We start from the raw sequence: 57671 nt of genomic DNA, 5'->3' as shown, positions 1-57671 counted from the left end.
CCACCACGCAAGGGCGCCGCTCGGCCTTCTCCATCAGTGCGGACTGTACAGTGGAATCTTGAGGGGGAAAGGGGGTGCCATCCTCCACGGGAATGCTGCCAAAAAAGTGCAGTCGCGAATTCAGGCCACGGGGGTCACGCCTGACATCTTTGCCAAGCAGAGCAAGAAGACCGTCGGTAAAGCTCATAGCGCACCCTCCTCACGGCGAAGCTTAAAGACGTGAAAAGGTCAGCTGATACGACTGCTTACCGCAGGTCTTCTTATGGTCGCCCTTGTGCAGGCAGTCTGCTTCAAGCGCACAAAAGTGTCATTATTTTGATGGCTAAGCCGTCTATTTTTTAGATAAACGGCAAAACGTCAAATTACCGACCAATGCTGATCGCATCATATGGGGTCTGCAGATCCCGCTCAGGGATTTCCCAAATCAACAACTTCGGCGGGGTTTGCTTGAACGCCGGGCTGTCGAAGTACGCCTTGGCTGCGCCGGAGAACTCGCCGCCGTCCTTGCTGAAATTGCCCACGGGAGCGTTCAGGGCTTTCTGCAGGAAGCCGACAAAGTTGGAATTGCGCGAGAACGAAGTACCGATCAGTGCCACATTGGGCAACCCGGCGTCGCCGAACAGGTCATCAGTGTTGCTGGTGGCGCCACCCGCTTCGTGGGCGGAGCTGGCCGCGACCGACTCTCCCGGGGGCTGCAACTTCGGCGGTAACCAGTCGAGACCGGCCAGGCGCACCAGATCACCGGGGCGCACGGCAAGCGGTGCCTGGGTGATCTCAAAGGTTTGCTCGGGCGTAGCCTTGATCTCACGTTGCTGGATGCGTTTTGCCAGCGCCTGGGCGCCGGCGTTGGAGCCGATTTCGCTCCAGTGGGTGTCGGTGCGCAGGTATGCCTCGGGCCCGAGGGGTTTTAAGGTATCAGTGAGGTCCAGCGCGGACACTCCAGCGGCCTGCAAAGTGGCCGTCCAGTCCTGAATCCGGCTGTTGAGCACTGCCGGTCGGTACAAGCCACACAGCTGGGCAACCGCAATGCGGCTCTTGTCCGGTACCACCACCACTTGCAGCTCGATACCTTTTTCACCCAGTTGCCGCTGCAGGTCGATCACGGCCTGGGCCTTGGTCTGTGCGTTGGCCTGGGCGTGGCGGTTGATGCGCAGTTCATCGCTGATAAACAGCCAGCCCGGGCAACCCGGCCGCACGCGTGGGCCGGTGTCGCCGAACGCCAGCCAGCTTGCGCCACGTTCCAGGTTGGCCGCCTGGATCGCCATCGGCGCCTTGGCCAGTTCCTTGGCGAAACGGTGGGTCAACTCACCGTGCAGCAGCATGTCGCTGTCGACCTTGGCGGGCAAGAAGCTGATCGGCCCCTTCACCATCAGCCAGGCGCAGGACAGCAGCCCCGCCGCCAGGAAGAGCACCAGCACCCAGGCCGCCAGGGGGCTGGTGCGAACAGCCAAGTCGCTCGGAGGAGTCGGCGCGGTAGGAGCGGGCATGGTCGGGCGTCCTTAGAACTGAAAGTACAGAAACGGTACGGCGTCGCGGCTGGCGATCAGCGCGAACGACAACACAAACCCGGCCACCGGCCACAACGAAGCGGCCACCACAAACCAGGGCTGGGTACCGAAACGCTGCTCGCAACGCACCTGCCAGATCGGCGCAATGATGCATACCAGGCCCAGCAACGCCGCCATGCCGTGGGCCGGGCGCATGGCCACGGCCATGGCGTCACCCAAGGCCACGCCATGCATACCGAACTGGCCGGCGTACATGGTCAGTGCCGAATGGAAGTCCGGCGCGCGGAACAAGGTCCAGGCCAGGCACACAAACAGCAACGTCAGGATGTGCGACAGCACCGGCGGAATGCGCGGCAGGCTCGACCGCGACCAGGCGCGATCCACACACAGCGCGATACCATGCGCCGCCCCCCACAACAGGTAGTTCCAACTGTCGCCGCCGTGCCACAACCCGGCGATTGCCATGGTCAGGAACAGGTTGCGATAGGTACGCCACACGCCGTCGCGGTTACCGCCCAGGGCGATATACAGGTAGTCGCGCAACCAACTGGACAACGACAAGTGCCAACGACGCCAAAAGTCCTGGATGCTGCTGGCCAGGTACGGGCGGTTGAAGTTTTCCGGGAAGTGAAAACCCAGCATCAGGCCCAGGCCGATGGCCATGGCGCTGTAGCCGGCGAAGTCGAAGAACAGTTGCAGCGAATAAGCCAGGCAACCGATCCACGCATCCACCAGGCTGGGGTTTTCCAGGTGGAAGGCAATGTCCACCAATGGCGACAAGGTGTCCGCCACCAGCACTTTCATGCCCATGCCGATCATGAAGCGCCGCGCGCCGAGGGAGAAATTCGGCCAGTTGAAATAACGCTGGTTAAGCTCACGGCGAACCCAGTCATAACGGATGATCGGGCCTGCAATCGAGTGGCCGAACATCGAAATGTACGTGGCGTAATTAATGAAGCTGCGTTCCACCGGCACCGTATGACGGTGCACGTCCACCAGGTAGGAAATCGCCTGCAGCACGATAAATGACAAGCCGGCCGGCAAGGCCACGCGCTGCCAATCCAGCGGCATGGCGCCGTACCAGGTGATCACCTCGCTCACGGTACCGGCGACGATGTTGGCGTACTTGTACCAACACAGCACCGCCGTGTTGAACACAATCAACGCGATCAACAGGCGCACCCGGCCTTTGCCGTCCTCACGGGAACGGTCCACCAGCAGGCCGCCGACCCATGCCACCACGGTCAACACCATGTGCAGGAACAGGAACAACGGGCTCAGCCAGCCGTAGAACAACCAGCTGCCGATCAACAGGATGACGTTGCGCCAGCTCGGACGAGCCAGGGCATAGATCAACAGGAAGGCCGGCAGGAACAGCGTGAGGAATTCGAGTGAGGCAAAGACCATGGTGGTGTCGGGCCCGATCAGTTAGCGAGTGCGTCGGAAGCGAACAGCAACTTCGAACCTGCAGCCGAAGGGACGGCCAGCACGCTATAGCGCTCACCCGCCTTGAGGGTGAACGTCAGCGGCTGGCCCACCGGAGCACCGGCGCACTTGAGCTGCACCGACAATTCCAGCGGGTTGATCATGCGGCGTTGCAGCGAACCTTCGGCCACCTTCTTGAACAGCTCGGCCTTTTGGGCCACGGCTTCCAGGCTGGCGTCGGCGCAGGCGGCATCGGCGTTGATAAAGGCCAGGGAAGCCTTGAGCGCGTTGAAGTCGTCCGGTTGCTCACGCACCACCAACTGGCGCGTGGCGCCCTGGGCGTCGACCAACGCGACCACGGTGGCGAATTCGCCGGGGGCCACGGTCACCGACAGGTCGGCGTTTTTGCCGTCGCGGCTCAACACGCCCTTGATCGGCTTGTCACCCCCCACCACCGGCAGGAAGGCCGACACGGCTTTATCCCCGCTCAACACCAGGCTGGCCTTGGAACCGTCCGCCACCAGCTTCAACTCGCCGGGAGTGCCATTGGCAAAACGCAGGAACGCTGCGTCTTGCTCCGGCCCGGTGGGGTACAACGGGATGTCGGCGCTGTAGGCGCTGACACTGGCGAGCAAGGTCGCCAGGCCCAGAGTCATGCGTTTCATTATTTGCTTCCTTTACCGTAGGCCGATGGCGGCAGGTCGCCCAGGGCCGTACCAATGGCCTTGGCCCATTTCTGGTAGCCGTCGATGGTGAAGTGCTGGCCGTCAGTGGTGATCCACTCGCCCGGCTTGGAGAAGGCCAGCGAATCGATGTAGGTGCACGGCGCCACGTTACTGGCCAGGAAGGCCGACATCAGCTTGGTGCGGGTGTCGTCCTTCTTGTACTGGGAACCGACCTTGCCCCACGGCGGACCGACCCACACGCACTTGGTGCCGGTGTCGGTGATCGCCTTGGTCAGCGAGGTCACGCTTTTCCAGGCCCAGGCCTTGGGGAACACCGGGTTGGTGTACGAGCCCATGGTGTCGCCGATGATCAGCACGACAACGTCGGGTTTGTCCTTGGCAATCAGTTCCTGGATCGGCGTGGTGCTCATGGCGTTCTTGCCGTAGATCACCGCTTTGCCGGTGGGCAGGCGCTCGCCGCCACACTCGACTTTTTTCGGTACGACCCAATCCGCCGCACCAGCACCGCAGGCACCGATGGAATGAACCACCGCGCCTTGCTTGGTCAGGTTGTCTTGCAGCGGGTTGAGCAACGAATCGGGAAAGCTCATATGACTTTCGCCCAGTACCAGCATGGTTAGGCCGGCAATCGCAGAAACAGGCATGAATGACTCCGATTTAATCAGTTGGAATAAGGGGAACGGTACGGGCTGACCGGCAAAGGCATAGGTCCGCTCAGGTCTTCGAACAAGTAGCGCAGATAGGCATTACCCGCGTACTGGCGGTAATCCTGGGCGTTATCGAGTCCGATTTCACCTCCCAGGTAGAACCGCGAGCTGAGACGGTATTCGGCAGCCGCGTTGAAGCTGTAGCCGACGCCGGTTTTGCTGGTGCTCTCGTACTTGGGATTACCCCTGGACGCTTGCAGCGTGCTTTCGCCCGGGAAGAAATCCGCCCCATCTTGCGCGATATGCTGCAGGCCTACCGAACTTTTTACCTGGTAACTGAAGCGATCAAAGCTTTGTGCCCAACGAATCGGCACGCCCAGGGAGAAGAAGCGCTGCGGACTGAAGTAACCACCGTTGCCGTAGGTGTAGAAGTCCTGGTTTTCCTTGAAGGTCATCGCCGAGCCGCTGATACCCAGGGTCAACGTGTCCCGCTGGTTGTTGCGCAGATACCAGTAGATGCCGCTGCCCAGTTCCAGGCGGGTGTTGTCTTCGACGTTATTGCCCAGCAATTCATGCAGCGACGCGTAGCCGTAGACGCCCAGCTTCTGGTTGTCATAGCTCAGCTCACCACGGCCGCCGTTGGCGGTGACGCCGCCCCATTTGTTGCCATCGCCGTCTTCGGAACCCGCGAAGGAAGTGACACTGTCGGTGACCGGACGCCGGGAAATATTGGCGCCATAGCGGAAGTTCGAATTGGCCTCGAACGGACGCGAGACACTCACGCCACCCACCAGGGTGTTGTAGAGGAAGCCCAACGGGCTGACCCCGACGTCGGCCTTGAGGCCTTCATCCGGATTCTCGAACGCGACGGCCAAGCCAACACCGGTGTCGCTCTGGGAGCCCGCCGGGGTGGTGGTGCCTTTGCCGAAACGCGACAACGCATCGCTGCCCACGCTGCCCGCACTCAAGTGCACCGGCGTGACGCGCAAAGCTATGGTGTTATCGCCCACCGGCATGCGCGCTTCGAACGGCGCTTCCACATCGGTGATCTTGCTCAAGCCTTTCTCGCCGTTATTGCTGCGCACGCTCAAGCCCTGCACCACATACCCGGTACGGTCACGCAGGATGGTATCCAGCGCACGCCGTGCCGGGCTCAGCTCGGGGCTGTCGATGGAGGCGATGGTCGACGGCGGCACAAACGGGTCGCTCAGGTCGTTGGACGTCGCGCTGGCAAACGCGCTGGACGTGACGGTCTTGGTCGGTGCATCGATCGGCGGCGGCACGGCGCCGGCGACAGTCAGGTCGGTGACCTGGCGGCGCTGGCCCGGCAAGCCCACGAAGGGGTTATACGATTTGCCCTGAGGTTCGGCCTGGGCCACCTGGGTCCTGGCCTTCATCGCGGTTTCAATCGCCAGGGCCTTGCGCAGCAGTTCAGCGGCTTCGCTGTTCTTGCCCAGGCCCTGATAGATGCGTGCCGCCGAAGTGAGGATCTCCGGGTTGCCCGGTTCGAGCGCCAGGGCCTTGTCGCTGGCCGATTGCGCCAGGCTGCGGTCGTTGCCTTTCAGGGCGATGTCCGCCAGACCCAATTGCAGGCGCGCATTGTTCGGGTTCTGCTGGATCAACGGCGTGTACAGCTCCATGGCCTTCTTGCCATTGCCGCTGGCCGCGTACATGCGCGCCAGGGCACCGACACCCAATGCGTCGTTCGGGCGCTGGGCCAGGGCCGGGGAAAGCATGTCGTAGGCCGCCACCAGGTCATTCTTCTCGCGCAGGGCGTCGGCCTGCTTGACCCGGTACAGGTAGATCAAATCGTCATAGCGCTGGCGACCGATCTCGGTCAACGGCTGGCCTTGCACTTCGCGCAGGATCTCGCCCGCCTCGCTGTACTTGTTGGCCTTGAGCAGTACGTTGGCGTACAGCAGTTTCTGGTCGACGGTCGGGTTGGGGTTGTTCTCCACCACCTTCTGCATCATGTCCAGGCCGAACTGCGGGGCGCCCACTTCAACATAAGCAGCAGCCAGCACCGCCACGCGCTCAGGTTTTTGCCGGGTCAGCGACTCGGAACGACCAAGCAGCGCCAGGGCTTCCGGACGCTGGCCACGGCGCGCCGTTTCGATGGCGATGTCCGTTTGCTGATGCAGGGCGATATCGATCGCCAGCTCGTTCATGTCCGCCGTGCGCTGGGCGGTGGGGATGCGCCCGAGGGTGGCCTCGGCTTGTTTCCACTCGCTCAGTTCAGCCGACAACAGGGTACTGGTGTACAGCGCATCCGGTTGGTTGGGCTGGGTCTTGAGCAGGCCGTCGATCAGGGCACGCGCATTGCGGATCTGACCGTCGCGCAGGTACATGCGCGCCAGGGCAAAGCGGGTCCAGGGGTTTTCCGGGTCGGCGTCGAGGGCCTGGCGGTAGGCGGCTTGCGCAGCCTTCAGGTCACCGCGCTGCTCGGCCAGTTTGCCGACCTGGGTAGCGCGCAGTGCGTTGATTTTCACGCTCGGCGCAAACTTGGCGCGCTGGGCCGGAGACACCGAGTCGATCAGCTTCAGGGCTTCATCCGGCTGGCCGGATTGGGACAATACGTTGATCAAACCGCTGAGCGCATCCGGGTCGCCAGGGTGACGGGCCAACACCTTGCGGTAGCCGGCTTCGGCAACGTCGAACTGGTTGTCCTGGGCCTGGAAACCGGCCAAGGCGATTGCCGCCCCCGGTTGGCCCGGATTCAGGCGCTCGGCCTGGGCCACCAGGTCACGGGCCTGGGCACCGCGGCCGGCGCGCTGGGCATCACGGCTCTGGCTGATCAGGTTCCAGTAACGCACGTCGTTCAGGGCCGACTGCCATGCGGCGCCACCGGGCAAGCGCGTGGCCTGCACCAGGTAGTTTTCCGCATCGCTGAAACGCTCTTGCTGTTGACGCAACACGCCCATGCCACCAAGGGCATCGACGTCATTGGATTTTTGCGCAAGGCGCGCCGTGAGCAGTGGCTCGGCGGTTTTCAAGTCGCCGTCGTCCAGGGCCTTGAATGCCTTGGTCATCTGCGGATCACGCTGCCAGGCACCGCCGCCCTTGCCTTGGGCGATGCCCTTGTCCATGAGCGCGCGGATCTCGGTGTCATCCGGGTGCACGGTGAGAAATTGCTGGAACAGCGCCACCTGGTCCGGCTTCGGTGGGCCGAGCCAGACCAGCGCAAAGCGCCAGGTTTCATCGGCGTTGCCGCCCACATCGTTGTTCGAGGCCAGCTTGGCCAACGCACGGATACCGTCCGGCCGGGTTGCCGGGTTACGTGCCAGGTGCTTGGCCAGGAACAGCGCAACGATCGGATCGTTGGGCCGCTCACGGGTCAGGCGCTGAAGGCCGGCAATGGCCTCATTGGTGCCCTTGGCGGTAAAACCCAGGGTGTTGTAGTACTCACGGGCAATCAGGCCCTGGGGCTGGCGGCCCTGGAAAATCTGACGGTACAAGGCCACAGCCTTTTCGCGCTCGTCTTCGGGCTCACCCAATTCACGCGCCTGCTCCAGCAGCTTGGCATTTTCCGGCATGTTGACGGTGATGTCCTGCTCCAGCTGCAACGCCTGGCGCGGCACCGGGCTCAGCGCTTGCAGTCGGGCCAGGTACTTTTGCGCCTCGGCCGGGTGGTTCTGCTGCATCTGGATCAGGCCGATGCCATAAAGCGCGTCCGGCTGCTCGGGGCTCAGGTTAAGCAGTTTCTGCCAGGTCTCCAGGGCCCGCTCGGGGTTTTTCTTCGCCTGCCAGTAGTAGCCCTGCTCGATCAGCAGGGACTGCGGGTCGCTGGTTTCAGCGAAGCTGGCGGTCGAGGCCAGGGCGGCGAGAATCGCAATGGCTAGCGTGTGACGGCGCATGCTGCCTCCCAGGAAAGTTTGACCGTACCGTCTTGTTCAAAACGGTACTTCTGATCGGAAAAGCCTTGGCTGAACAGGCTGAGCATGTAGTCGTAGTAGATCGGCTGCGCGCTGTCCGGCGCCGAGGGAGCCAGGGCTTTGTTGAGCGCGTCGTCGACCTTGGCCTTTTGCAGTTGTGCCAGGGCGGTTTCGCCACGGGCCTGGAAGAAGGCAATGGTCGACGCCGAGAAGCCGATCGGCGAATAGCCGTTGTTCTTCTCGACTTCGCCGGTGGTGACGTGGATTTTCTCCGGCGGGAAGCCGGTGGCCGCCGCAGCCGTCGCCCGGGACATGCCCCCCAGGGACTTGAGCATGCCCGCCGCGAGTGGATCGGCCTTGGCGGTCATGCCGGCCCACATGTAGGTGCGGATCGCGTCGTAGCTGCCCAGGTCATCGGAGAACGGGTCGACCACAAACAGCCCGGTGTTGGCACTGGTCGCGCGGTAACCGACCCAGTTGGCCGCCAGGCCATGGGGGTTGCTGGCGGTGTCGGCGAGCATCCGCGCGTTGCTTTCGGCCACTTCGTTCCAGCCGGCATTCGGCCGCTCTTTATGGAAGCGACGTAGCTGCGCCAGCACCTGGTAGCTCGGGTTGAACCGCCACAGACCACCGGCATGGGCGTAACCCACCGGCCCCGGCAACAGCATCTTGCCCAGGCCCGGCACACGCACGATCAGGTTGCGTTCCACATTGGCCAGCACCAATTGCGCATCGGCGCGGTATTGCGGTGCATTCCACACGCGGGCCGCTTCAAGCAGGGCGTAGGCCATCCACAAATCCGCGTCGCTGGCAGAATTGGGGTCGATCACGCCCCAGGTGTTGTCAGGCTTTTTGCCCCACAACCAACCTGGCAGGTTCTGGCCGATATCGGCCCCCGACATGTTGGCCTTGGTCCAGGTCCACAGCTTGTCGAAGCTGCCACGGTCGTTGCCGACCAGGGCGAAGAACATCGCGTAGGACTGCCCTTCGGAGCTGCTCTCGGTAGGCTTCATGGAGGAGTTGAGCACGCGGCCGTCGTCCTGCACGAAGCGCTTGGCATAGTTCTGCCACAACGGCCAGTCGCAGCTCTGCGCCTGCGCCACACCAGCACACATCAGCGAGCCCAGCGCTATCAGGGCCATGCTACGCAGCGGGCTCATGCCAACCGCCGTTTTGCACGGGCACGCAGCGACAGGTAGATCAGCGACGTGACCACCGCCAGACTGAGGAAGGTGATCAACAGCATCCACCCCAGGTGCTGGGACAGTTGCCACTGCATGAACTTGAAGTAGTTGAGCTTGCCGACGTAGTACTGCTCGTCCGCCACCAGCGAGCTGATCTGCGTGCCTTGCACCACCGCCAGGCTGCCCTGGATCGAATCTTTGTAGTCGTCGCCGCCGATCAGGGCGGAGGTAGCTTCCAGCAGGCCTTGCGGCTGGTTGCTGGCGATCAGGACCACGCTGCGCCCGGACTTGAGCGGCGATTGGAAACCGGCCAGCCAGGTGCTGCTGCTCAAGCTGTTGAAGGTGATCCCGGTATTGGCCTTGTGGATATTGGCCGCCGGATCGGGGCTGACCCAGCTGCGCACATAACGCGGCAGGTCCGACAACAGGAACTGATGCTGCGCGCCATCGCTGGTCGCCGGCAGGTACTGCTGCCACTGCTTGAGCAGCGGTTGGTTGGCGGCGGTGGCGAGCACCAGCAGGTCCTTGTCGGCGACGCTTTGCACATCTTTGGCCTGTACCACTTTCACGGCAGTCGCCGGGTAACCGGTGGCTTCGCCGAAGCGGCCGAGCACGGTCAGGTAAGCGGTGATTTCATCGGTGCCGAAGTTGTCCGGCATGACCACGGCGGATTCCGACAGGTCGGCCAGGCGCGTGAACGGGAAACCGGAGTCGTTGAACACACCCAGGTTAGGCATGGCGATGTAGTGCTGGTAACCGGTGACATCGAGGGTCGAGTCCGGGTCGACGGAACCGCGCATGTTGTCGACGATAATGTCGCGGCATTCGCCTTCCTTGATGTAGTCGTACATAAAGCGCAACTGCAGCTTGGACTTGGGCGATGCCGAGCTGATCGGCAACAGGGTCGTCACTTCACGGGGCAGGCTTTCGTCTTTCTTCAACTGGTCGAGCAGGGTTTGACCGCCGCCCAGGTTGGTCACCGACGGCAGCGCCACGGACTTCATGAACTGGTCATTCAGACCGATCAGCAGCGCGGAATTGGTCGACACCTGCTGTGGGGTGTAACGGTATTTGAGGTGCAGCGGCACGCCTTCTTCACGCCAGTTGAACAGGTCAGGCGGCAGGCGCATGTCGACGCTGATGGCGCCGGGATTGTAGCCCGACACACTGAGTTTCTGCTGCTCGACCAACTCACCGAGGCGCACCGGGCGGTTGCTCGGCAGCCAGTTCGGGGCGTCATAGGGACGGCGCCGCGCGAGGGCTTCGAGCTTGGTGATGACCACGCTGTTGCCGGCCAATACCGGGCTACCCAGCACCACGGCGGTGGCGGCGCGCTTGAGCTCTTGCGCGTCACGGCCGGTGACGATCAGCAGCTTGCCATTGGCGTCGGTGGGGTTGGCGATCAGGGTCAACGTCGGGCCGGTCGGCTTGGCGATGGCGACACCGTGCACATCCATGGCTTCGGCGGTTTGCACCAGCACGATGGCATTGCCCTTGGCCGGCAGCTCGCCGAGGGTGGTCGGGAAGGTCGCGCCACGGTAGCTGGCGAGGCCGCCGATCCAAGACGACAACGCACCGGCCGCTTCCAGGGCGGCACTGTCCGGCGCGGTGGCGAACACGAACGGCAGGCTCACCCGGCGCGCGTCACGCTTATCGAAGAATGGCAGCGGCAGCACGGCCAGGTCGTCCTTGAGGACGATCGGCTCGACCTGCACTTTCAGCTCACTGCTGTTGCTGATCTTGGCCCACAGGCTGCTGTGCAACGGGTCTTCGCAGGACATGGTGTAGTGACCGATGAACTGCAGGCTCAAGCGGTTGAATTCGGTGATCAACTTCGGCGGGATCTGCACCAGTTGTTCTTGCTGAGTACCGGCCCCCTCTTTGGGCAACGCCAGGCTGGCGGCTACTTCGCCGTTGACCAGCACGTTGATCTGCGACAGGTCCGCCAGCAACGCCGGCGAGTAGCTGTACTTGAGCAACAGTTGCGCGCCCTTGACCACTTCGTCGGCACGAATGTCGAAGTTGACGCTGTCGGAAGACTCCACCCCTTGCAGGTTCATGGTGTCGCGACGCCCCAATTGCTTGAGGGTCAGGCTGTAGCCGTTGTCGGTGCTTTGCACGGGCACGGTGGTCACCGCTTGCTCGGCAGCTTGCGCCAGGGTATTGAAACCCATCAGCGAGGCGATCATCAGCGCGAGTGCACGGCGCGGATGAGGGCGAGCGAAAATCTTCGAGGTCATGGCTTGTCCATCAGCGTATCAAGCGGTTTTTTGGGGGTGCGGCTCAAGGCCAGACGCAGTTCGTGTAGGGTGGCGCGGCCGAGGGTGAACAGGCCGCCGATGCCGATGGAGCTGACTTCGCGCAGGGCCGCCAGCGGCGTATCCGGTTGGCCGGCGCCCCAGCTCGCGGCCCAGGTGTCGGCGCGGGAGAAGGTCAGGCGTACCAATTCGCTTTGCTGGCGCAGGCTGAGGGGTTCGAACTGGGCGCCGATCTGCGCCCCTTTGCTGAACACCACGCGCGCATCGAACAGGCTGTCCTGACCGTTGCGCGAAAGCACCAGTTGCACGCGCTCGCCCTGGGTGATCGAGTGACCATCGGTGAGCATCAGGCCGAAGCCGTTCTGCGAGAAATCCTGGGTAGTGCCATCCAGCACTCGGCCGTCGGCACAGATAATGCTCACCGGTAGCTTGGCGCTGACGCGCGGCTCGGAACGCACCTGGCGCGCCTCCGAGGCCACGGCGACAGCGGCGCTGGTGATGATCAGGTTGTAGAGGGTCCAGGTCAGGTTGATCGCCACCGTCACAGCCGTGGACGCATCGCCCCAGATCAACTGATGGATACCAAAGCCCAGGCCGACCAGGTTCACGGCCAACAGCACCAGGTAAGGGCGCGCCAGCTTCCAGTCGAAGAACTGCTTGTCGATGATGCCGCCCTTGTCGGTGACGTTGAAGCCACCGGCCTTGGGGTTGACCAGCGCCACCAGCACCGGCGGCAGGATGTACCAGGCCAGTACGGTCTCGTATACCTCGTTCCAGAACGAGTGCCGGAAGCGGCCCTGGATGCGTGAGTTGGTCAGGCTTGAATGCACCAGGTGCGGCAGTACATAAGCGACGATCATCAGCGCCGAGGCATGGAAAATCTCCGCGCCAAAGACCAAATAGGCCAGCGGTGCGGTGAGGAATACCAAACGCGGCAAACCATAAAAGAAGTGCAACATAGCGTTGGCGTAGCAGATGCGCTGGCCCCACTTGAGGCCCTTGCCCAGCAGCGGGTTGTCGGTGCGGAAGATCTGCGCCATGCCCCGCGCCCAGCGAATCCGCTGGTTGATGTGGCGCGACAGGCTTTCCGTGGCCAGGCCCGCGGCTTGCGGGATCGCCAGGTACGCCGTGTTGTAGCCCAGGCGGTTGAGCTTGAGCGCGGTGTGGGCGTCTTCGGTCACGGTCTCGACGGCTACCCCGCCGATTGCCAGCAGCGGCTCACGGCGAATCACCGCACACGAGCCGCAGAAGAAGGTGGCGTTCCACAGGTCGTTGCCGTCCTGCACCAGGCCGTAGAACAACTCGCCCTCGTTGGGCACGGCGCGGAAGGTGTCGAGGTTCTTTTCGAACGGGTCCGGCGAGAAGAAGAAGTGCGGCGTTTGCAGCATCGCCAGCTTCGGATCCTTGAGGAACCAGCCAAGGCTGACTTGCAGGAAGGAGCGCGTCGGCACGTGGTCGGCGTCGAACAGCGCGACGTATTCGCCGTCGGTGACCTTCAACGCTTCGTTGAGATTACCGGCCTTGGCGTGGAAGTTGTTGTCGCGACGGATGTAGTTGACCCCGACCTTGCGGCAGAACTCGCGAAAGTCATCACGGCGGCCGTCATCGAGCACGTGCACACGCAGCTTGTCCTTGGGCCAGTCCATCGCCTGGGCGGCGAAGATGGTCAGTTTTACGATGCTCAGCGCTTCGTTATAGGTGGGGATGAACACATCCACCGTCGGCCATTCTTCCGGCTCGGTCTTGAGCCACACCGGGGTGCGACGCAGCGGCCAGGCGGTTTGTACGTAGCCGAAGATCAGCACGATCAGGGCGTAGAACTCGGCGGCGACCAGGCCGTAGCCGAAGAACATGTCGAGCCAGGTTTCAAAGCCCAGGGTGGAGGTGAGTCGCCAGAACATGTAGCGCAGCGAGGCCACCAGCGACAATACCACCAGCGCGAGGATTGCCAGGCGCCCCGGGATCTTGCGCAGCACCAGCACCGCCATGAAGCACACAACGGCAAACAGGCATTGGCTGTAGAGGTCCAGCGGCGCACTGATAACGCCAAAAAACAGCAGGGCACCGAGCACGCAACTGGCAAATACCAGCACCGTACGTAGCGCTGCAGGCCAGCGATTGAAGCGCGCGATGGCGCCATTCAGGCGCTGTTCAGCGCGCCCTTCGACGAAGGGCGTGGAGGACGTATTGTCGGTCATGGAAGGTCCGAGTCGATGCGTTCGAGCAAGGCGCGGCACAGGGCGTGGACGTCCTGGCAGCCGATACTGTTGACGGTAGGGTCGAGGGGATCACGCCCGTAGGCCTGGGCTTCGCTGAACGCAAGGTCGCGGTGTACCGTGCCCAGCAGGGCACTGCCGAGGCGCGTCTTGAACACCTCGGCCATGTCCAGGCTGAAGCGGTGGGCGGCGTCCAACTGGTTGATCACATAAAAGCGTTGTGGCGGTTTTGCGCGTTGCAGGTATGGCGCCAGCACGCTGTCCATCTGCTCCAGGGTGCTGAACGACGCCACATCCGACTGCACCACCACCAGCACCGCGTCGGCAACCGACATGGCTTGGCGGAGATACACGGTGTTGCCCGCCGGTACGTCGATGATGACCGTGTCCTGGCCGTTCAGCTTAAGGCTGGCCAAACGCTTGCCAAGCCACTCGGGATCCTGACCCAACCAGCGATTCAAGCTCTGCTGCTGCTCGTGGTCAGTGCCACCGAACGCCACCAGGCGGCAACCGCCAAAGCCGCGTTCAGGCAGGGCTTCCCAGCTTTCGTTAAGCAAGCTGGTAGCGCCGATGCCAGGGAAGTCGAGGCCCAGGCACAGGTGGTGACGCAGGGCGTTTTGCGGGTCCAGGTCGAGGGCAAGCGCCGGGTGCCCCTGGCGCTGCAAGCCACTGGCAATCGCAGCAGACAAGGTGCTACGGCCGACACCCCCTTTAACCGAAACCACCACCACCACTTTCGGCGTGGACTGCTCCGAATACACCTCGCCTTGCGGGCCCGGTACCACTTCGGACCGTGGCAGGTGGTCGGCGGCGCCATGGTTCAGCTCTTCGAGCAAACGCAACAACGGGGCCGATGGGGCTTCATCCAAGAGAGCTGCCAATGCAGGCGGGGGAGCAACAACCTCCGGGCTTTCCAGGACCTCTACTTCGTCCTCGATAAACTCATGGATAAAGTCGATTTCGCGGTAGCCATTCGGGTTGGCACCCAGCTTGTTGAATAGTTTTGAAATGTCATCTGCTCGACTCACTCACTGCCCCTCCCCACCTGGTTTGCGCTTTAAAGGCGATAAAAAGGTCAGCGAAGAGCTGACCTTGTATTTTTATAGTTATGTGTTGGCCGAGGCATTCTGTGATATCACATTGATGGTGTCAGTATTTTGATGCTTTTAGCTCGATATTATCCGACGAACGGCGTGGCGCCATTTTTATGACGAATCCAGCGATAAAAATGCATTCGTTGTAAGAACATGAACTTGCACCGATTTATCGTGATTTTTGTTGGCCTGATGGTCAAAAACGGCACAAATCTGACATACCCATAAACAAATAATCCGTTGCCTCAAATCTGTCTCGAAAATTTGCCTACACGATTTTGCGATTAAACCTACTATTCATATCGCGCGACAGAATACGCAAACCGCGCCTGGATTCAAGGCAAAACCCACCCGGCGGTCGCCCGCGACGTCTGTGCACAACTAAGCAAAACCCACGCCGCTGGACACTTCCTCGACCTTCAATGAACCCACCCATTGAACCAAGAGGATACCCAGCACGAGCGCGAACGCGTTGACCATCGTCAGCCAGCGGACAACTGCTCAGGCTTATTGATGAACCCGCCGCTCGGTGAATTCATAATCACCCTGGCAATCGCTGGTGGGGTCCGCTGCCACACTCACGTAATGCACGGTGTCCGGGTCCACCAGCTTATAGGTGTACACATCCGGCGAACGCACCCCATCGATGCGCAACTCGTTCTTACCGTCGGCCGCCGACCACGACCCCTGCTCGGTCCGAATCACCTGCGTCTGCTGCGCATCGCGAAAGAAGATAATGGTGAAACGGCCATCGGCCTTGAGGTGGTTGGTCCACGACAGGAACTGACAGTTGCCGGTTTCCGAACGCAGGCCTTTCCAGGTACCGACCAGCGCGGGGTCGTTGCCGGGCTTGGTAATGGAGCACGCGCTGAGAGCGGCGGTGAGGAGGATGAGGCACAGGGAGAGAATCCGTTTCACGTGGGGCTTCCTTAGGCAGGGATGAACTCAACATCGCACCGGCCAGACCGCCCGGCGACGAGGGAAGAATCCTACCCGCGCTTGCCGGAAAAAGGGGCGTTCGTGAAAAAAGCTCAGGTTCTGCAAAAATAGTCAGAATTCAGGGGTTTACAGAACGTTGCCAATCGCTATAATCGTCGCCCTAACACGCCGGTATAGCTCAGTTGGTAGAGCAACTGACTTGTAATCAGTAGGTCCCGGGTTCGACTCCTGGTGCCGGCACCATACAAGGTTCCAGAGAAGGCTTTCAAAATCTCTAGAACCCCCGAAAAACCCGCCTTCTGGCGGGTTTTTTCGTTTTGGGGTTCCATCGGTTTCCGTCAGAAACTGGTGGATTCCAACCGTTTTAAGGGTAGAGTTTGGGATACAGGTCACTTCGATAAAAGGGAGTACCCTTATGTCGCGCACCACAGCTCCGCTCTCCGACGCAGCTTGCCGCTTGGCAAAACCTACAGACCGCGCCTACAAGCTTTTCGACGGCGACGGCCTCTACCTCCTAGTCCAACCCAATGGCCGCAAAGGCTGGCGGCTCCGCTACGTCAAACCTGACGGACGGGAAGGACTGACCTCGTTCGGCAACTATCCCGTCATTGGCCTCGCCGATGCGCGCCGCAAGCGCTTGGAAATTAAGCGAATGCTGGCGGATGGCATTGATCCCATAGAAACCAAGCACCAAGCCAAGGCGGAAGCCGTAATCAAAGGCAGAACCTTTGAAAGCGTTGCGCTTGACTGGCATACGGAAATGTCGGCCAAGTGGGCGCCAGGCCATTCCAAGACAGTGATGAGCCGCCTCAAAACCCACGTATTCCCGCTGATCGGCGCACGCGCCATTGTTGATCTCGACACCCATGACCTTATGCAGCCCTTGGAAGCGATCAAGAAGCGCGGAACGATCGACGTTGCTTTAAGGGTACAAAACTACCTGCAGAGCATCATGCGCGAGGCAAAGCGCCTCCGGCTTATCACCATAAACCCTGCTTACGATCTCGAAGGCTCGATCAAAGCCCCGCGGGTGGTACATCGCCCCGCTCTACCCTTATCGCGACTGCCTGAACTGCAGGAGCGGATCGACACCTATAAAGGCCGGGCACTTACCCATCTTACGGTGATGCTGTCGCTGCATGTGTTTGTACGATCCAGCGAGCTGCGTTTCGCACGCTGGAGCGAGTTCGACCTCAAGCGTGGCACCTGGGAGATACCGGACACTCGACCCGCGTTGGAGGGAGTACCCTTTTCCACAAGGGGTACGAAGATGGCAGGGGATATCCATTTAGTACCCTTATCGCCGCAAGCAGTGGCGCTACTCGAAAAAATCCATGCACTCACAGGCAAATTCGCATTGGTCTTCGCAGGTGATGCCAAACCCTGGAAACCCATGTCCGAAAATACCGTGAACAACGCGCTACGAACGATGGGATACGACACCAAAACCGATATCTGCGGGCATGGATTTCGTTCGATGGCCTGCAGCGCACTGATCGAGTCAGGGCTGTGGTCGGAGACAGCTATTGAACGGCAGATGAGCCACAAGGAGCGCAACAACGTCCGCGCAGCTTACATCCACAAGGCCGAGTTCATTGAGGAGCGCAGGCTGATCATGAACTGGTGGAGCCGGTACCTGGAGGCCAACCGGCAGGAGCATGTCACCCCACACGAGTTCGCCAACCAGACCGGAGCGAACGTCACTCGCCTAAAAGCGAAACGTGGCGCAGCCGAGTAAGCGCTCGGTCTTCATATCTCAGTGATCCGCTTGTCCACGCGGGTCCATCCAAGCAGGGCTGCAAAGCCGCCCGGCTTGGATGGACCTCACTTAAAAAATCTAAAGCCCACGCAACTGTCTGTGGAAAACCACTGATTTCCACCGGTGGATAATTTCATCCACAGCCGCAGAACTCCCGAAAATTCGAGCCTTGACCCGAATTATCCACAGGCGTAGAAAAGATCGGGCAAAGCGCTGTCGTTGACAGCAACCCAGGTAGCCAGAACCTTTAAGGCTACGCCACACCGTGGTGGTTCTCCCAAAGTGCGATTAGCGTCCGGCGGCTCGCACGGTCACAGCGATGTGATGGATGCCTACTTTTACCAGCGTGCCCACTGCGGCAACTCATTCCCTTTCATAGCTGCCCTGCAGCAATCTATCCGTTTGGCCATTTCATTGCGCCAACCTGCGCCCGTCTCTTTCTCCCGGAAAGAGACGGGCGCTCCAACCGCTGCTGCAGCCCAACTCGTACAAGGCTTTGCGGCATTCCCCCTCGTGACAATCGGCGTGACAAACACCGAAAGTTCACCAGCAACAGCGATGCAGATGATGGTGCCGCAGCCCAAGGAATGGACTGCACCTGACTGACAGTCAGGCATGCCCCGGTCATCGCATCACTGCCTTCACCCGACTCAGGATCTCGCGGCGCCGGTCTCGTCAGCCAGTGCAGTCTCCACCCGCCCACTTCTTCGGAAGTGTTCAGGAGACCAGGTCATGAGGTGCCCAAGCTCCCGGTCGTAAAGAGCCGTCAGTCCCGCGTCAGTGGACAACCCTCACAGGTCGCAGGGGCCTTGATCCCTGATAACACTCAGCATTCTTGGCGGGATGACGTGGGGATGGTTTTAAAAGTTTGGCTTCGAGAGGCGTTTAATCATGGCATTGGTAGGCAGACGGGATGGGCGGAATTTTGGCTATGGCCGGCAACTGAGCTATGCCGGACCGCAAGCGCTGCGCGACCTGTTTGGCGGCGGGCATTACGGCACGGTCAAGGCGCACGGTGATCGTTGGCAGGCGTTTGTACGCTGGTGTCGGTCGGAGGAAGGACCGGGGTTTAACGATGCGCGGCAGATTAATTGGCAGACCTTGCTGGACTACGCCGGATATCTGCGCCAACAAGTTGAACAAGGTGAGCTGGCCATCGCCACTGCGCAAAACCGGTTGTCCAGTGTGAATCGGACCATGGCCGCGCTTCGCGGTGATCAGTATGTGAAAGTGCCGAGCCCGAGCAAGGCGCTAGGTATGCGACGCACCAGTGTTCGTCGCTCGGTGCCGCAAGGCCAAGACCGCGAACACGTGAGGCGAATCGTCGAAGTGCTCTGCGAACACCAAATGCAACGCGCCGCGGCCATCGCGCAGTTGGCGCGAGCCACCGGCATGCGCTTACGCGAGGCTATTTTGGCCGACCTACCGCGTTTAAAACGTGAGGCAGAGCAATACGGCAAGATCAATATCCAGGAAGGCACCAAAGGTGGCCGTTCAGGAGCCTCAGCCCCTCGATGGATAACGATGGATGAGCACATCCACGACGCACTGGCATTCGCCCTTCAAGTCTCGCCCGACGGTAGCCGCAATCTGTTGGCACCAAATGAAAGCTACCGAAACTTCCTACAGGCTGCCGTACGCCCCGCACGAGATATCCTCCATCAGCACAGCGTCAAAGGATTCCACGAATTGCGCGCAGCCTATGCGTGCGAACGCTATGAGCAAATTAGCCAGTACCTCGCGCCCATCAACGGCGGCAACTGCTACAGCCTTGAGCAAAACCTTGATCAAGAGGTACGAGCACAAATCAGCTATGAACTGGGGCATGGCCGTATCGACGTAGTATCGGCTTACATCGATGGTCGAGAATGAGCCAGCCAATCGATATTGAGCTGTTTCTGATGGGTGTACTGACAGGGTCGCATTCCACGCGCCAGCGTCACCTTCGCCAAGCGAAAGTCATTCAAGTAGCAATATCCAATCGCGGGCACATAGACAATCCATGGGCTTGGCAGCGAAAACATTTGGCATGGTTTCTGAGTCAACATTTGAACCAACACGCAGAGTCGACACGCTATTACTATTTGTTGACCACACATTTGCTCACCCTTCGCTTAGGAAAATCTTGGGAGTTTAAACGTTAGGCAACATTCAGAGACCGGCAAAAAGCCATCACTCAGATACATCTACAAAACTACGGACAATTCAATCCTAGCTATGCAGGAGAACTACTTGTAGCATTGCTATGCGATGGAAGCGATGAAGAGTGGCGGGTGTTGAAGCGTCAATTCAAGGCTGCGTTAGCACCCTGAACAGATAAAGATCATGACACCTTAAAGTTATAAACTGTTACTCAAATATACCGTCGAGGCTAGACTAAAAACACTAGAAAAAAGCTAACAACAGTAATTTAAAGGCTTGTCAACCCAATGAAAGAACTAGAAATAAAACGTGCACTCTTAGAGCATCTAATAAATGATAGCACCACAGAAGCTATCTCTACTGAGTTCCCTTTCCATTTTGGGCGTCGGAGAGCGGATCTTATTTGCGTCCAGGAAGGAGAGGTGTTTGGGTATGAGATAAAGTCAGCCTACGACAGAATTGATAGACTGCCTGTGCAGCTAGAATCATATGAACAACTTTTTGATTATGTATACGTAGTCTGCGACAAAAAACATCTAGCCTCCATTAGAAAACTTGCACCAGAAAAAGTAGGAATTTATATTTGCTCCGAGGAGGGAGTAAGGCGAGTCCGAGCAGCAAGACTAATAAGGAAATTTGACACCTTAATAACGTTAGACGCACTCCCAATAGAGAGCTTACGAAAAGAGTTCAAGCTGTCGGGAAAATCAAAATTTGAACTTTGCACCAAGATAAAATCAGCGCACAAAAAAGAAAATATAAAAAAAGCATTCAGAAAATACATCGTTGATAGGTATGGCTCTCGGACCATTACATTCCAAAATGAGATAACAGCCATAGTAACATTGGACGACGTATTTTCCTTAAGCTTACCAGCTAACAAGTTAGGCGCTTAAGATCTTTACTCTTCGAGTCATATAGTTGCAAGCACGAACAGAAATCCAAAATGAAGGACTGATTCCAGAAGGACTCCCTATCGCCGCACTATTTATCTCATCATCTCCCCAAGTACCATTATCCACAAAGTCTGAGTCAGCAATAACTTTTTTTGCGCACCAGATATAAGAACCGCTTTCACGGCGTTTCCGGTAGTAGAAAAACTTACTGTCAGTACAGAAATCTATACGCGGCACAAATGTGCCACCACGCATTTCAGTTTGGTTAATATTAATTGATGCGTAGTCACCAAACTGTAAGTCAGGTCGATTTTTTTTCAACTGAAGGTATAGGCCATGCTCGAATATATCAAAATCTCCATATTCGTCCCCCACCCCTTCATTTTTCACTTGCTGGGGGAATGACCCTGATATACATACAACCTTTTCCAGCCAGTTTTCACTATCGTCCATCTCTGCAATAATTTCAAAGGTGCTCTGATAACTTTGTGCGACAGCCCCGATTGAGCTCTTCTTTACTATATCGCGTATACACCCATCATCTATCAGAACATAAAGTTTTGACTCACCCAAAACAGAAACTATTGGATCTAGTATTTCACTATATTCTTCCTCCTCCAATCCAGTTGGGAGACGAAGAGCCATTTTAGGATACTTATGCGCAACCGCTCGAACAAAGCTTTGGGCCTCATCCAAATCTTCATCATCTTCTAAGTTAATATGAATAACTGGGACTATAGAAAGATCATCATGTGCTTCTAGCCATTCTCTCCAGAAACGATATCCGTCATCTGGCGACAATATACTTTCAATCTGAGAGTTAGTCTGCTTAGGATCGGTGGCAACATCCAATATAAATGGCAGGCCATTCTGAATTCCACGAATCTGATCCAGACGCTTGACAATATCTCCAAGAGAATTTTTCTTGGTTATTCTCGATTTTGTAATTTCATATATTGGAAGTATTTTCTCGCGAGATACCTTATCAACGGAGGAAATTGCCCTAAGCTCTGCATCTTTTGTTTTTAATACGGGAAAATATATGAAGTTACTCCAATCCATGCCCTTTCATCCCTAATGATTTAGCTCGAACTCTGACGGCCAATGTCGAGACTTTAAAATATTGAGCAACTGCTTCGATGCTTCCGCTAAAAAGTTTGACACGATCTCTAAACAAGCTTTCCGGCATGAGCAACTCACCTGCGAAACGGTTGGCCTCAACCTCCATTGCATTACTATCGCCGTTCCTGAAGAAGTTTTGATCCACGAACTTTAATTGCTGAGATCTGTGCCGAGCAAAATGCGCAAGTTCATGCGCCACAGTGAATCTTTGCCGATTTGGATGATGTAACGCATTCACCCTTATTAGCCAGTCTCTCCCATTTTCAGAAAGGCTAAGAGAACCTGAAACTTCATCATCCATAGGGACGCATAAGAACTTTATCCCTAACGCACTTACTAACGCATGAACATCCAAGGGAGAAGTGTCTATGCCCTCTCGCCTAGCCAGTTCTAGCATTTGAGCCACAGTAAGCTTATCCTCCCCCCTAGCCTCTAAGGCGGGACTACCAATCTTACCAACTTGCGGCTTTGCGCTTTTACGGATGAAAGCCATATTTCCCTACCTAATCACCGATTTTTTCGGTGCCTTTTACACAATCTTCTGAACTATCCAAATCAGCTAGCCGATTACTTATTACGATTATAGCATCTTCGCTTGCTTTCATCCTAACGTCGTGATCATCAAGCTCATCCCATACATCGCCGTAGGTCAAATTAATTTTCACAACTTCTTTTTTGGCCTTCTTCTGCACAAGCTTGGTAAAGTCGCCACTTCGTGAAAAATCATTAAACTGTTCTACAGACGCCCTTATAACCTCAGCCCTGGAAGAACTTTTAACTACAACGAAAGCAATAACCAATATTGCAGCATTCAAAGCAATTAGTAAACTGACGATAGTTTGGTAGAAAGAGACCTGCATAGACCATAGACTATCCACCGTGACAATAGATTTCTCTTTTATCATCCGCTCAATTATAACTTGCTCGTACTCACCTAGCTCTTTAAAGTCTTTGACCGGTACAAACTGAGTATGGCTGATTAATATTTCGCTAATCGGCGAAAAATGAATAATCGCCAACGCAAAGACAAGCGCAATGGTGGTAGAAAGAAGCGTCGCAGCTATAAATTTTTTCATTTTATCGTTACATCTTCCATGAGCGACGGTCTCGTGAGTCTGAAAAATCTATCCTGGTCAACACCCAGCTAAAGTTCTCATGGCTTTTGGGCGTCGAACTTGATCAATCTAGCGATGGCATTTTGATCCTACGGATCAGACATGGCTGTGTCCAGAGCACAGTTTTCTGTTGAGCGCCCACCCCTTCTGATTCTGACGCTTTTGGGAATCGCCCACATTTCTGTAAACGGCTTTGATGATGCCTTTCCCCTGCCCATGACCACTGTAAACAGTCATAATTCAGGGAGTGTGGCATTCTGCTTCTATCTAAAAAAGGGAATGGCAATGGGAAGTCTTGTTTTCGAGCTTCGGGCAGATGCCTGTGATGACAATGTCAATATTCTGAGCCTTCTCCGTAAGGCGCGAGTCGTATCGGCACTGCTGAAGGTGCAGACCATCAGCGCGTGGCTGGAGCATGAGATGGAAGGCTACGAGCTACTGGATGACATTCCGGACTATCGCAAGATAACCGGCCGGGTCATTTATAGGCATCCGAGGCACGGAAGCATTCCAGTAGATGTGGGTCACGCGGAGCTTCAGGGGCTCATGTCGCAAATGGCAATGAATAACCCGCTGAGCCAGCTTCAAGAGTTCACAACGGAGCCGAACAGGGGTCGCACGTTAGGCCTGGCATTCGGGCCTGAGCAATGTAATGAACTGCGGTCTCTATTGCAGACCCCGACCTCAGAATTCATGCTTGAGATTCCTCTGAACCTCATTGATCGAATCGTCTCTTCTGTTCGAAACAGGATCGTCGATTTTGCCGTGGAACTCGAAGCTCAGGGTATTTTGGGAGAGGACGCAACCTTCACAAGAGAGGAGAAACTCGTGGCGAGTCAGAACAATTACAACATCACCATCGGAACCATGAACGGATCTCAAATTCAGCAAGCCACCAATGGCTCTACTCAGACGTATAACCAAACCACGGATCTCGAAGGTCTATCTACGTTTGTTGAGAGCTTGCTTCCAGTCATTGGCCAGATGAATAGCTCAGTAGAGCGCGAACAGCTCAGGAGTGATTTGGAGACCGTTCGCAGTCAGATAAAGGCTCCAACCCCCAGGCTCGGCATAATCCGCGAAAGCCTACACTCGGTTAGAACTATTCTCGAAGGTACAGCGGGCAACGTGCTCGCAGCACAGTACCTGCCTCTACTAGCTCCTCTCCTAGCTGGTCTTCCGCTTTCATGATCTAGTGGAGGCACGCCTCCACCGCCTCTCCACAATCTTCAATTAATCGCCCTCCCATCTGTAATGCACGCACTGATAAAAGCGTGCTAATGCGATATGAATTCCGGATTCGATTCCACTTAGAGCCATAACTAGCTGATTTATTTATAGTTACTGGTTGGGGTACGCCGAATTTTCCAGCGAACTCCAGACGCCCGGAAAACCTAGTCTCAGCGAAACATACCGTTCGTCTGGTGCCGCACCATACAAAACAAAGCCCTCACAGAAATGTGAGGGCTTTGTTGTTTCTGGGTTGATACAACCCAGTCGCTCGCCTGTAAATCCTTCCCCAAACCGACAAACCGCTATTGGTGGCCGACTACCAGCCGAAGCATAACGTCCGCATACCATGTACACAGCGCATACAGAACACGTGTGGAACAACGTTAATGGCAGCTCTCCCGTTCTGTCTTTCCGAGTAAAGCCCGAACTTGTCAGCGAGTTGGATCAACTGGCGCGGGCGACCGACCGAGATCGTCAATCCCCCCTGCAGCGGGCTTTGAGCCGCTACGTGACCGCTGAGTGCTGGCATTTAAAGCCGTGCAGGAAGACATTGCAGATACTGATACCGGCAACGCCACTGATTGGGAATTGGGGGACGCAGCCGTCTTCCACATTCTCAACAGCCTGGGAATGCTGGAGCGTTCCCTCATGCAGGGAAAGCGTCTCCAGTACTCGATTGCCGGGAGCTGGTTATCACTGCGTATCCGTATCGAGCGACCTCTAGTTTGCAAGGTGACCGCGAAGCGCACCACAGCACCAAGCCCCGTAACTCGGGGCTTGGTGCTATTTGGCGTTTGAATGAATATCGGCAACTGCAAGAAAACAAGGTCGATCCATAAACCCAACCGATCGTATGGCCGTGGTATGAAGTCAGGTATCCAAGTCGGATTCATGCTCCACTTGAGTTCTTACCCCAAATAACCGGTCGGCTATCTGCCGGCCTCGCTCCAGCCCTTCAGCCGTCAACCAAATCGATTTGTTCTTGTTCACCGGATTACTGATGAAACCATGTTCATGCAATCGGTTCATGGTCTCGAAGTCGAACCCTTTCCAAGCATTGCCGTTATCAAAACTGAAGGTTGCCAACAGGGCAAGCACGGCTTCTTCAATCAGTTTATCGTCGTATTCCATGATCGTTGCTCCGCTCGTGTTCTTTGAACTCACCGTAAACCCCACCAGCCATCAAGATGAATAGCGCGCTTAACTATGCGTCATCGGCGAGCAGTTCCAGGACAGTAAAGCTTCGTAATCCTCAACCGAAGAAGTCGTCAAGTGCGTGGCGCAGCCACGCATAGGGCTCTTGGCCGTTGGCTTTAGCCGTCTCGACCAAACTGTAAAGTTGAGCGCTGCCCGTCGCGCCTTTGAGCGTGTCGCTGAACAGCCAATTCTTGCGCCCGATCACGAAGGGCCGGATCGCACGCTCGGCGGCGTTGTTGTCGATCGGCAAGTAACCGGCTTCGGTGTAGCGCACCCACTTGCTCCCGTTGTTGCTCAGATATGGACGTAGAATTCCACCCCATCAAACAGGTGTAAACACTGTACAACCATGCGCCCGATCAATACGATGAGAAGCATTATCATTCACGCAGTGCGAGCCTCACATGCAGGATGCCAGCCCAACATCGTCCGTCGAACAGTTGTACGAGAATCATCACGGCTGGTTGCAGGGCTGGCTGAACCGGCGGTTGGGGCACAGTGCCGATGCCGAGGATCTGGCCCACGACACGTTCATCCGTGTGCTGCGCGCCCCTCAGCAGGTGCGCGAGTTGCGCCAGCCCATGGCGTTTCTCGCGGCGATTGCCAATGGACTGCTGGTCAATCGCTGGCGCCGCCAGGAGATCGAGCGGGCTTATCTTGAAGCGTTGGCTGCTCGGCCCGAAGGGGGGGAATCGTCACCCGAGGACCGGTATCTGGTGATCGAAACCTTGTTGCAACTCGACTCGCTGCTGATTGGGCTCTCTGAGCGCATACGGCAGATTTTCTTCATGTCTCAGCTCGACGGCCTGACGTATTCGCAGATCGCTGCGCAGTTGGGTTTGACTGTGGCTCAAGTGCAACGGGCCATGGGCAAGGCATTCAGTGTTTGCTATGCGAGCCGTTTCGAATGAGGGCCGAGATTAATCCGCAGGTGCGCGATATCGCCATTGATTGGCTTGTCAGGACGCAGTCCGGGCTTATGAGTGCGCCTGATCTGGAAGCATTGCGGTGTTGGCGCGAGGCGAGCGATGAGCATGAGCAGGCCTGGCAGCGTGTCGCCAGCTTGCCGCTGTTGCAGCAGCCCGGAGCGAATCTTTTGCGCGATGCCACCGCGCGCAGGGCACTGGCGTCGGCTGGGCCGGACATGCAGAAACGTCGGCAGTTACTCAAGCGCCTGTTGGTCCTTGGTGCGGTTGGCACAGTTGCCTGGCAAGGCGCGGGTTCCACGCCAGTGCGCGCCGCGCTGGCGAGCCACCGCACAGGAACAGGCGAGCGTCACCAGTGGGCCCTGGTTGATGGCAGCTCGCTATGGCTGAACACGGCCAGTACGGTGAACCTGGATTTTAATGACCAGGTGCGGCGCATACAGATGATAGAGGGCGAGCTGGCCTTGAATGTGCGAGCAGAATCGCGCCCGCTGCAGTTGATCACGCCGGACGCGATCCTGCAGAGCCGCGATGCGCAGTTGCAAGTGCGCCATGACCGGCAGGGCACGCAGGTCACCGTCATGGGCGGCCAGGTGCAGGTGCACTCACGCGGCCAGCCAACGTCCTCTTCACTTGAGGCCGGATGGCAGGCACGGGTGGATCGCCTGGGTATCGGCGTACCGAGCCGCCCCGACCTGCTGGTCGCCCAAGCCTGGCTGCGCGGGATTCTGCCGGCGGATCGCCTGCGCCTGGATGCCTTGGTGGCGGAACTCTCACGTTATCGCCCCGGTGTTTTACGTTGTCATGAGCAGGTCTCAGGGTTACGCCTCACAGGCAGTTTTTCGCTGGATGACACCGATGCAGCCTTGACCCTGGTAGCGCGCACGCTACCGGTGCGAATCGAGCGCATGACGCGGTATTGGGTCTCGATCGTGCCCGCCTGAAATATTTTTTCCGCTGCACGATAGTTTTTTCGTACTCGCTTGGCCTATAGGGATCACCCACCCGCCAGAGGTGGGTCTTGACCCCTTAGGAGCCTCGTATGACTTCACCTTCCCGCGCCCTGCGTGCCCGTACGCTTGGACTGTTGTTGCTCAGCGTGCAACCGCTTTGCAGCCTTCCAGTCTTTGCCGCGGGTAGTTCGCAGCATTACAGCATCGACGCTGGCCCCCTGGATTCTGCGCTGTCACGTTTCGGCGCACAGGCGGGGATTACCATGGCGGGCAGCTCAACGCTGACGGCCGGCAAGAAAACCCAGGGGCTGCAAGGCGATTTCAGTACTGAGGCCGGCCTGGCGCAGCTCTTGCTCGGCTCTGGGCTGACCTATGAGCGCCAGGACGACGGTAGCCTGCTGCTGGTACCGAGCAACGGCGACGTGCTGGAGCTAGCGCCGACCGCCATCAGTGGCACCGCATACGACACCTCGTTAGGCCGCAACGATGGCCTGGTCGCCAGCCGGACCATGAGTGCCAACAAGACCGATACGTCGATCATGGAAACGCCGCAATCGATCAGCGTGGTCACCCGTAAGCAAATCGATGCCCAGCAGCCACAAAGCATCGGGCAGGTGCTGCGCTACACCGCCGGGGTCAATGGTGAAGCCAACGGTGTCGATACCCGGCGCGACACGATTAGTATTCGTGGCTTTGACGCGACGACTGGCGGTGGTATCTATCGCGATGGCCTGCGCCAGTACAGCTTTGCCAACCAGAGCCGTGCCGTGGGTGAAGTCTATGGGCTGGAGCGCGTGGAAGTGCTGCGCGGGCCATCGTCGGTGCTCTACGGTCAAAGCTCACCGGGCGGCATGGTCAACGTGATCAGCAAGCGTCCCACCGATGAGCCGCTGCATGAACTGGTGGCGCAGGCAGGCAGTTTTGATCGCAAGCAATTGGCTGCGGACTTCGGCGGGCCGCTTAGCGAGGACGGCGTCTTGACTTATCGCCTCACCGGGCTGTGGCGAGACAGCGGTACGCAAATCGACTACGCCCGTGATGACCGTCAATTCATCGCCCCGGCAATCAGTTGGCGCCCCTCGGACGACACCTCGCTGACGGTGCTGGCGTCCTTTCAAAAAGACCGCAATGTGCTGGGCTACTACGCGTTGCCACGGGTCGGCACCCTCGACAGCTCGCGTTACGGACGGATCGCTACGGATCGTTTTGTCGGCGACCCTGACTTCGACAAATATGATGTAGAACAGTGGTCACTGGGGTATCAGTTTGAACATCACCTCAATGATATCTGGACATTCCGCCAGAACGCCCGTTACAGCCGTTCCTACCAGGAACAGCGCACGATTTACCAATACGGCCTGGATGACGACCAGCGCACCGTGGGCCGCTTCGGTTATCTGGGCCACGAAAAGGTGAAGAATGCGCTGCTCGATAACCACTTCCAGGCCCAGTGGAACGCCGGCCGTTTCGAACATACAACGCTGGTCGGCATCGATTTGCAACACGCCATTACCAACCAGTTGGGGGGTGGCAACGTGGTTGATCCCCTGGATGTGTATGCGCCGGTCTATCACGAGGATTACAGCGACCTGGACGCTTTTTACGACATCAACCAGCGTCGTCAGCTTGACCAGGCGGGGGTGTATCTCTCGGAACAGCTCAAATTCGACGAACATTGGGTCTTCAACCTGGGCGGTCGCCAAGACTGGGCACGCTCGAAAACGGTCCATTACTCCACCGATACGGCGGCAGACCTCAAGCAGCGCGATCACGCCTTCACGTGGCGGACCGGTGTGATGTACCTGGCAGACAACGGCCTGGCGCCCTACGCGAGCTATTCGGAGTCGTTTTTCCCTAACATCACGGCGGTGGCGCGTGACGGCAGTGCCTTCGAACCCGAAACCGGTCGCCAGTATGAAGTCGGGATCAAATTCCAACCCAAGGGCAGTGACAGCTACGTGACCGTCTCGCTGTTCGACCTGACGCGGCAAAACGTACTGACTGCCGATCCTGCCAACAATCGTTTCTCGGTGGCGACCGGAGAAATCCAGTCGCGCGGTATCGAACTGGAAAGCAAGGCGCAGGTGTCCGATGCGCTGGAGTTGATGGCCAACTACAGCTATTCACACCTTGAAATTACCCGCAGCAATACGGCCGATGAGAAAGGCAATCAACCTGGCAATACCCCTGAACAACTGGCCTCGCTCTGGTCGCAATACACCATTCAGGGCGGCGCGCTATCGGGCTTGGCGATAGGGGGAGGAGTACGCTATGTCGGCAAGAGCTATATCGACTCGCAAAACAGCGAAGGCATTCCCCACTACACGCTGTTTGACGCCAGCCTGAGCTACGACCTGGGCAAGCTGTCTTCATCCTATGCAGGGGCGAAGCTGGCGCTCAATGCGTCCAACCTGACCGACGAAACCTATGTGTCCCAGTGCGGTTACACCGGCGACAGCTGCAAATACGGGTATCGCCGAAATGTGACCGGGTCGGTGAGTTACAACTGGTAAGCACCCCCTTGGCGACCGAATCGGCACGTAGCGCAATTGCCAGACAAAACCGCTTTAGTACTCGATATTTCAACAGCGTCGTCCGATAGAGGGCGTTGACAGCGGACTGCTTTCGGCAGCCTGCTGCCTGCTGCCACGGCAGCTTTTGGCGGATTCCTGCCTATTCTCTACGGAAGGGATGATCGACAACGTTCGAATTCAGGAGGTTTACCATTCGTTAATGGCATCAACGCCCGGTCGCTACCTTTAAGGAATAACTGAAAAATCAATCGATCTATTTTCCCGATTGCTCCTCACCGCTCACCACGCTAACCTCCCCCCGTCGCTGCCAATTCAGCGATCGGGCCTGAGAACCCGGCAAGATGCAGGCGCACCAAGCGCCCCCAACACCCGATTTTGAAGGCGTTTTTTTTCGCCTGAAAATTCGTGCAATGGCGGCTGTGCGTGGGAGACCTTCGGGTCTGCCGGGTTCCTGTATCTCCGGTTTCTCAGCCTGCGCACAGCTGCCACCCATTCGCCTGAGAACGAACGTGGTAGCTCTCACTCGATAGGGGAGTTTTACCAATGAACGCTCCAAATCCCTCTGCGTTAACCACCCTCGGCGTCACCCCGTTCTCCTTTCACTCCGACCAACCTCTGTTCCGCGTCAACAGCGGTGTTTCCCTGCATGAAGCCTTGCATCACGTTTCCGACTTGCCCCACGTTGCCAAGCTCCTCGCCGAAGATGCAGCGATGACGAAGCAGACGGACCGTCATGACTGGGCATCGCATTACTTGCAGGAGATGAGCAAGGCGGTGATTGATGATGGGGTGAAGGTGTTGGAGTCGCCTGGGAATACCGGGCTGTAAGTAGGGCTGTGAAGCGGCCCCAAAACCAGGCGCTTAGTTTTAACAGAAAAATCTCAGTGTCTTTATTGGGGCTGCTGCGCAGCCCGGCGCGGGGCAAGCCCGCTCACCACAGAGTGGTGTGCCCGCATTTGAGAGTGGTGTAGATACCCAGGGGCGTTTTTTTCGGTATAAACCTGAACATCCCTGCGTTGTGAACGGACTCCCATGAACGCTCTCAAACTGATCTGCCTCCTCATCGTTTTCCCGCTGTTGCTGGCCGCCCTCGGTGGCTGGGAGCGTCAGCGTGCTGACGAAACCACCACGGCGCTGGTCGATTACCACATCACGGTGACTATCGCTAAACAGCAACTCCAAGCGCTGGCGGCGAAGGAGCCGGCGGCGATGGTCGATCTGGTCGATGAAAAAATCAGCGTGCAAATGGCCCTCTCGCGCCTGGCAAAAATCGAAGCCGAACTGCCCATCGCCCACCGCGTGAACGGTGCGATGCGGGTCCTGACGCCGTGGGTGATGGGCTTGGGGCTGTTGGCGACGTTGATTGGTACGGCTGCGTTGGCAGGTACGTACTGGGCCGGACGGCGGGCACGGCAATCACGGGAGAGGTTAGTGCAGGTGTTCTCTCTGGGCAGCCGCCTGTTGCCCTACGTGCTGGTGGGCCATGTGGTGGCGGTGGCGGCGGCCGTCGCGTTGGCGTTGAGTTTCGAAGGCTTGGGGATGTGGCATATCGGCCGGCTGGGCAGTGGCGAAGTCAAGCTGATGGCGGTGCTGGGGGTGATCGCGGCGTTCTGTGTGTATTCGATCTGGCAGTTGCTCAGACAGCTGCGCCCTATGCTGGGGATGTTCAAGCCCGAGCCGCTGGAGATGTTCGGCCAGGTGGTGACGCCCGCGCTGGCTCCAGGGTTGTGGCGCCATGTGGACGAGCTGGCGGGTCGGCTCGGTGCGCTGCCACCGGACCACATCGTGGTGAGCCTGGCCCAGGGCTTTTACGTGACCTCCAGCGCGGCCACTGTGCAACCGGCGAATACTTTGCTGCAGGGGCGCACCTTGCATGTGCCGTTGCTGTATCTGGGCCTGCTGAGCCGTGAAGAAATCAGCGCGGTGATCGGCCATGAGCTGGCGCACTTTGTGGGGCAGGACACGGAATACAGCCTGCGCTTTTTGCCGATCTACGATGGGGTCAATCGCAGCCTGGAGGCGCTGCTGCAAACCCTGCTGGGCAGCGATTTGATCCAAGGCTGGCTGATGCGCCCGTCGTTGCTGTTCGGGGTGTTTTTCATGCAGCGTTTCGATCACGCGGTTAACCACTGGAGCCGTGAGCGCGAATTGCTGGCGGACGCTGCCGGCGCGCAGTTGGTGGGCCCTGAGGCGGCGGCTTCGGCGTTGTTGCGGATGTCGGTGTTGCAGCCGCACGTTGATGATGCACTGTTGGCGTTGTGTGAGGCAGGCACGGCTACAGACCTGCCCGACGCCGTGTTCACGAGCTTGCGTGAGTGTGAACTGCAACCATCAGCCGAAGCCCTGGAGATTCATCAACCCCATCCCACCGACTCCCCCCCCTCCAATGGCGAACGCCTGCAGGCGCTGCACGTGCCACTGGACGATACCCTGCGCGGCGCCACCCGCGAGGTGGATAGCGACGTAGCGAATGCGCAGATGGATGCCTATTTCAGCGCACACCAGGCACTGCGCGAGCAGCTGTCTCGCGACGTGATGGACATGGCCGTGTCGGAGAACAGCGCGCACACCCAACTGCTGGAAACCTTGGCCGCTTCGGCCGAGGGTGAGCGCAGCCTGCATGAAGGCGGCCAATGGCGCGGGGTACTGATGGCGGTGTCGGGCCTGCCCTTTGTGCTGGCGGCCCTGTTTATCCTGAGTCGAGTCTGGCTCGCCCCGGAGCGTTTGAAAGGCACGCCGCTGTCGGCAGTCGGCGCGGGCGCGTGCCTGGGCCTTATCGGGCTGGGCCTGCTGTGGCTGGGCATCCGTCGATTCAAGCGCGCGCCGCAGACCGCGTTGCGCCTGACACCGGAGCATTTTGTGTTCAATAACCTGGCGCAACCGCTGCCCATCGAACATATCGAGGAGATCACGTTGCAGTTTGTCCAAGGCATCTGGGTAACCGTCCAACTGACGCCCGAGGCGCCGTTACCCGTAACGCGCAAGACCGCGTTCGGTGTACCCGACGTGCGGGTCAACAAGAAGAAACGCCAGGTACTGCTGCTGATGGCACAGCTGTGTATCGACAATAAAAAGATCGAACCCTATGAGGGGTTGTCCTTGATGCTCGACTACAGGAATGCGGCGTTGGCGCGCAAGATTTTGCAGAGCCACGAGGACTGATGCACCCCCATAAAAAAACCCCGAACCAGTCGGGGTTTTTTATCGCCTGGAATCAGGCGCGACGTGTGATCACTTAGAAAACGTTGATCGGGTAGTCGGCGAACAGACGGATTTCGTTACCGCCTACGTTGTACTTGTCGGCATTGCTGGAAACGCGCAACCAGGACGCACGAGCACGCAGGCTCAGGTCTTTGGCCGGGCCGCTTTGGACGACGTATTTGAACTGGTTGAAGATCTCGCGCTCGGTGCCATTGCCACGGTTGGAACCGTCGTCAATGTTGGTGCCGCGCACGTAGGCCACGTTGTAGGTCAGGCCAGGCACGCCGAAGGTGCTGAAGTCCAGGCCGTAGCCGGCCTGCCAGGAGCGCTCGTCCTTGCCGTTGAAGTCGGACCAGTAGGAGTTGGCCAGCAGGATGGTGTTGCCACCGTCGCCGATGCCGCCAGCGTTGCGGTAGCCGCCGTACAGGTAGCCGGTGTCGCCCGTGCTGCGCTGGTGAGCGACGGTGAAGCTGTGCGGGCCGACAGCCCATGTGGCGCCCAGGCTCCAGATCTTGTTGTCGCGAGCGTCTTCGCTGCCTTGGTTTTCCAGGGCGAAGCTCTTGTCCAGCTTGGTCTTGTAGCCATTGAAGTCAAAGGTCAGCGACTGTTTCTCTGGCAGGGCCAGCACGTAGTTGACGTTGACGTATTGCTTCTTCAGCACGTCTTGCATGTCGGAGGCGTACAGCGCGGCCGACAGGTTTTCGGTGAATTTGTAGCTGCCACCGACGTAGTCGATGCTTTTCAGACGGCCGCTGTCGGTACCTTCGGCGCTCTTGCGAGCTTCCTTGGTGAAGTGACCGGCGTCGAGTTGCAGGCCGGCGATCTCTTTGGAGACGATCGACGTACCCGTGAACGTTTCGGACAGCAGACGGGAGTTGTCGTAGGCCAGGACCGGAACGTTAGGGAACTGATCACCGTACTTGAGCACCGTGTTGGAGACGCGGAACTTGACCGCTGCGCCGCCTTTGGCCAGGTCGTGTGGTGCCGAGCCAGGGTTTGCCGAGCCATCTGGGTTAGTGGTGCCATTACCCTGCTTGAAGAAGTCGATCCCCCCCGCGCCGGCGCGACCTTGGCCACCGTCCAGACGGATAGCATATTGGCCGATCACGTCCACACCCACACCGACAGTGCCTTGGGTGAAGCCGGACTCGAACTTGCCGATGAAGCCTTGGCCCCATTCGGCTTTGTCTTGCTTGCCGTTTTTGTAGTCGCGGCTGATGTAGGCGTTACGGGCCGCGATGTTCAGGTGGCTGTCTTCAACAAAACCCTTGGATTGCTCCTGGTCGTTTGCCATTGCTGTCGATGCGCTCAAAATCCCCAGAGCGATCAGACTCATCCGTTGCTTCAACATTTTTTGTATTCCTTATTACGGGTTGAGTACGCGCGATGACACCAGGCTCCATGTCGCTTTTCTGGTGTCGACTTTTCCGAAAAAAGAAGGCCCGCGGACGACTGAACATGCCGCGGGCCTTTTCTTATTGGATGAGTCATGGCTGTTAGCCACAGGCGTTGGGCGCAATCCTAGTCGCGCGTTGAACTATGTGTCAATTTCGTGAATCGTCTGTATTTAGGCGAAATAATTCTAAGCAAAGGCCTACTGCCTTTCTGAAAACGACCAGATTCTGTCTTTAACGACCCATGAAACACATCTCGTAACATATTTCAAAGCCGATACGTTTGGTAATGGATAACGCGCGCAAATGCAAAGCATTACCATTAGCGTGCTTTTTCCTGCCAAACCCTTTGGATGCATTCCACCATGCCTGCCCTTCGCCTGACGCCCATGACCCTTGGGCTTTCTGTTCTGCTGTCTGCCGGTTTTGCCTGTGCGGCCACCACCTTGCCCGAAACCTCGATCAGCGCCGAAGCTGACGAAGACGACCCGCGCGTCAAGGAAACCAGCACCGCGACCCGCACCGCCACACCGGTACGGTATGTGCCCCAGGCCATCGACTCGGTGAAGACCGAAAGCCTGCGCGCCTACGGCACCAACGACCTGGGCCAGGCCTTGAGCGGCATCCCCAACGTCAGCAGCGGCGCCGACACGCGCTTCGACAGTCTGCGCATCCGTGGTTTCGACGCGAGCAACGACTTCTACCTCGATGGCATTCGCGACGACAGCCAGTACGTGCGCGACCTGCACAACATCGAGCGCATCGAAGTGCTCAAAGGCCCGGCAGCCGTGCTTTACGGGCGAGGCGGCCAGGGCGGGATCGTCAACCGCGTGAGCAAACTGCCAACGGCCGGGCGCAAGTCGAGCATCGAGGCCCAGGGCGGCAGCAACGATTTGCGCAGTGTGTATGCCGACCTGAGCACCGACCCCACCGACAACATCAGCCTGCGTCTGAACATGGGCAACCAGGACAACAACAGCTTCCGCGACGGCGTCAGCGGCAATCGCCAACTGTTCGCGCCGTCCATGAGCTGGCAGCTCACCCCGGATCTCAATTGGCTGGTGCAATACGAATACAGCCTCTACAACCGCACGCCGGATCGCGGCATCCCCGGCGTCAACGGCCGCCCCGCCGACGTCAGTCGCAGCACCACCTACGGCGACAGCCGCGATTACATCGACGACAAGACCCAGTCCCTACGCTCCAAGCTGGCCTACGAACTCAACGACAACTGGCAACTGCGCCAGACCCTCGGCGTGTTCAAGCTCGACAGCGATTTCGACAACACCTACCAGACCGCCTATGTTGCCTCGACCAATCGGGTGACGCGCCAACGCTGGCAGCAAGACCTGACCACCTTCAACGTCTTCAACAACGTCGAGCTGGAAGGAGGCTTCAGCACCTTCGGCCTGGAACACCGCCTGCTCACCGGCGTGGAGCTGGGCAGCCAGCGCCGCGATCCAAAGCTGTACACCGCCACTGCTGTGAACCGCGGTGGCCAGGCCGTGCCAGCCCTGGACCTCAACCAGCCCAACCGTCGCCTGAGCCACACCGGGCGCATGAGCGTATCGAGTAACAACCACACCGAAGTCGAAAGCCGCGCCCTGTATGTGCAAGACCAACTGCGCCTGAACGACCAGTGGCAAGTGCTGGCCGGCCTGCGTTACGACCGTTTCGAAGTGGACACCAAAAACAAACTGCTCAATACCCAACAAGACGTCAAAAGCCACAGCACCAGCCCGCGCTTTGGCCTGGTGTGGACGCCCCTGGAACACCACTCGTTCTATGCCTCGTGGAGCAAGACCTTCTCACCGGCCGGTGGCGGCCTGATCGGCATCACCCCGAACGCCGCCGGCAGCGTCAACGACCTGAGCCCCGAGCTGACCAAGCAAAAAGAGATCGGGGTGAAAAGCGACTGGCTCGACGATCGCCTGAGCACCACCCTGGCGGTGTACGAACTGGAACTCTACAACCGCCGCACCAGCGACCCGCTGGACCGCACCATTACCCTGCTCAGCGGCCTGCAGCGCTCGCGCGGCGTGGAGCTGACAGCCACCGGCAAGATCGTCGGCAACTGGTCTGTACGCGGTGGTGTCGGCCTGCAGGATGCCAAGGTCGAGAAGGACAACAACGGTTTTGAAGGCAAGCGCGTCAGCGACGTGGCCAAGCGCAATGCAAGCCTGTTTGTCACCTGGAAACCGGAGATGGGCTGGTATGCGGAAACCGGTTTGACCCTGGTCGGCGACCGCTACGCCGACAGCCTCAACACCGTGGTGCTGCCGGGTTATGGCAGTTGGGATGCGTTGGTCGGGTTCCGGCAGAAAGAATGGGATGTGCGCGCGGCGCTGAACAACATCGCCGACAAGACCTACTACGAATCGGCGACCAGTGTGGCGCAGATTCAGCCGGGCGATCCGCGTAACCTGGTGGTGACGGGCACTTATAGCTTCTAAACGTAAACCCCCTTCTTATCGCAGCTGCCGAGTGCAAGCGAGGCAGCTGCGATGAAGCCAAGGCCATTTCGTTAGTTACTCATCAACTCGCACAACGCGTGCATTTCATCCTCGCTGAACAACCCCACCGGGTAGCGTTCACTCATCACACTGCGCAAATCCGGCTGCTGCCTGACTTGTCGCGAGCCGTTTTCCTTCAACCAGAGCCCCAGCGCATGGATCGCGTCACCGTCAACCCGCGAAGGGTGGAAGGTGCGCGTGTACATCGGGTTGATATTGGCATTCATTTCGGCGCTCTCTCCTGCTGCGTGAGCGGCTAACTTACTCAAGGTTTATGACAGAACTGTGCGGTCATCACCCTGGGACACTGGGGCAACACCGATACAAGAGCTATGCCAATGTCGCGTGTTTATAGGTGGGCGGACACAAAAAAGCCCACGACCGTGATGGGCCGTGGGCTTGCTGTAGAGGCCGAAACCGAGGAGCGCCCGGCTGCCGGAAAGGCGTTGTTACAACCGCACTCAGTTTTTATGCGGGGCCGGCTGTTGTTGGGTCAGGCAATGGATATTACCGCCACCCAGTAACAGTTCACGGCCCGGCACCATCACCACTTCGTGCTGCGGGAACAGGTTCTGCAGGATAGCCTTGGCTTCAGCGTCCAACGGGTCGTCGAAACTTGGCGCGATGATGCCGCCGTTGACGATCAGGAAGTTGACGTAGGAACCCGCCAACCGCACGGTCGGATTGCGTTCCTGTGTGCCGTCCACGGGGTCGACCCCTGCGCACTCTTCCTCAGTGGCATACAACGGCCCCGGGATCGGCATTTTATGCACTGTGAACGAGCGCCCCTGGGCGTCGGTGCTGCTTTGCAGGACGGCCATGGCGGCGTGGCAACGTCCGTAGTTCGGGTCTTGCGGGTCGTCGGTCCAGGCCAGCAATACTTCGCCCGGGCGCACGTAGCAGCAGAAGTTATCCACATGACCGTCGGTTTCGTCGTTGAACAGGCCGTCCGGCAGCCAGATGATCTTATCCACAGCCAGGTTGGCGCTGAGCACCGCTTCGATTTCGGCACGGTCGAGGTGCGGATTACGGTTGCGATTGAGCAGGCACTCTTCGGTGGTGATCAGGGTGCCTTCGCCGTCGACGTGGATCGAGCCGCCTTCCAGCACGAAACCCTCTGTGCGGTAACGCGGCGCGCGCTCGATTTCGAGGATCTTGCCGCCCACCTGCGAGTCGCGGTTCCACGGCGAATACAGGCCACCGTCAAAACCGCCCCAGGCGTTGAAATCCCAGTTCACGCCGCGCACTTCGCCACGGTCGTTGATCACGAACGTCGGGCCGGTATCGCGCACCCAGGCGTCATCGCTGGACATTTCCACCACACGGATATTCGGCACGTCCAGGCGGGCGCGGGCGTTTTCGTACTGGCCGGCGGAAACCGCAACGGTCACCGGCTCAAAACGTGCGATGGCCTTGGCCACGGCCACGTGAGCAGCCTGCGCGGGCTTGCCGCCCAGGCGCCAGTTGTCCGGGCGCTCGGGCCACACCATCCAGGTTTGGGTCTGTGGCGCCCATTCGGCGGGCATGTGGAAGCCATCGGCGCGGGGGGTGCTGTGCAGGGTGGTCATGGCGATCAGGACTCCGAATGGGGTAAAGGCCGACTTTATAACGGATAAAAATCGGCTTTAAAAGCGAGCAGACAGCCTGGATGAAAAATATGACAGCCAATCACCGATAACAATCGATTATTTACAGTTGCTCATCCAGCACCTTCGACAGCATGTCGACAAAGAAGTCCACGCTACGTTTGGAGGTCACCATCGGCGGCTTGATCTTGAGGATGTTCAAATAATCGCCAGTCGGCTGCATGAAAATCCCCAACTCCCGCAAGCGATCACACAACAGGGTGGTCTCTTCGGTGGCGGGCTCCAGGGTTTGCCGGTCACGCACCAACTCCAGGCCCAGATAGAAACCGGAACCGTGAACCGCGCCCACCAGGGGATGACGGTCGATCAGCGCTTCCAGCCGGGCCTTGAAATGCCCGCCGACCACCTGGGCGTTTTCCCACAGCTTTTCTTCTTCCATCACATCCAGCACCGCCATGCCGATCCGGCAACTCACCGGGCTGCCCCCCGACGACGAGAAGAAATACCCCTCGGCCTCCAATGCCTCGGCGATCTCGCGACGGGTGATCACCGCGCCAAGTGGCTGACCGTTGCCCATGCCCTTGGCCATGGTGATGATGTCGGGCACCACGCCCTGCTCTTCGAAGCCCCAGAAAAAGTGCCCCATGCGGCCGTAGCCGACCTGCACTTCATCGGCGATGCACACGCCGCCCTGGGCCCGCACCAACCCGTACACCTGCTGCAAGTAACCCGGCGGCAGGGAGATGCCGCCGGCGTTGCCGTACACCGGTTCACAGATAAACCCGGCCAGTTGGCGCTTGCTCGCAGCGATTTTCGCCAGGTTATGTTCCACGCTTCGTACGTAGTCCGGCGCACTGTCCTGCCCGCGGAATTCACCACGATAGGTGTTCGGCGCGGTAACCGGGTGGACCCACTCCGGGCGGCTGCTCAAGGCCTGGGGATTGTCCGCAATCGAGGTGGACACTGCATCCGCCGCCACCGACCAGCCGTGATAGGCCTCCAGCACACTGAGCATGTCGCGCCCGCCGCTGTAGGCCCAGGCCAGGCGGATGGCCAGGTCGTTGGCCTCGGTGCCGCTGTTGACCAGGAACACCCGATCCATGCCCGCCGGCGCCAGCGCCAGCAAGCGCTCGGAAAACTCGGCAATGGCGGCATAGTGAAACCGCGAGTTGGTATTGAGCAGCGACCATTGCCGCGCCGCGACCGCCGCCATGCGCGGGTGGCCGTGACCCAGTACGGCAACGTTATTGAGCATGTCCAGGTAGGAGCGGCCCTGCATATCGATCAGGTGGTTGCGCCAGCCGCGCTCGATGCGTGGCGGGTCGACGTAATAGTGCTTCTGCGAGCGGGCAAAACTGGCGTCACGCCGGGCCAGCAGGGCGTGGGGGTCGAGTTCCGGTTCGGCATCGCAGGCCAGTCCCAGTAATGCCGCGGGCGAGGGGCACAAGGCTTGCCAGGCCAAGGCCCGGGACGGTGTACAAAACAGCGGCGGTTCGAGGTCGGCACGGCACAGTTGCACGGTCAGCGGTCCATGGACCTCACCGAGAACCTGCCCCTCCACCAGCAATGAACCGTGCTTCAACCGGGTGTCCACGCCCCACAACCGCACGCTCAGCTCCACCCCTTGCACGCTCACAAGGCCATCGGCGTCCTGATGCAGCGTTCCGGCAAAAGGCGCCTCCAACACCGTGCCATGGGGCAGATGCAGCTCTACGTGGAGGGGGAAAGTCTGCGGTTCGGTGGCACTGTCCGGGCAGGTGCGCGACAGCCGATATTGGCCATAACGACTTGCCGCCAGCCCATGCACGGCCACCGCCTGATCCAGCAGTTGCCGATCAATGCCGGGCAGTTCCCAATTGCCGGCTTCGAAATGCGGGCTGAGCACACCCAAATCGATCAGCGCGAACTCACGCCCCACCAGGCCCGGTAGCAACGGCGCGAAGTCCTGGCTGGCAATCGACGGCAGCGTCTCACCGACACTGCCGAGAATCGCAGCCTCCATCAGCTCAAACGGCACCGACGTCGCCACATGAAAAATTTCCCACTCGTGTTCGGCGTTTTTCAACAGGTAAGTGTTGTCCGGATCCAGGCGCTGCTGCTGTTCGCTGCTTAATACCAACACTGCCGCACGGGCGACGATCAGCGGCCACAACGCCTGCAACTCCTCGCGCTGCAGTGGGGTCACGGCATGGCAGGCCCGGACCGCCGGCAGGATGGCAAACGGGTCGCCCTCGGCATGGTGCAACAGGGCAGCGCAGGTCACCGACAGGTCGGCAATCCGCCAGGTGTGCACCAGGTCGCCGAAATCGATGACGCCTTGCAGTTGCCAGTGCCGTTGCGCATCGCGCTGCCACACCACGTTGTCATCGGTGATGTCCATGTGCACCGCTTGCCAGGGCAGGCGGTCGGCCAGGGAGCGAATGCGCTGTTCAACCTGCTCGGCCACCTGTTCCAGCGCGGCGCGCTGGGGCAGGTTTTCCAGGGTGGCCAACAGATGGGTGATCAGTTCCCGGGCATGGCGCGGGTCCCATTGCAGGGTACGGTCCAATCCAGGGTGGGAGAAATCCGCCAGCGCCAGGCTCATGCGCCCGCACAGGTCGCCGAAGCCTGCGATCACGTCGCGCCCCAAATGCGGCAGATGGGTCAACGGCTGGCCGTCGAGATAGTCCAGCAGCCGCAGGTGCAGGGGCTGGCCATCGACCGTCACGCTCAACAGCTCTTCACCGCTCAGGGCCTTGATGACCTTGGGCACCCGCACGGCCTGCAGGGTGTCGAGGGCCGCGTGCTGGGCCTGCAGCTCAATCGCCGCATAGTCGCCCCGGCAGATCTTCAGAACAAACCGGCCGCGAGTGCTGTCGACTTTGTAATTGAGGTCTTGCTGGCTGCCCAGTGATTGCAGGGTGCCCGTGAGGCCGTAGTGCTGCTCGAGCAATTGCGCTGCCTGGTCGGGGCCTACTTGCGGGCAGGGTAGATTGGCGCGATGGATCAACGTAGCAAGCAGCATGGGCGTGGCCTCGTTTTTTTCAGGGGTGTATATCGCCATTGTTCAGGTGAGTTAGGCAACCCCCCCTACGCATACCGCGCTTGCGCCTATCTTCCGCACAACTCAAGCTATGCTTCATTCGCTTAATGTCCGTCTAAGGAAAAGGCCCTCCGACATGCGCATTCTCATCACCGGCGGCGCTGGATTTATCGGCTCCGCCCTGATCCGCCATCTGATCCAAAACACCGAACACGAAGTGCTCAACCTGGACAAACTTACCTATGCCGGCAATCTGGAATCACTGAACAGCATTGCGTCCAACAGCCGCTATGAGTTCGTACAGGCCGATATCATTGACCAGGCCAGCGTCAGCGCCGTGCTGACGCGCTTCGAGCCACAGGCAATCATGCACTTGGCTGCAGAATCCCATGTCGATCGTTCGATTGACGGGCCGTCGGATTTTATCCAGACCAATATCGTCGGCACCTACAGCCTGCTGGAGGCCACCCGCGCGTACTGGCACACGCTGGCGGAGCCCTCCAAGAGCACTTTCCGTTTCCATCACATCTCCACCGATGAGGTGTACGGCGACCTGCACGGCGTTGACGATCTTTTCACCGAAACCACGCCTTACGCGCCCAGTTCACCTTACTCCGCGAGCAAAGCGGCGTCCGACCACCTGGTGCGTGCCTGGCAGCGCACCTACGGCCTGCCGGTATTGCTGACCAATTGTTCGAACAACTACGGCCCTTTCCACTTCCCCGAGAAGTTGATCCCGCTGGTCATCCTCAACGCGCTCGCGGGCAAGCCATTACCGGTCTATGGTAATGGTTTGCAGGTGCGCGACTGGCTGTTCGTCGAGGACCATGCCCGCGCACTTCTGAAAGTGGTAACTGAAGGTGTGGTCGGCGAGACCTACAATATCGGCGGCCACAATGAGCAAAAAAACATCGACGTGGTACGAGGCATCTGCGGCCTGCTGGAAGAATTGGCACCGCAACGTCCGGCCGGTGTGGAAAAATTTGCCGACCTGATCACGTTCGTCAAAGATCGACCGGGCCACGATCAGCGCTATGCAATCGACGCCAGCAAGATCGAACGCGAACTGGGCTGGGTCCCGGAAGAAACGTTCGAGACCGGCCTGCGCAAGACCGTACAGTGGTACCTCGACAACCTGGAATGGTGCCGCCGGGTACAGGACGGCAGTTATCAGGGTGAACGATTGGGCAACACCGACATGAAGGATCTGATTGCATGATGAAGGGAATCGTATTGGCAGGAGGCTCAGGCACTCGCTTGCACCCCATTACCCTGGGCGTGTCCAAGCAGCTGCTGCCAGTGTATGACAAGCCGATGATCTATTACCCGATCTCGGTGCTGATGCTGGCGGGAATCAAAGACATCCTCGTGATTTCCACGCCAGTGGACTTGCCGCAGTATCGTAACTTGCTGGGCGATGGCAGCCAGTTCGGCGTGCGCTTCACCTATGCCGAGCAGCCGTCGCCGGATGGCTTGGCCCAGGCATTTATCATTGGCGAAGAATTTATCGGTAATGACCCGGTATGCCTGATCCTGGGTGACAACATTTTCCACGGCCAATATTTCGGCGAACAGTTGCGGACTGCAGCCAGGCGTCCTTCCGGCGCGACGGTATTTGGTTATTGGGTAAAAGACCCAGAACGATTTGGCGTGATCGACTTCGACAAGGATGGTCGCGCCCTGTCGATTGAAGAGAAACCACTGAAGCCAAAGTCCCCCTATGCCGTAACCGGCCTTTACTTCTACGACAACGACGTGATCGAGATCGCCAAAGCCGTGAAACCTTCACATCGTGGCGAGCTTGAGATTACCGACGTCAACAACGCCTATCTCAAGCGCGGCGACCTGCATGTGGAACGTTTTGGGCGCGGCTTCGCTTGGCTCGATACAGGCACCCACGACAGCCTGTTGGAAGCTTCGCTCTACGTGCAGACCATCGAGCATCGCCAGGGCCTGAAAGTAGCCTGCCTGGAAGAAATTGCTTACCAGAACCGCTGGATTGACCGTGAATACTTGCTGGAGCGGGCCAAATATTTTGGCAAGACCGGCTACGGTCAATACTTGTTCACCCTCGCAGGGGATAATCCATATGAATGTATCCGCCACTGAGTTGCCCGGGGTATTGATCATCGAGCCGAAGGTTTTTGGCGATGAACGCGGTTTTTTCTATGAGAGTTTCAATGCCCGGGACTTTGCGCAAGCAACCGGGCTGCAGCAAGAGTTTGTTCAGGACAACCACTCGCGCTCACAAAGAGGCGTGTTGCGCGGCCTGCATTACCAAGTGGAACACGCTCAGGGCAAATTGGTGCGAGTGACTGCCGGTGAGGTGTTAGACGTCGCAGTGGATATACGTCAGAGCTCACCTGCATTTGGCAAATGGGCCAGCGTTCGGCTATCGACCGAAAACAGTCGCCAACTGTGGATTCCTCCGGGGTTCGCCCATGGTTTTGTGGTGCTCAGCGACTACGCAGAATTCCTCTACAAGACGACTGATTACTACACACCCTCTGCAGAGCGCTGCATCCGCTGGGACGATCCGGACCTCAATATCGACTGGCAATTGACGGGGCCTCCAACCTTGTCTTCCAAGGACCAGAGCGGCAAAAGCCTGAAAGACGCCGATCTATTCCCATGAAAATCCTGATTACCGGCCAACATGGCCAAGTCTCCCAGGCACTGCAACAGCAGCTCCAGGGCCTGGGCGAACTGATTGTACTCGGCCGCGAGCACCTCGATCTGGCCGACGCCAAGCACATCCGCCAGCAGGTGCGCGCCCATCGCCCCGACCTGATCATCAACGCCGCCGCCCACACGGCTGTGGATCAGGCCGAAAGCGAAGCGGACCTCGCCTTCGCCATCAACGCCACCGCCCCCGGGATTCTCGCCGAGGAAGCCAAGGCCTTGGGCAGCCCGTTGATCCACTATTCCACCGACTACGTGTTCGACGGCAGCAAGCCTGCGCCCTACACCGAAGCTGACACACCCAATCCCCTGGGCGTCTACGGCCAGAGCAAACTGGCGGGTGAACAGGCGATTGCCGCAGTGGGAGGCCAGTACCTGATCCTGCGCACCAGCTGGGTCTACTCCAACCACGGCAAGAACTTCCTGCTGACCATGCAGCGCCTGCTGCAAGAAAAACCCCACCTGCGCATCGTCGCCGACCAGATCGGCGCGCCGACGTGGGCCGGGACCATTGCCGCCAGTACGCGCGCCCTGATCGAACGCTGGCAGGCGGGCAAGGCCGGGGAATGGGGCATCTACCACCTGACCGCCGAGGGTGAAACCTCGTGGTTCGGCTTTGCCCAGGCGATCGGCGAGCACCTGCGCGCCAGTGGCCGCGCCTGTGCCGAACTGGAGGCGATCCCGTCCAGCGCCTACCCGACCCCCGCCCGGCGCCCGCTGAACTCACGTCTGGATTGCAGCCACCTGCGCCAGCAATGGCACGTCAGCCAGCCCTTGTGGCAAGACGCATTGCGCGAGTGTCTTGCCGGGCAGCACTAGGCATAATGCGCCTGTACCCACAGGCGCACGACTCCCATGACTCCACCCCTTCCGCGAAGACCCCGCTGGCGCAGCCTTGCCCTGTTGGCCCTGTGCCTGGCACCGTTGCTGTGGCCGCTGGAGCACTTGGCCGAGCGTTACTATCGCAGCGAACTGGCCGGGCAAAACCGCCAGACCCTCGACCTGTACGTCGCCAACCTGCTGGGCACCCTGCATCGCTATGAAGTGCTGCCGCAGATCCTCGGCGACTTGCCGGCCTTGCGCACGGCACTGGACGCACCGCAGGTCAGTACCAACCTGGTCAACGCCAACCTGCTGCTCAAGGACGTCGCCGCCCAGGCCGGGGTGGAAGTGATGTATTTGATGGACACCACCGGCAAGACCCTCGCCGCGTCCAATTGGGACAAGCAGGACAGTTTCGTCGGGCGCAACTTCTCGTTCCGGCCCTATTTCAGCGAAGCCATGGCCGGGCGCCTGGGGCGGTTTTTCGGGCTGGGCACCACCTCGGCCAAGCGCGGCTATTTCTTCGCCGCCGCAGTGCGCGATGGCGACACGATCATCGGCGTACTGGTGGTCAAGGTCGACCTGGACCACACCGAAAGCCTGTGGGGCAATACCCCGGAACAACTATTGGTCACCGACCACAACGGCGTGGTGATCCTCACGTCACGCCCGCAATGGCGCTTCCGGGCCACCCGGCCGCTGACCGCCGAAGAACGCCAGGCCATCATCGCCATCCAGCCCTACCCCACGCGCGACCCGCAACCGTTGAGCCTGAGCAACAGCGCATGGCTGCGCCAATCCACCGCCATTGCCGAGACCGGCTGGAATGTGGAGATCCTTGCACCGCAATCCTTGATCAGCCGCCCGGTGCGCACGGTGGTCGCCGTGGGCGGCGCCACGTTGCTGGTGTTGATGCTGCTGCTGGGCCTGTTGATGCAGCGCCGTCGCCACTACCTGGAACGCATCGCCTTCGAAGCCAAGGCCCGCCGCGAGCTGGAGATGCGCGTGGTCGAACGGACCAGCGATCTGGAAGGCCTCAACCGTCGCCTCAAACAGGAGGTGCTGGAGCGCGAACACGCCCAGCAGGAACTGGTGCGCGCCCAGGATGACTTGGTGCAGGCCGGCAAGCTGTCAGCGCTGGGCACCATGTCGGCAAGTATCAGCCACGAACTCAATCAACCCCTGGCGGCGATCCGCAGCTATGCGGAAAACGCCGAGATCCTGCTCGACCACGAGCGCACCAGCGATGCCCGGGGCAATCTCAAGCTGATCAGCGAACTGACCGGGCGCATGGCCTCGATCATCGCGCACCTGCGCGCCTTCGCCCGGCGCGATCGCCATGCCCCGGAGAGCGTGGCCCTGCAACCGGCGCTGGACGATGCGCTGGCCTTGCTGGCCAAGCGGCGGCGCTCGATGGAAGTCGAGCTGATCCGCGATTTGCCGGAAGCGACCCTGTGGGTGCAGGCCGGCGAAACCCGCCTGCGCCAGGTGCTGGGCAACCTGCTGGCCAACGCCCTCGACGCCCTTACCGAAAAAGGCCCGCCGCGCAAACTGTGGCTGAGTGCCGAAACCACCGCCCAGGGCGTCAACCTGTACATTCGCGACAATGGCCCAGGCTTTTGCATGGAAGCCCTGGGCCGCGCCAGCGAACCGTTCTACACCACCAAGACCCGCACCCAGGGCTTGGGCCTGGGCCTGGCGATCTGTGAAACCCTGATGCGTGCCTTTGGCGGCGAACTGCTGTTTGCCAACCACAAGGAAGGCGGCGCGCTGTTAACCTTGAAATTGCGCGCCGGCTCGCCGGGCGTCAGTCTGCAACCGTCCGAGGACCGCAGTGTATGAGTATCGATAACCAGATTCAGGTGGTGTTGATCGACGATGATCCACACTTGCGTCAGGCCCTGTGCCAGACCCTGGACCTGGCCGGGCTGAACGTCCTGCCCCTGGGCGAAGCCACCGGCCTCACCGCGCGCCTGTCGCGGGATTGGCCGGGCGTGGTGGTCAGCGACATCCGCATGCCCGGCATGGACGGCCTGGAGCTGCTGGCCGAGCTGCACGGCCAGGATCCGGACCTGCCGGTGCTGCTGATCACCGGCCACGGCGACGTGCCGCTGGCGGTGCAGGCCATGCGCGCGGGGGCCTATGACTTCCTCGAAAAACCCTTCGCCAGCGACGCCCTGCTCGACAGCGTGCGCCGCGCCCTGGCCCTGCGCCGGCTGGTGCTCGACAACCGCAGCCTGCGCCTGGCCCTCAGTGACCGCCAGCAGTTGAGCACCCGCCTGGTGGGGCACTCGCCACAGATGCTGCGCCTGCGCGAGCAGATCGGCGCCCTGGCAGCAACCCGGGCGGATGTGCTGATCCTCGGCGAAACCGGCGCCGGCAAGGAAGTGGTGGCCCGCGCGCTGCACGACCTGTCGAGCCGGCGCAGCGGGCCGTTTGTGGCGATCAATGCCGGGGCGTTGGCCGAGTCGGTGGTGGAGAGCGAACTGTTCGGCCATGAGCCCGGCGCCTTTACCGGCGCGCAGAAACGCCGCATCGGCAAATTCGAATTCGCCAACGGCGGCACGTTGTTCCTCGATGAAATCGAAAGCATGAGCCTGGACGTGCAGGTCAAGCTGCTGCGCCTGTTACAGGAGCGTGTGGTGGAGCGCCTCGGCGGCAACCAGCTGATCCCGCTGGATATCCGCATCATCGCCGCCACCAAGGAAGACCTGCGCCAGGCCGCCGACCAGGGCCGCTTCCGCGCCGACTTGTACTATCGCCTCAACGTCGCGCCGTTGCGTATTCCGCCACTGCGCGAGCGCGGTGAAGATGCGTTGATGCTGTTCCAGCACTTCGCCGACGAAGCCAGCAGTCGCCACGGCCTGCCTTTGCACGAGCTGCAACCGGGCCAGCGTGCCCTGCTGTTGCGTCATAGCTGGCCGGGCAATGTGCGCGAATTGCAGAACGCCGCCGAGCGCTTTGCGTTGGGCCTGGAGCTGGCGCTGGACAGCACCCCGGACAATCCCGCCAGCAGCGTGCTGACTTCCACGCCGGGCGGCTTGAGCGAACAGGTCGAGCAGTTCGAAAAAAGCCTGATCGCCGCCGAACTGACCCGCCCCCACAGCTCCATGCGCAGCCTCGCAGAAGCCCTCGGCGTACCGCGCAAGACCCTGCACGACAAACTGCGCAAGCACGGCCTGAACTTCGCCAACCAAAGTGCTGACGACGAATGACCCTGCCCACCCACCAAGAGGCCCCCATGAGCCGTGACAGCCGTTACCTGGAATCCATCCTCCACCACGACATCCCCCTGACCCGCGAAATGGGCCTCAAGGTACTCGACTGGCAAGACGGGCAACTGCAGCTGCACCTGCCTTTGCAAGCCAATATCAACCACAAGAGCACCATGTTCGGCGGCAGCCTCTACTGCGGCGCGGTGCTGGCGGGTTGGGGCTGGATGCACCTGCAACTGCGCGAGGAAGGGATTGAAGACGGGCATATCGTGATTCAGGAAGGGCAGATCAGCTATCCGCTGCCGGTGACGCACGACGCGACCGCCATTTGCGCGGCGCCGGAGGAGAAGGTGTGGAAGCGCTTTTTGGCGACCTACAAGCGCTATGGCCGGGCGCGGCTGGCGTTGGACACCTGGATCGCGAATGAGGGCAGTGAAGAGCGGGCCGTTACGTTCACCGGCCAATACGTCCTGCACCGCTAGAAGCCAATACACAAAACAAATGTGGGAGGGGCACCGCCCCTCCCACATTTAGATCGGCTGAGGTATTAAGAGCGGGCCAAGGTCAGCAACCGCTCACGCCACGCCGCCTTCGCCGGCAACGCCAGGAAAAACGGATTCAGCAACGACGCCCGCGCCGGATAGCTGAACGGCTCGCCACTCAACTCCAGCACCTCGCCGCCCGCCCCTTCCAATACACCCTGCGCCGCCGCCGTATCCCACTGCGAAGTCGGCGCCAGCCGCGGGTAGCAATCGGCACTGCCCTCGGCCAACAGGCAGAACTTCAACGAACTGCCGATATTCGCCAGTTTCAACTCCCCCAACCCTTCGCTCAAACCGTCCAGCAGACGCTCTTGCTCGGGGCTGGTATGCCGGCGGCTGGCGACCACGGTAAACGCCTCACCCACTGCTGGGGCCTCGCGCACCTGGATCTGCCTGGGCGCTTCGTTCACATCGGAGCGCCACGCCCCCAGGCCGGCTCCACCGAAGTAGCAACGGCCACTGGTGGGCATGGACACCACGCCGAACACCACGCGACCCTGTTCGACCAGGGCAATATTGACGGTGAATTCTTCGCTGCCGGCGATAAATTCCTTGGTGCCATCCAGCGGGTCCACCAACCACCAGCGCTGCCAGCCGGCCCGTACGCTCTGGTCGATGTCGGCGTCTTCTTCGGACAGCACCGGGATGCTCGGGTCGAGTGCGGTGAGGCCTGCGAGAATCAGATGGTGGGCGGCCAGGTCGGCCGCCGTGACCGGCGAATCATCGGCCTTGGAGGTCACCGCCACATCGGCGCGCCAGTACGGCAGGATCACTTCACCCGCCTGGCGGGCCAGCTCGATCACAGGGGCGATAAACGGGTGGCCTAAAAACAGTTCGCTCATGGGGTAAACGCTCCACGCTGAATCAACAAATCTCGTACCAGGTACAACGCCGCCAGGGCGCGGCCTTCGCTGAACTGCTCGTTTTGCGCAAGCTGCGACAGCTCGCGCAGGTTGACCCGGTCCACACGCATCGGCTCGGGCTCATCGCCTTCCAGGCGTTCTTCATAGAGTTCGGTGGCGAGCACCACCTGGATTTTCTGGCTCATGTAGCCAGGAGACAACGACAGCTCGGTAATGTGTTCCAACTGCCGTGCGCCGTAGCCGGCTTCTTCCTTGAGTTCACGGTCTGCTGCCGCCAGCACGTCTTCGCCGGGTTCGATCAGGCCCTTGGGCAAGGACAGCTCATACTCATCGGTACCGCCGCAGTACTCTTCAACCAGCAACGCATGATCTTCGTCGATCATCGCCACGATCATCACTGCGCCGTAGCCGGCACCGCGGCCCACCAGGCGCTCGTAGGTCCGTTCAACGCCATTGGAAAAGCGCAATTGCACTTCCTCCACGCGGAACAAACGGCTACTGGCGACTATTTCGCGGGCGAGGACGGTGGGTTTCTGGCGCATAAGCGGCTCCTTGGCGTGATCGGGTTACTATACCGTGGCTTTTCCGATTGTCTGTGTCGGATATCTTTACTTACATGAGACCGCACCATGCCCTCTTTGCCCTGGCACGCCATCGACACCGTCCTGCTGGACATGGACGGCACCCTGCTCGACCTGCATTACGACAACCACTTCTGGATGGAGCACCTGCCCCAGCGTTACGCCGAGCTGCACGGGGTGAGCCGGGCCATGGCCGAGATGGAGTTGCAGCCTCTGTTCGAGCGTAACGCCGGACAGTTGCAATGGTATTGCCTGGATTTCTGGAGTGCGGAGCTGAACATCCCGGTGCGCGAACTCAAGCTGGAAACCGCCCACCTGATCGCCCTGCGCCCGGATGCCGATACCTTCCTGGCGGCGATCAAACGGGCAGGCAAGCGCGTGATCCTGATCACCAATGCCCACCGTGACTCGCTGTCACTGAAGTTGGAGCGCATTGAACTGGCGCCGTACTTCGAGCGATTGATCAGCTCCCACGACTACGGCTTCGCCAAGGAAAACCCGCAGTTCTGGGATGCCTTGCAGGCTGACATCCAGTTCGATCCGGCTCGCAGCCTGTTTATCGACGACACCCTGCCGATCCTGCGCAGTGCCCAGGCGTTTGGCGTGGGGCATTTACTGGCGGTGAAAGAGCCGGACAGCCAAAAAGGGCCGAAGGACACCGGGGAATTTGCGGCGGTCGAGGATTACCGGGATCTCATTGCCGGGCTCTGAACCATGTGGGAGGGGGCTTGCTCCCGATAGCGGTGGATCAGTCAACTTGATGTCGACTGACACTCAGCTATCGGGAGCAAGCCCCCTCCCACCTTTTCGCCCGTGTATTACTCAGGAATACGCAGCGTCTGCCCTGGGTAAATCTTGTCTGGATGGGACAACAGCGGCTTGTTGGCCTCGAAGATCTTGTTGTACAGGTTGGCGTTGCCGTACACCGTCAGGGAAATCGCGCTGAGGGTGTCACCCTTTTTCACCACGACGAAACGGGCGGCGGTCACTGCCGGGCCGGTTACGGTGATCTGGTCATCCACACTGGCCACGCCTTGGATGTTACCCAGCGCCAGCAGAATCTTCTCTTTCTCTTCCTGGGTGGCGACTTCACCGGTCACGGTCACCTTGTCGCCCTCTACCGTGGTCTGCACATTCGGATTCCCCAGACCCACCTTCGCTACGTGTTCCTTCAACTGCTCACTCGCATTGGCATTACCCGGCGTCAACAGGTCGACAATCTTTTCGCCGGCTTCTTTGATAAAGCTGAAAATGCTCATAGTGCGCTCTCCTTGGTAGTTGATTTCCAGATGCCCAAGACTAGACCAGTCCGGCAGACTTGGGTTCCAGCCCGACCAAAGACGCAAACGCGCTAGAATCCCCCCGCCATTGGAATAAGCCCTGGAGCGAAGATGGACATCAAGCAGCTGAAATTCCTCATCGCCCTCGACGAGACCCGTCACTTCGGCCAGGCCGCGGCGCGTTGCCACATCACCCAGCCAACCCTGTCGATGCGCCTGCGCAACCTTGAAGAAGAGCTGGACTTGCCGCTGGTCAATCGCGGCCAGCGTTTCGAAGGGTTCACCGCCCCCGGCGAGCGCGTGCTGGCCTGGGCCCGCACGGTGCTGGCGGCCTATGACGGCTTGCAGGCCGAAGCCGCCGCCTGCCGTGGCAACCTGGTGGGTACGTTACGCCTGGGTGTGGTGCCGTTGTCGAGCTTTGATCCGCTGGCGTTGATGCAACAACTGCACAAGGAGCATCCGAGCCTGCGCTTTGAGCTTTCGGCCCTCAGCTCCGAGCAGATCCTCGAACAGTTGGCGAGCAATCGCCTGGACCTGGGCGTGTCCTACCTCGACCGCCTGGACAACGAGCGCTTCGACTCCCTGGCCCTCGGCGAAACCCGCATGGGCCTGCTCTACGACCAGCGCTATTTCAGTTTTGGCGACAAGCCGCTGAGCTGGGAGGCATTGATCGAACTGCCCCTGGGCATGCTCACCAGTGGCATGCACTTCCGTCAGTCCATCGACCACAACTTCCACAGCCGGGGACTGCACCCGCAGCCGCTGTTACAAACCGACGCCGTCCATCAGTTGTTACAAGCTGTGCATGGCGGACTGTGCTGCGCCGTCATGCCGCTGGACGGCGGTCTGGACGCCCTCACCGAACATTTGCGCCTGCAACCTATCGAAGACGCCCACACCCTGGCGCGCCTGGGCCTGATCATGCGGCGCAGCGCACCGCGTTCGGCATTGGCAGAGGCGTGTTTCGCGCTGTTTCAGAAATCGCAAACAGAGTCTTGATCGACGTCATCTATCGGTAGATCAGTACTGGCAATTAGACGCGACGCTTTGTCGCGCCTAGTCTAAACACTGATCAATCCGCCGGTGGTACTGCCCCATGAACGCCAAGCGCCCAGTCTGCGCGGCGCCTGCTCCGGAAATGTCCGCGCCCGTCGCCAGCCAGAGCTACCAGTTTTGCAACCTTGAGCACACTGAAGTCACCAGCACCGCCTTGGCGGAAGAAGTGGCGTTGGCGATTGCCTATAACGACATCAGCCAGGCCGTCATGCTGGTCACGCCCACGGACCTGGAAGACTTTATTGTCGGGTTCAGCATCGGCAGCGGCATTATCGCCGACGTCAGCGATATTTATGATCTGAAACTCAGCGGTTCGGGTTCGGCCCAATACGCTCAGGTGCAGATCTCCAGCCGTGCGTTCTGGAACCTCAAGCAGCAGCGCCGCCAGCTGGCAGGTACCAGCGGCTGCGGCCTGTGCGGAGTGGAAGCCGTTGAACAGGCCCTGCCGGACCTTCAAGTGCTGCCCGGCGCGCCCTTGCCGCCTGCCGAATGGCTCGACGGCCTGCGCCAGCGCATCAGCGCGTTCCAGCCTTTGGGCCAGTGCAGCGGCGCTGTGCATGCGGCTGTGTTCATGAATAACCAGGGCGAATTGCTGATGGGCCGTGAAGACATCGGCCGGCACAACGCCCTCGACAAGTTGATCGGTGCGCTGATCCGCCAACGGATCCCCACCGACGGCGGGCTGGCGATTGTCACCAGCCGTTGCAGCCTCGAATTGATCCAGAAAGTCCTGCGCGCGGGCATCCAGACCCTGGTCAGCCTGTCGTCGCCCACCGGCCTGGCCCTGCAATGGGCTCGCCGGCATAACCTCAATCTCATCCACCTGCCGCAGAAAAGTGCGCCGCGGGTCTACAGCCCTGCGATGGAGAACCAGCCGTGAGCAATCATCATCAAGCCGACCAAACCCCAACCCCGCGCTACAAGCCTTACAAGGGCCCGGCTGGCGGCTGGGGCGCGCTGATCAGCGTGGCACAGGCGTGGTTGACCAGTGACAACGCGCTGAAAAACCTGCGCATGATGCTCAAGACCAACCAGAACGGCGGCTTCGACTGCCCGGGCTGCGCCTGGGGCGACTCGCCGGAAAGCGGCATGGTCAAGTTCTGCGAGAACGGCGCCAAGGCGGTCAACTGGGAAGCCACCAAGCGCCGCGTTGACGCAGCGTTTTTCGCCAAGCACAGCGTCACCGCGCTGCTGGAGCAAAGCGACTATTGGCTCGAGTACCAAGGCCGCCTGACCGAGCCCATGCGCTACGACGCCGAAACCGATCGCTACCAGCCCATCAGCTGGGAAGCGGCCTTCGACCTGGTCGGCAAGCACCTCAACGCCCTGCCCAGCCCGGACATGGCCGAGTTCTACACCTCGGGCCGTGCCAGTAACGAAGCGGCGTACCTGTACCAGCTGTTTGTGCGCGCCTACGGCACCAACAACTTCCCGGACTGCTCGAACATGTGCCACGAGGCCAGCGGCGTCGCCCTGGCGCAGAGCGTGGGGGTCGGCAAAGGCACCGTGACCTTTGATGACTTCGAACATGCCGATGCGATATTCGTCTGGGGCCAGAACCCCGGCACCAACCACCCGCGCATGCTCGAACCGCTGCGTGAAGCGGTCAAACGCGGTGCCCAGGTGGTGTGCATCAACCCCCTCAAGGAGCGCGGCCTGGAGCGCTTCCAGCATCCGCAGCATCCGCTGGAAATGCTCACCAACGGCGACAAGCCGACCAACACCGCGTACTTCCGCCCGGCCCTGGGTGGCGACATGGCGATCCTGCGCGGCATGGCCAAGTTCCTGCTGCTGTGGGAGCGCCAGGCTCAGGCCGAAGGCAAGGAAGCGGTGTTCGACCACGACTTCCTCAATGAACACACGGCCAACGTGCTGGATTACCTGGGCCAGATCGACGACACCTCCTGGGATGAAATCGTCGAACAGTCCGGCCTGACCCTGGTCGAGATCGAGCAAGCGGCACGCATGTACGCCAAGGGCAAGAACGTGATCATGTGCTGGGCGATGGGTATCACCCAGCACCGCCACTCGGTGCCGACCATCCAGGAAATCGCCAACCTGATGCTGCTGCGCGGCAACATCGGCCGCCCCGGCGCCGGCCTGTGCCCGGTGCGTGGCCACAGCAACGTGCAGGGCGACCGCACCATGGGCATCAACGAACGCCCACCGGTGGCGTTCCTCGACGCCTTGGAGCGACGCTTCCAGTTCCAGGTGCCGCGCACCAACGGGCACAACGTGGTGGAAGCGATCCACGCCATGCTTGAAGGTCGCTCCAAGGTGTTTATCGGCCTGGGTGGCAACTTCGCCCAAGCCACGCCGGACAGCCCGCGCACCTTCGAAGCACTGCGCAATTGCGACCTGACCGTGCAGATCAGCACCAAGCTCAACCGCAGCCACCTGATGCACGGCAAGGACGCGCTGATCCTGCCGTGCCTGGGCCGCACCGACATCGACATCCAGGCCGAAGGTCCGCAAGCGGTGACGGTAGAAGACTCGTTCAGCATGGTCCACGACTCCAACGGCCAACTGCAGCCGCTGTCGAAGTTGATGAAATCGGAACCGGCCATCCTCGCCGGCATCGCCGCCGCAACCCTGGGCAGCAAACCGGTGGACTGGAACTGGTTGGTGGCCGATTACAGCCGCATTCGCGACCTGATCGCCGATACCATCCCAGGCTTCAAGGACTTCAACGAACGCCTGAAACACCCCGGTGGTTTCTACCTGGGCAACTCCGCCGGTGCCCGACGCTGGAACACGCCTTCGGGCCGTGCCAACTTCCGCCCGAACATCCTGCCCAAGGACCTGATCCACGAGCGCACCCATGCCACGGGCCACGTGCCGGACCTGATCATGCAATCGATGCGCTCCCACGATCAGTACAACACCACCATTTATGGCCTGGACGACCGCTATCGCGGGGTCAAAGGCCAGCGTGACGTGCTGTTCGTCAACGAAGCCGACATCATCCGCCTGGGCTTCAAGCCGGGGCAGAAAGCCGACATCGTGTCGTTGTGGGAAGACGGCCGCGAGCGTCGGGTGAAGGGCTTCACCTTGCTGGCGTTTGATATTCCGGCGGGGCAGGCTGCGGCTTACTACCCGGAAGTGAACCCGTTGGTGCCGCTGGAAAGCACCGGGGATGGCAGCCATACACCGACGTCGAAGTTCGTGGCGATACGTTTGGAAGCTGCCAGTGACAATGGGCTGATCACGGCGCGTTCGGCCTGACTGATCATTTCGGACACAAAAAAGGCCGCTTTTGCATAAAAGCGGCCGTTCCGAAGTAGCTAAAGACTCGCAAAAACCACTTAAGTTCCCGAGCTAAAACAGTAACTTAGAGAATTGTGTACAACTCGTGCTACTGGTCGGATTTCTATTGTAACCATGTCAATACAGCCTCAGGATCGCGCCGTCATCCTCTTGAGGTCTCTCTATGAAGTTCTCCTCGATTCTCTTGTTGTCCCTTGGCCTGGTCAGTGGCGCAGCCATGGCCGGTGGCACCACCGAAGCCGGTGTGGGCGGCGCATTGGGCGGGGTTCTAGGCTCGGTTGTCGGCCAGCAGTTGGGCGGCAACACCGGTTCGACCATCGGCGCGGCCCTGGGCGGCGCAGGCGGTAGTGCGGTCGGCGCAGACAAGCGCAGCCGCGGCGAAGCAGCCATTGGCGGCGCACTGGGCGCAGCCGGCGGCAACGTGGTGGGCCGCAGTGTCGGCGGCAGCACCGGGGCACTGATCGGTTCAGCGGCCGGCGGTGGCGCGGGCGGTGCGCTGGGCAACTACATGGGCAACAAGAGCGATGACGATGATCGTCGTAGTCGTGATAGCCGCCGTTATGACCGCGACGACCATCGCGGCCGCGGCCATGCCTACGGGCATCGCAAGAACAAGCATCACTACCGTCACCGCTAAGCGCTAAAGAACACTGTAAAACCAATGTGGGAGGGGGCTGGCCCCCTCCCACATCGGGTTCCGTGGTGCCTGCAACGCCGAAGTCAGACCACCAACCGCTGCAACGCCTCGCGCAACATCCCCGGAATCGTCACCGGCTGGTTCGTCCCCCGATCCACGAACACATGCACAAAGCGCCCCGCCGCACAGGCCTCCTCTTCGCCTGCCTTGAACACCGCCAATTCGTACTGCACTGAGCTGTTGCCCAACTTGCCCACCCGCAGGCCGATGTCCAGGCGGTCGGGAAAGGCAATCGAGGCGAAGTAATCGCACGCCGAACTCACCACAAACCCCACCACCTCACCGTCATGAATATCCAACCCACCCTGTTCGATCAGGTAGGTATTCACCGCCGTGTCGAAGAAGCTGTAGTAGGTGACATTGTTCACATGGCCGTACACATCGTTGTCGTGCCAGCGTGTGATGATCGGCTGGAAGTGACGGTAATCGGCGCGTTGCGGCATTGAGTCAGGCATGGGCACGTCTCATGAAAGTAGGGTTACAGGTCACTCAAGTGGGCTTGGGCCCACTCACGCACGTCGGCGTAGGGGTAGTCTTCCAGCGCTGCGAAACCGGGAATGCCCCGCGCCTTCAACTTGGTAAACAACGGCACGCTGATACCCCCCAGGAACCGTGTCAGCCGCTCAGCGCCCGGCAGTTGGCCGGTGTGCTCATGATGCCTGTGGATAAAATCACCGCACAGCCCCATGAAGTTTTTATCCACAAGCGGCGGCAGGCTCGGCGGCGCCGGCAAATGCGCGACGTGGCCGTGGCACACGGAGCAGTGCCCGCAGCGCTGCGGTGCATTTTCATCACCAAAGTAACGCGCCAGGCGCTGCCCCAGGCAATGTTCGGTGGCGAACAGATCGAGCATGGCATGAATCCGCGCCACTTCCGTCACCTCGTGCTGCTTGAAGCCTGTGTATAACTCGGCGCTCAACACCTGTGGATCAAAATCGGTATCCAGCAGGCTGTAGACCTCCGTCATCTGCTTGCTTTCCAACTCGATCAGGCCTTGTTCCTGGAAGTAATCCAGGGCCTTCACCACCCGACTGCGTTCGGCATTGTGTTGTTGGTAAAGCGCGTCGAAATCCACGGTCGCCCAGGTTTTCGCGCGCTTGCACACCTGGATGATCGCCGCGACAAACTGCTGGCGCTCGCCGGAAAAACGCGCCAGCAGGGCCTCGGGCTCGACCAGGTACTTGAAGCGGTACTCGGCATAAAACGCGTAGCGCGGCGCGATCACGCCCCTGAGCTCCAATTGC

The 57671-nt window shown here is 59.7% G+C and carries 47 protein-coding genes, 1 tRNA gene and 1 pseudogene (2 of these 49 cut by a window edge); 24 read left to right on the top strand and 25 right to left on the bottom strand.

Going from position 1 to position 57671, the window contains the following annotated elements; translation table 11 throughout:
• The 11 genes from bcsQ (F6S08_RS02205) to F6S08_RS02155 all read right to left on the bottom strand — a co-directional run.
• Nucleotides 1–187 carry the 5' end (the start) of a cellulose biosynthesis protein BcsQ gene (bcsQ, locus tag F6S08_RS02205; protein WP_065925768.1) on the bottom strand. Its footprint begins 743 nt before the window's first position, so the window shows 187 of its 930 coding nt (coding positions 1–187); it begins with the start codon at nucleotides 185–187; its stop codon lies off the left edge, out of view.
• A 175-nt stretch (nucleotides 188–362) separates the two neighbouring features.
• Nucleotides 363–1487, bottom strand: a complete 1125-nt coding sequence (locus tag F6S08_RS02200) for an alginate O-acetyltransferase AlgX-related protein (protein WP_315871227.1) — start codon at nucleotides 1485–1487, stop codon at nucleotides 363–365.
• Nucleotides 1488–1499: 12 nt separating this feature from the next.
• Nucleotides 1500–2915, bottom strand: coding sequence for an MBOAT family O-acyltransferase (locus F6S08_RS02195; protein WP_027605097.1), 1416 nt, complete (start codon nucleotides 2913–2915; stop codon nucleotides 1500–1502).
• 17 nt (nucleotides 2916–2932) lie between these two features.
• Nucleotides 2933–3598, bottom strand: coding sequence for a DUF4397 domain-containing protein (locus tag F6S08_RS02190; RefSeq protein WP_065925770.1), 666 nt, complete (start codon nucleotides 3596–3598; stop codon nucleotides 2933–2935).
• Nucleotides 3598–4263, bottom strand: coding sequence for an SGNH/GDSL hydrolase family protein (locus F6S08_RS02185; protein WP_065925771.1), 666 nt, complete (start codon nucleotides 4261–4263; stop codon nucleotides 3598–3600). Before F6S08_RS02185 ends, F6S08_RS02190 begins: the two co-directional genes overlap by 1 nt.
• A 17-nt stretch (nucleotides 4264–4280) precedes the next feature.
• Nucleotides 4281–8120 (bottom strand): cellulose biosynthesis protein BcsC, encoded by a 3840-nt coding sequence (locus tag F6S08_RS02180; protein ID WP_315871226.1) that lies wholly within the window; start codon nucleotides 8118–8120, stop codon nucleotides 4281–4283.
• The gene (gene bcsZ, locus F6S08_RS02175) at nucleotides 8102–9298 is read right to left on the bottom strand and encodes a cellulose synthase complex periplasmic endoglucanase BcsZ (RefSeq protein ID WP_027605101.1); all 1197 of its coding nucleotides are present in this window, start codon (nucleotides 9296–9298) and stop codon (nucleotides 8102–8104) included. Before bcsZ ends, F6S08_RS02180 begins: the two co-directional genes overlap by 19 nt.
• Complete coding sequence (gene bcsB / locus F6S08_RS02170) at nucleotides 9295–11562, bottom strand: cellulose biosynthesis cyclic di-GMP-binding regulatory protein BcsB (RefSeq protein WP_315871225.1); 2268 nt, start codon at nucleotides 11560–11562, stop codon at nucleotides 9295–9297. Before bcsB ends, bcsZ begins: the two co-directional genes overlap by 4 nt.
• Nucleotides 11559–13778 carry a UDP-forming cellulose synthase catalytic subunit gene (gene bcsA / locus F6S08_RS02165; RefSeq protein ID WP_065925774.1) on the bottom strand — a complete coding sequence of 740 codons (2220 nt, stop codon included), beginning with the start codon at nucleotides 13776–13778 and terminating at the stop codon, nucleotides 11559–11561. The genes bcsB and bcsA overlap by 4 nt, the downstream gene beginning before the upstream one ends.
• Entirely contained in the window at nucleotides 13775–14824 is a 1050-nt protein-coding gene (bcsQ, locus tag F6S08_RS02160) for a cellulose biosynthesis protein BcsQ (protein ID WP_083221132.1), read from the bottom strand. Before bcsQ (F6S08_RS02160) ends, bcsA begins: the two co-directional genes overlap by 4 nt.
• A 573-nt stretch (nucleotides 14825–15397) precedes the next feature.
• Nucleotides 15398–15808, bottom strand: a complete 411-nt coding sequence (locus tag F6S08_RS02155; protein ID WP_315871224.1) for a hypothetical protein — start codon at nucleotides 15806–15808, stop codon at nucleotides 15398–15400.
• Nucleotides 15809–15996: 188 nt separating this feature from the next.
• On the opposite strand from F6S08_RS02155, the gene F6S08_RS02150 reads away from it, so the two are divergent.
• The 5 genes from F6S08_RS02150 (at nucleotide 15997) to F6S08_RS02130 (ending at nucleotide 20626) form a co-directional block, all read left to right on the top strand.
• Nucleotides 15997–16072 (top strand) — tRNA-Thr (locus F6S08_RS02150).
• A 172-nt stretch (nucleotides 16073–16244) separates the two neighbouring features.
• Nucleotides 16245–17567, top strand: a complete 1323-nt coding sequence (locus F6S08_RS02145; RefSeq protein ID WP_315871223.1) for a tyrosine-type recombinase/integrase — start codon at nucleotides 16245–16247, stop codon at nucleotides 17565–17567.
• Between the two features lie 912 nt (nucleotides 17568–18479).
• Complete coding sequence (locus tag F6S08_RS02140; RefSeq protein ID WP_315871222.1) at nucleotides 18480–19460, top strand: integrase domain-containing protein; 981 nt, start codon at nucleotides 18480–18482, stop codon at nucleotides 19458–19460.
• A complete protein-coding gene (locus F6S08_RS02135) occupies nucleotides 19457–19732 on the top strand; it encodes a hypothetical protein (protein WP_315871221.1) in 276 nt (91 codons plus the stop codon). Before F6S08_RS02140 ends, F6S08_RS02135 begins: the two co-directional genes overlap by 4 nt.
• Before the next feature lie 285 nt (nucleotides 19733–20017).
• On the top strand, nucleotides 20018–20626 hold the full coding sequence (locus tag F6S08_RS02130; protein WP_315871220.1) for a sce7726 family protein: 609 nt from the start codon (nucleotides 20018–20020) through the stop codon (nucleotides 20624–20626).
• On the opposite strand, the gene F6S08_RS02125 is transcribed toward F6S08_RS02130, so the two are convergent.
• Genes F6S08_RS02125 through F6S08_RS02115 form a run of 3 tightly spaced genes read right to left on the bottom strand, consistent with a single transcriptional unit; the run spans nucleotide 20615 to nucleotide 22824 of the window.
• A complete protein-coding gene (locus F6S08_RS02125) occupies nucleotides 20615–21688 on the bottom strand; it encodes a beta family protein (RefSeq protein WP_103399722.1) in 1074 nt (357 codons plus the stop codon). The two genes, F6S08_RS02130 and F6S08_RS02125, sit on opposite strands and share 12 nt — an antisense overlap.
• On the bottom strand, nucleotides 21675–22241 hold the full coding sequence (locus F6S08_RS02120; RefSeq protein WP_103399721.1) for an ImmA/IrrE family metallo-endopeptidase: 567 nt from the start codon (nucleotides 22239–22241) through the stop codon (nucleotides 21675–21677). Before F6S08_RS02120 ends, F6S08_RS02125 begins: the two co-directional genes overlap by 14 nt.
• Nucleotides 22242–22251: 10 nt before the next feature.
• Complete coding sequence (locus tag F6S08_RS02115; RefSeq protein ID WP_315871219.1) at nucleotides 22252–22824, bottom strand: hypothetical protein; 573 nt, start codon at nucleotides 22822–22824, stop codon at nucleotides 22252–22254.
• Nucleotides 22825–22965: 141 nt separating this feature from the next.
• Between F6S08_RS02115 and F6S08_RS02110 the strand changes: the two genes are divergently transcribed.
• On the top strand, nucleotides 22966–24054 hold the full coding sequence (locus F6S08_RS02110; RefSeq protein ID WP_315871218.1) for a hypothetical protein: 1089 nt from the start codon (nucleotides 22966–22968) through the stop codon (nucleotides 24052–24054).
• 912 nt (nucleotides 24055–24966) lie between these two features.
• Here the strand turns inward: F6S08_RS02110 and F6S08_RS02100 are convergent.
• Entirely contained in the window at nucleotides 24967–25227 is a 261-nt protein-coding gene (locus F6S08_RS02100) for a DUF6429 family protein (RefSeq protein ID WP_065925781.1), read from the bottom strand.
• 69 nt (nucleotides 25228–25296) lie between these two features.
• Nucleotides 25297–25594 (bottom strand): annotated as a pseudogene (locus F6S08_RS02095) (transposase); the annotation flags it as partial.
• Between the two features lie 103 nt (nucleotides 25595–25697).
• Between F6S08_RS02095 and F6S08_RS02090 the strand changes: the two are divergent.
• From F6S08_RS02090 to F6S08_RS02070, 5 genes are all read left to right on the top strand, one after another.
• On the top strand, nucleotides 25698–26204 hold the full coding sequence (locus tag F6S08_RS02090; RefSeq protein WP_137211672.1) for a sigma-70 family RNA polymerase sigma factor: 507 nt from the start codon (nucleotides 25698–25700) through the stop codon (nucleotides 26202–26204).
• The gene (locus F6S08_RS02085; RefSeq protein WP_315871217.1) at nucleotides 26201–27163 is read left to right on the top strand and encodes a FecR domain-containing protein; all 963 of its coding nucleotides are present in this window, start codon (nucleotides 26201–26203) and stop codon (nucleotides 27161–27163) included. The genes F6S08_RS02090 and F6S08_RS02085 overlap by 4 nt, the downstream gene beginning before the upstream one ends.
• A gap of 98 nt (nucleotides 27164–27261) precedes the next feature.
• A complete protein-coding gene (locus F6S08_RS02080; RefSeq protein WP_315871216.1) occupies nucleotides 27262–29685 on the top strand; it encodes a TonB-dependent siderophore receptor in 2424 nt (807 codons plus the stop codon).
• 564 nt (nucleotides 29686–30249) lie between these two features.
• Complete coding sequence (locus F6S08_RS02075; RefSeq protein ID WP_315871215.1) at nucleotides 30250–30534, top strand: DUF3077 domain-containing protein; 285 nt, start codon at nucleotides 30250–30252, stop codon at nucleotides 30532–30534.
• 204 nt (nucleotides 30535–30738) lie between these two features.
• Entirely contained in the window at nucleotides 30739–32868 is a 2130-nt protein-coding gene (locus F6S08_RS02070; protein WP_315871214.1) for a M48 family metallopeptidase, read from the top strand.
• A gap of 73 nt (nucleotides 32869–32941) precedes the next feature.
• Here F6S08_RS02070 and F6S08_RS02065 read toward each other — a convergent pair whose 3' ends face one another.
• Nucleotides 32942–34258, bottom strand: a complete 1317-nt coding sequence (locus tag F6S08_RS02065) for an OprD family porin (protein ID WP_027605121.1) — start codon at nucleotides 34256–34258, stop codon at nucleotides 32942–32944.
• 408 nt (nucleotides 34259–34666) lie between these two features.
• Here F6S08_RS02065 and F6S08_RS02060 point away from each other — a divergent pair, with 408 nt between their 5' ends.
• Entirely contained in the window at nucleotides 34667–36754 is a 2088-nt protein-coding gene (locus F6S08_RS02060; RefSeq protein ID WP_315871213.1) for a TonB-dependent siderophore receptor, read from the top strand.
• Between the two features lie 71 nt (nucleotides 36755–36825).
• Here the strand turns inward: F6S08_RS02060 and F6S08_RS02055 are convergent, their stop codons facing one another.
• From F6S08_RS02055 to F6S08_RS02045, 3 genes are all read right to left on the bottom strand, one after another.
• Nucleotides 36826–37041 (bottom strand): hypothetical protein, encoded by a 216-nt coding sequence (locus F6S08_RS02055; RefSeq protein WP_141156493.1) that lies wholly within the window; start codon nucleotides 37039–37041, stop codon nucleotides 36826–36828.
• 234 nt (nucleotides 37042–37275) lie between these two features.
• The gene (gene aguA / locus F6S08_RS02050; protein ID WP_065925790.1) at nucleotides 37276–38382 is read right to left on the bottom strand and encodes an agmatine deiminase; all 1107 of its coding nucleotides are present in this window, start codon (nucleotides 38380–38382) and stop codon (nucleotides 37276–37278) included.
• Nucleotides 38383–38503: 121 nt separating this feature from the next.
• A complete protein-coding gene (locus F6S08_RS02045) occupies nucleotides 38504–41404 on the bottom strand; it encodes an aminotransferase (protein WP_315871212.1) in 2901 nt (966 codons plus the stop codon).
• A gap of 154 nt (nucleotides 41405–41558) precedes the next feature.
• On the opposite strand from F6S08_RS02045, the gene rfbB reads away from it, so the two are divergent.
• Genes rfbB through F6S08_RS02010 form a run of 7 tightly spaced genes read left to right on the top strand, consistent with a single transcriptional unit; the run spans nucleotide 41559 to nucleotide 48623 of the window.
• Nucleotides 41559–42641, top strand: a complete 1083-nt coding sequence (gene rfbB / locus F6S08_RS02040) for a dTDP-glucose 4,6-dehydratase (protein WP_315871211.1) — start codon at nucleotides 41559–41561, stop codon at nucleotides 42639–42641.
• Nucleotides 42638–43531 carry a glucose-1-phosphate thymidylyltransferase RfbA gene (gene rfbA, locus F6S08_RS02035; RefSeq protein ID WP_065925793.1) on the top strand — a complete coding sequence of 298 codons (894 nt, stop codon included), beginning with the start codon at nucleotides 42638–42640 and terminating at the stop codon, nucleotides 43529–43531. The genes rfbB and rfbA overlap by 4 nt, the downstream gene beginning before the upstream one ends.
• The gene (gene rfbC, locus F6S08_RS02030) at nucleotides 43512–44057 is read left to right on the top strand and encodes a dTDP-4-dehydrorhamnose 3,5-epimerase (protein WP_065925794.1); all 546 of its coding nucleotides are present in this window, start codon (nucleotides 43512–43514) and stop codon (nucleotides 44055–44057) included. The genes rfbA and rfbC overlap by 20 nt, the downstream gene beginning before the upstream one ends.
• Nucleotides 44054–44923 (top strand): dTDP-4-dehydrorhamnose reductase, encoded by an 870-nt coding sequence (gene rfbD, locus F6S08_RS02025; protein ID WP_137211678.1) that lies wholly within the window; start codon nucleotides 44054–44056, stop codon nucleotides 44921–44923. Before rfbC ends, rfbD begins: the two co-directional genes overlap by 4 nt.
• A gap of 36 nt (nucleotides 44924–44959) precedes the next feature.
• Nucleotides 44960–46768 carry an ATP-binding protein gene (locus F6S08_RS02020; RefSeq protein ID WP_065925796.1) on the top strand — a complete coding sequence of 603 codons (1809 nt, stop codon included), beginning with the start codon at nucleotides 44960–44962 and terminating at the stop codon, nucleotides 46766–46768.
• Nucleotides 46765–48141 carry a sigma-54-dependent transcriptional regulator gene (locus tag F6S08_RS02015; RefSeq protein WP_065925797.1) on the top strand — a complete coding sequence of 459 codons (1377 nt, stop codon included), beginning with the start codon at nucleotides 46765–46767 and terminating at the stop codon, nucleotides 48139–48141. The genes F6S08_RS02020 and F6S08_RS02015 overlap by 4 nt, the downstream gene beginning before the upstream one ends.
• A gap of 26 nt (nucleotides 48142–48167) precedes the next feature.
• The gene (locus F6S08_RS02010; protein WP_065925798.1) at nucleotides 48168–48623 is read left to right on the top strand and encodes a YiiD C-terminal domain-containing protein; all 456 of its coding nucleotides are present in this window, start codon (nucleotides 48168–48170) and stop codon (nucleotides 48621–48623) included.
• Between the two features lie 65 nt (nucleotides 48624–48688).
• Here the strand turns inward: F6S08_RS02010 and cysQ are convergent, their stop codons facing one another.
• Both cysQ and nudE read right to left on the bottom strand, forming a co-directional pair.
• Nucleotides 48689–49525 (bottom strand): 3'(2'),5'-bisphosphate nucleotidase CysQ, encoded by an 837-nt coding sequence (gene cysQ, locus F6S08_RS02005; protein ID WP_027605133.1) that lies wholly within the window; start codon nucleotides 49523–49525, stop codon nucleotides 48689–48691.
• A complete protein-coding gene (gene nudE / locus F6S08_RS02000; RefSeq protein WP_027605134.1) occupies nucleotides 49522–50088 on the bottom strand; it encodes an ADP compounds hydrolase NudE in 567 nt (188 codons plus the stop codon). Before nudE ends, cysQ begins: the two co-directional genes overlap by 4 nt.
• 87 nt (nucleotides 50089–50175) lie before the next feature.
• On the opposite strand from nudE, the gene yrfG reads away from it, so the two are divergent.
• Nucleotides 50176–50838, top strand: coding sequence for a GMP/IMP nucleotidase (gene yrfG, locus F6S08_RS01995; RefSeq protein ID WP_065946703.1), 663 nt, complete (start codon nucleotides 50176–50178; stop codon nucleotides 50836–50838).
• 107 nt (nucleotides 50839–50945) lie between these two features.
• On the opposite strand, the gene lysM is transcribed toward yrfG, so the two are convergent.
• Complete coding sequence (gene lysM, locus F6S08_RS01990) at nucleotides 50946–51386, bottom strand: peptidoglycan-binding protein LysM (protein ID WP_065946704.1); 441 nt, start codon at nucleotides 51384–51386, stop codon at nucleotides 50946–50948.
• A 132-nt stretch (nucleotides 51387–51518) separates the two neighbouring features.
• Between lysM and F6S08_RS01985 the strand changes: the two genes are divergently transcribed.
• The 4 genes from F6S08_RS01985 (at nucleotide 51519) to F6S08_RS01970 (ending at nucleotide 56367) form a co-directional block, all read left to right on the top strand.
• Nucleotides 51519–52406, top strand: coding sequence for a LysR family transcriptional regulator (locus F6S08_RS01985; protein ID WP_027605137.1), 888 nt, complete (start codon nucleotides 51519–51521; stop codon nucleotides 52404–52406).
• A 97-nt stretch (nucleotides 52407–52503) separates the two neighbouring features.
• A complete protein-coding gene (gene fdhD, locus F6S08_RS01980; RefSeq protein ID WP_074848399.1) occupies nucleotides 52504–53343 on the top strand; it encodes a formate dehydrogenase accessory sulfurtransferase FdhD in 840 nt (279 codons plus the stop codon).
• Nucleotides 53340–55688, top strand: a complete 2349-nt coding sequence (locus F6S08_RS01975; RefSeq protein ID WP_065925805.1) for an FdhF/YdeP family oxidoreductase — start codon at nucleotides 53340–53342, stop codon at nucleotides 55686–55688. Before fdhD ends, F6S08_RS01975 begins: the two co-directional genes overlap by 4 nt.
• Before the next feature lie 205 nt (nucleotides 55689–55893).
• On the top strand, nucleotides 55894–56367 hold the full coding sequence (locus tag F6S08_RS01970) for a glycine zipper domain-containing protein (RefSeq protein WP_027605140.1): 474 nt from the start codon (nucleotides 55894–55896) through the stop codon (nucleotides 56365–56367).
• Between the two features lie 83 nt (nucleotides 56368–56450).
• Here the strand turns inward: F6S08_RS01970 and F6S08_RS01965 are convergent, their stop codons facing one another.
• Together F6S08_RS01965 and F6S08_RS01960 are read right to left on the bottom strand one after the other, a co-directional pair.
• Nucleotides 56451–56882, bottom strand: coding sequence for an acyl-CoA thioesterase (locus F6S08_RS01965; RefSeq protein ID WP_065925806.1), 432 nt, complete (start codon nucleotides 56880–56882; stop codon nucleotides 56451–56453).
• 23 nt (nucleotides 56883–56905) lie between these two features.
• On the bottom strand, nucleotides 56906–57671 hold the 3' end of the coding sequence (locus F6S08_RS01960; RefSeq protein ID WP_315871210.1) for a RecQ family ATP-dependent DNA helicase. 1172 nt of this gene lie beyond the right edge of the window; 766 of the gene's 1938 nt are visible here — the last part of the coding sequence; the start codon falls outside the window, past its right edge; its stop codon occupies nucleotides 56906–56908.

Origin of the sequence: Pseudomonas sp. JV449 (assembly GCF_032424295.1) — a bacterium.
Classification (GTDB): domain Bacteria; phylum Pseudomonadota; class Gammaproteobacteria; order Pseudomonadales; family Pseudomonadaceae; genus Aquipseudomonas; species Aquipseudomonas marginalis.
Note: the sequence above shows the minus strand (reverse complement) of the source record. Positions and strands in the feature narration are given on the sequence as shown.

Coding starts and splice junctions, on each gene's coding strand:
- F6S08_RS02200 (WP_315871227.1), bottom strand. CDS start 1,487: ATGCCCGCTCCTACCGCGCCGACTCCTCCGAGCGACTTGGCTGTTCGC.
- F6S08_RS02195 (WP_027605097.1), bottom strand. CDS start 2,915: ATGGTCTTTGCCTCACTCGAATTCCTCACGCTGTTCCTGCCGGCCTTC.
- F6S08_RS02190 (WP_065925770.1), bottom strand. CDS start 3,598: ATGAAACGCATGACTCTGGGCCTGGCGACCTTGCTCGCCAGTGTCAGC.
- F6S08_RS02185 (WP_065925771.1), bottom strand. CDS start 4,263: ATGCCTGTTTCTGCGATTGCCGGCCTAACCATGCTGGTACTGGGCGAA.
- F6S08_RS02180 (WP_315871226.1), bottom strand. CDS start 8,120: ATGCGCCGTCACACGCTAGCCATTGCGATTCTCGCCGCCCTGGCCTCG.
- bcsZ (WP_027605101.1), bottom strand. CDS start 9,298: ATGAGCCCGCTGCGTAGCATGGCCCTGATAGCGCTGGGCTCGCTGATG.
- bcsB (WP_315871225.1), bottom strand. CDS start 11,562: ATGACCTCGAAGATTTTCGCTCGCCCTCATCCGCGCCGTGCACTCGCG.
- bcsA (WP_065925774.1), bottom strand. CDS start 13,778: ATGACCGACAATACGTCCTCCACGCCCTTCGTCGAAGGGCGCGCTGAA.
- F6S08_RS02145 (WP_315871223.1), top strand. CDS start 16,245: ATGTCGCGCACCACAGCTCCGCTCTCCGACGCAGCTTGCCGCTTGGCA.
- F6S08_RS02140 (WP_315871222.1), top strand. CDS start 18,480: ATGGCATTGGTAGGCAGACGGGATGGGCGGAATTTTGGCTATGGCCGG.
- F6S08_RS02135 (WP_315871221.1), top strand. CDS start 19,457: ATGAGCCAGCCAATCGATATTGAGCTGTTTCTGATGGGTGTACTGACA.
- F6S08_RS02130 (WP_315871220.1), top strand. CDS start 20,018: ATGAAAGAACTAGAAATAAAACGTGCACTCTTAGAGCATCTAATAAAT.
- F6S08_RS02125 (WP_103399722.1), bottom strand. CDS start 21,688: ATGGATTGGAGTAACTTCATATATTTTCCCGTATTAAAAACAAAAGAT.
- F6S08_RS02120 (WP_103399721.1), bottom strand. CDS start 22,241: ATGGCTTTCATCCGTAAAAGCGCAAAGCCGCAAGTTGGTAAGATTGGT.
- F6S08_RS02115 (WP_315871219.1), bottom strand. CDS start 22,824: ATGAAAAAATTTATAGCTGCGACGCTTCTTTCTACCACCATTGCGCTT.
- F6S08_RS02110 (WP_315871218.1), top strand. CDS start 22,966: ATGGCTGTGTCCAGAGCACAGTTTTCTGTTGAGCGCCCACCCCTTCTG.
- F6S08_RS02100 (WP_065925781.1), bottom strand. CDS start 25,227: ATGGAATACGACGATAAACTGATTGAAGAAGCCGTGCTTGCCCTGTTG.
- F6S08_RS02090 (WP_137211672.1), top strand. CDS start 25,698: ATGCAGGATGCCAGCCCAACATCGTCCGTCGAACAGTTGTACGAGAAT.
- F6S08_RS02085 (WP_315871217.1), top strand. CDS start 26,201: ATGAGGGCCGAGATTAATCCGCAGGTGCGCGATATCGCCATTGATTGG.
- F6S08_RS02080 (WP_315871216.1), top strand. CDS start 27,262: ATGACTTCACCTTCCCGCGCCCTGCGTGCCCGTACGCTTGGACTGTTG.
- F6S08_RS02075 (WP_315871215.1), top strand. CDS start 30,250: ATGAACGCTCCAAATCCCTCTGCGTTAACCACCCTCGGCGTCACCCCG.
- F6S08_RS02070 (WP_315871214.1), top strand. CDS start 30,739: ATGAACGCTCTCAAACTGATCTGCCTCCTCATCGTTTTCCCGCTGTTG.
- F6S08_RS02065 (WP_027605121.1), bottom strand. CDS start 34,258: ATGTTGAAGCAACGGATGAGTCTGATCGCTCTGGGGATTTTGAGCGCA.
- F6S08_RS02060 (WP_315871213.1), top strand. CDS start 34,667: ATGCCTGCCCTTCGCCTGACGCCCATGACCCTTGGGCTTTCTGTTCTG.
- F6S08_RS02055 (WP_141156493.1), bottom strand. CDS start 37,041: ATGAATGCCAATATCAACCCGATGTACACGCGCACCTTCCACCCTTCG.
- aguA (WP_065925790.1), bottom strand. CDS start 38,382: ATGACCACCCTGCACAGCACCCCCCGCGCCGATGGCTTCCACATGCCC.
- F6S08_RS02045 (WP_315871212.1), bottom strand. CDS start 41,404: ATGCTGCTTGCTACGTTGATCCATCGCGCCAATCTACCCTGCCCGCAA.
- rfbB (WP_315871211.1), top strand. CDS start 41,559: ATGCGCATTCTCATCACCGGCGGCGCTGGATTTATCGGCTCCGCCCTG.
- rfbA (WP_065925793.1), top strand. CDS start 42,638: ATGATGAAGGGAATCGTATTGGCAGGAGGCTCAGGCACTCGCTTGCAC.
- rfbC (WP_065925794.1), top strand. CDS start 43,512: ATGAATGTATCCGCCACTGAGTTGCCCGGGGTATTGATCATCGAGCCG.
- rfbD (WP_137211678.1), top strand. CDS start 44,054: ATGAAAATCCTGATTACCGGCCAACATGGCCAAGTCTCCCAGGCACTG.
- F6S08_RS02020 (WP_065925796.1), top strand. CDS start 44,960: ATGACTCCACCCCTTCCGCGAAGACCCCGCTGGCGCAGCCTTGCCCTG.
- F6S08_RS02015 (WP_065925797.1), top strand. CDS start 46,765: ATGAGTATCGATAACCAGATTCAGGTGGTGTTGATCGACGATGATCCA.
- F6S08_RS02010 (WP_065925798.1), top strand. CDS start 48,168: ATGAGCCGTGACAGCCGTTACCTGGAATCCATCCTCCACCACGACATC.
- cysQ (WP_027605133.1), bottom strand. CDS start 49,525: ATGAGCGAACTGTTTTTAGGCCACCCGTTTATCGCCCCTGTGATCGAG.
- nudE (WP_027605134.1), bottom strand. CDS start 50,088: ATGCGCCAGAAACCCACCGTCCTCGCCCGCGAAATAGTCGCCAGTAGC.
- yrfG (WP_065946703.1), top strand. CDS start 50,176: ATGCCCTCTTTGCCCTGGCACGCCATCGACACCGTCCTGCTGGACATG.
- lysM (WP_065946704.1), bottom strand. CDS start 51,386: ATGAGCATTTTCAGCTTTATCAAAGAAGCCGGCGAAAAGATTGTCGAC.
- F6S08_RS01985 (WP_027605137.1), top strand. CDS start 51,519: ATGGACATCAAGCAGCTGAAATTCCTCATCGCCCTCGACGAGACCCGT.
- fdhD (WP_074848399.1), top strand. CDS start 52,504: ATGAACGCCAAGCGCCCAGTCTGCGCGGCGCCTGCTCCGGAAATGTCC.
- F6S08_RS01970 (WP_027605140.1), top strand. CDS start 55,894: ATGAAGTTCTCCTCGATTCTCTTGTTGTCCCTTGGCCTGGTCAGTGGC.
- F6S08_RS01965 (WP_065925806.1), bottom strand. CDS start 56,882: ATGCCTGACTCAATGCCGCAACGCGCCGATTACCGTCACTTCCAGCCG.